The 53,313-nt window shown below is 62.7% G+C and carries 62 protein-coding genes (1 of these 62 only partly in view); 30 read left to right on the forward strand and 32 right to left on the reverse strand.

Annotated features, from left to right (window positions below):
- From EBBID32_RS06060 to EBBID32_RS06125, 14 genes are all read left to right on the forward strand, one after another.
- Positions 1-537, forward strand: a 537-nt coding sequence (locus tag EBBID32_RS06060; protein WP_037489117.1) for a DsbC family protein, incomplete at its 5' end; no start/stop codon positions are given.
- A gap of 32 nt (positions 538-569) precedes the next feature.
- Positions 570-1,280, forward strand: a complete 711-nt coding sequence (locus tag EBBID32_RS23190; RefSeq protein WP_196805599.1) for a TraV family lipoprotein — start codon at positions 570-572, stop codon at positions 1,278-1,280.
- The gene (traC, locus tag EBBID32_RS06070; RefSeq protein WP_037489119.1) at positions 1,280-3,865 is read left to right on the forward strand and encodes a type IV secretion system protein TraC; all 2,586 of its coding nucleotides are present in this window, start codon (positions 1,280-1,282) and stop codon (positions 3,863-3,865) included. Before EBBID32_RS23190 ends, traC begins: the two co-directional genes overlap by 1 nt.
- 2 nt (positions 3,866-3,867) lie before the next feature.
- Positions 3,868-4,227, forward strand: coding sequence for a hypothetical protein (locus tag EBBID32_RS06075; protein WP_051093282.1), 360 nt, complete (start codon positions 3,868-3,870; stop codon positions 4,225-4,227).
- Positions 4,224-4,793 (forward strand): TrbI F-type domain-containing protein, encoded by a 570-nt coding sequence (locus EBBID32_RS06080; protein ID WP_037489121.1) that lies wholly within the window; start codon positions 4,224-4,226, stop codon positions 4,791-4,793. Before EBBID32_RS06075 ends, EBBID32_RS06080 begins: the two co-directional genes overlap by 4 nt.
- On the forward strand, positions 4,777-5,298 hold the full coding sequence (locus EBBID32_RS06085; RefSeq protein WP_006952528.1) for a S26 family signal peptidase: 522 nt from the start codon (positions 4,777-4,779) through the stop codon (positions 5,296-5,298). Before EBBID32_RS06080 ends, EBBID32_RS06085 begins: the two co-directional genes overlap by 17 nt.
- Positions 5,295-5,942 carry a type-F conjugative transfer system protein TraW gene (gene traW, locus EBBID32_RS06090; protein WP_037489123.1) on the forward strand — a complete coding sequence of 216 codons (648 nt, stop codon included), beginning with the start codon at positions 5,295-5,297 and terminating at the stop codon, positions 5,940-5,942. Before EBBID32_RS06085 ends, traW begins: the two co-directional genes overlap by 4 nt.
- Entirely contained in the window at positions 5,942-6,217 is a 276-nt protein-coding gene (locus EBBID32_RS06095) for a hypothetical protein (RefSeq protein ID WP_006952530.1), read from the forward strand. Before traW ends, EBBID32_RS06095 begins: the two co-directional genes overlap by 1 nt.
- Positions 6,214-7,227, forward strand: coding sequence for a conjugal transfer pilus assembly protein TraU (gene traU, locus EBBID32_RS06100; RefSeq protein ID WP_006952531.1), 1,014 nt, complete (start codon positions 6,214-6,216; stop codon positions 7,225-7,227). Before EBBID32_RS06095 ends, traU begins: the two co-directional genes overlap by 4 nt.
- A 10-nt stretch (positions 7,228-7,237) precedes the next feature.
- Positions 7,238-7,984 (forward strand): type-F conjugative transfer system pilin assembly protein TrbC, encoded by a 747-nt coding sequence (trbC, locus tag EBBID32_RS06105; protein WP_006952532.1) that lies wholly within the window; start codon positions 7,238-7,240, stop codon positions 7,982-7,984.
- A gap of 14 nt (positions 7,985-7,998) precedes the next feature.
- Positions 7,999-9,855 carry a conjugal transfer protein TraN gene (locus EBBID32_RS06110; RefSeq protein ID WP_006952535.1) on the forward strand — a complete coding sequence of 619 codons (1,857 nt, stop codon included), beginning with the start codon at positions 7,999-8,001 and terminating at the stop codon, positions 9,853-9,855.
- The gene (locus EBBID32_RS06115) at positions 9,827-10,744 is read left to right on the forward strand and encodes a conjugal transfer protein TraF (RefSeq protein WP_006952537.1); all 918 of its coding nucleotides are present in this window, start codon (positions 9,827-9,829) and stop codon (positions 10,742-10,744) included. Before EBBID32_RS06110 ends, EBBID32_RS06115 begins: the two co-directional genes overlap by 29 nt.
- Positions 10,744-12,195 carry a conjugal transfer protein TraH gene (locus tag EBBID32_RS06120; protein ID WP_051093284.1) on the forward strand — a complete coding sequence of 484 codons (1,452 nt, stop codon included), beginning with the start codon at positions 10,744-10,746 and terminating at the stop codon, positions 12,193-12,195. The genes EBBID32_RS06115 and EBBID32_RS06120 overlap by 1 nt, the downstream gene beginning before the upstream one ends.
- A 19-nt stretch (positions 12,196-12,214) precedes the next feature.
- Positions 12,215-15,016, forward strand: a complete 2,802-nt coding sequence (locus EBBID32_RS06125; protein ID WP_006952540.1) for a conjugal transfer protein TraG N-terminal domain-containing protein — start codon at positions 12,215-12,217, stop codon at positions 15,014-15,016.
- 9 nt (positions 15,017-15,025) lie between these two features.
- On the opposite strand, the gene EBBID32_RS06130 is transcribed toward EBBID32_RS06125, so the two are convergent.
- Positions 15,026-15,238 carry a hypothetical protein gene (locus tag EBBID32_RS06130; RefSeq protein WP_037489127.1) on the reverse strand — a complete coding sequence of 71 codons (213 nt, stop codon included), beginning with the start codon at positions 15,236-15,238 and terminating at the stop codon, positions 15,026-15,028.
- A gap of 63 nt (positions 15,239-15,301) precedes the next feature.
- Here EBBID32_RS06130 and EBBID32_RS23475 point away from each other — a divergent pair, with 63 nt between their 5' ends.
- Entirely contained in the window at positions 15,302-15,571 is a 270-nt protein-coding gene (locus tag EBBID32_RS23475) for a hypothetical protein (RefSeq protein WP_081628045.1), read from the forward strand.
- 40 nt (positions 15,572-15,611) lie between these two features.
- Here EBBID32_RS23475 and EBBID32_RS06135 read toward each other — a convergent pair whose 3' ends face one another.
- Positions 15,612-15,845, reverse strand: a complete 234-nt coding sequence (locus EBBID32_RS06135) for a helix-turn-helix domain-containing protein (RefSeq protein ID WP_037489129.1) — start codon at positions 15,843-15,845, stop codon at positions 15,612-15,614.
- Positions 15,846-15,952: 107 nt separating this feature from the next.
- Here EBBID32_RS06135 and EBBID32_RS06140 point away from each other — a divergent pair, with 107 nt between their 5' ends.
- The 5 genes from EBBID32_RS06140 (at position 15,953) to EBBID32_RS06155 (ending at position 18,363) form a co-directional block, all read left to right on the forward strand.
- Complete coding sequence (locus EBBID32_RS06140) at positions 15,953-16,870, forward strand: GGDEF domain-containing protein (protein WP_037489130.1); 918 nt, start codon at positions 15,953-15,955, stop codon at positions 16,868-16,870.
- A gap of 142 nt (positions 16,871-17,012) precedes the next feature.
- Positions 17,013-17,435, forward strand: a complete 423-nt coding sequence (locus EBBID32_RS06145) for a hypothetical protein (protein ID WP_156022478.1) — start codon at positions 17,013-17,015, stop codon at positions 17,433-17,435.
- Positions 17,436-17,528: 93 nt separating this feature from the next.
- On the forward strand, positions 17,529-17,705 hold the full coding sequence (locus EBBID32_RS24465) for a hypothetical protein (protein WP_196805600.1): 177 nt from the start codon (positions 17,529-17,531) through the stop codon (positions 17,703-17,705).
- A 116-nt stretch (positions 17,706-17,821) separates the two neighbouring features.
- Entirely contained in the window at positions 17,822-18,070 is a 249-nt protein-coding gene (locus EBBID32_RS06150; RefSeq protein WP_006952557.1) for a type II toxin-antitoxin system ParD family antitoxin, read from the forward strand.
- Positions 18,067-18,363, forward strand: coding sequence for a type II toxin-antitoxin system RelE/ParE family toxin (locus EBBID32_RS06155; RefSeq protein WP_006952558.1), 297 nt, complete (start codon positions 18,067-18,069; stop codon positions 18,361-18,363). The genes EBBID32_RS06150 and EBBID32_RS06155 overlap by 4 nt, the downstream gene beginning before the upstream one ends.
- Before the next feature lie 51 nt (positions 18,364-18,414).
- Here the strand turns inward: EBBID32_RS06155 and EBBID32_RS06160 are convergent, their stop codons facing one another.
- From EBBID32_RS06160 to EBBID32_RS24785, 3 genes are all read right to left on the reverse strand, one after another.
- Positions 18,415-19,614 (reverse strand): tyrosine-type recombinase/integrase, encoded by a 1,200-nt coding sequence (locus EBBID32_RS06160; RefSeq protein ID WP_006952559.1) that lies wholly within the window; start codon positions 19,612-19,614, stop codon positions 18,415-18,417.
- Between the two features lie 279 nt (positions 19,615-19,893).
- Positions 19,894-20,412, reverse strand: a complete 519-nt coding sequence (locus EBBID32_RS06165; protein ID WP_037489136.1) for an RES family NAD+ phosphorylase — start codon at positions 20,410-20,412, stop codon at positions 19,894-19,896.
- A complete protein-coding gene (locus tag EBBID32_RS24785) occupies positions 20,409-20,864 on the reverse strand; it encodes an antitoxin Xre/MbcA/ParS toxin-binding domain-containing protein (RefSeq protein WP_006952575.1) in 456 nt (151 codons plus the stop codon). The genes EBBID32_RS06165 and EBBID32_RS24785 overlap by 4 nt, the downstream gene beginning before the upstream one ends.
- Positions 20,865-21,012: 148 nt before the next feature.
- On the opposite strand from EBBID32_RS24785, the gene EBBID32_RS06175 reads away from it, so the two are divergent.
- The 5 genes from EBBID32_RS06175 (at position 21,013) to EBBID32_RS06195 (ending at position 27,748) form a co-directional block, all read left to right on the forward strand.
- Complete coding sequence (locus EBBID32_RS06175) at positions 21,013-21,978, forward strand: hypothetical protein (RefSeq protein WP_006952576.1); 966 nt, start codon at positions 21,013-21,015, stop codon at positions 21,976-21,978.
- The gene (locus tag EBBID32_RS06180) at positions 21,971-25,630 is read left to right on the forward strand and encodes a DEAD/DEAH box helicase (RefSeq protein WP_006952578.1); all 3,660 of its coding nucleotides are present in this window, start codon (positions 21,971-21,973) and stop codon (positions 25,628-25,630) included. The genes EBBID32_RS06175 and EBBID32_RS06180 overlap by 8 nt, the downstream gene beginning before the upstream one ends.
- A 43-nt stretch (positions 25,631-25,673) precedes the next feature.
- Positions 25,674-26,348 carry a type IV toxin-antitoxin system AbiEi family antitoxin domain-containing protein gene (locus EBBID32_RS06185; RefSeq protein ID WP_006952585.1) on the forward strand — a complete coding sequence of 225 codons (675 nt, stop codon included), beginning with the start codon at positions 25,674-25,676 and terminating at the stop codon, positions 26,346-26,348.
- The gene (locus EBBID32_RS06190) at positions 26,341-27,213 is read left to right on the forward strand and encodes a nucleotidyl transferase AbiEii/AbiGii toxin family protein (RefSeq protein ID WP_006952586.1); all 873 of its coding nucleotides are present in this window, start codon (positions 26,341-26,343) and stop codon (positions 27,211-27,213) included. Before EBBID32_RS06185 ends, EBBID32_RS06190 begins: the two co-directional genes overlap by 8 nt.
- A 64-nt stretch (positions 27,214-27,277) precedes the next feature.
- A complete protein-coding gene (locus EBBID32_RS06195; RefSeq protein WP_006952587.1) occupies positions 27,278-27,748 on the forward strand; it encodes a DUF1810 domain-containing protein in 471 nt (156 codons plus the stop codon).
- Positions 27,749-27,785: 37 nt separating this feature from the next.
- Here the strand turns inward: EBBID32_RS06195 and EBBID32_RS24790 are convergent, their stop codons facing one another.
- Positions 27,786-28,364: a hypothetical protein gene (locus EBBID32_RS24790; RefSeq protein ID WP_006952588.1), complete on the reverse strand. Its 579-nt coding sequence runs from the start codon at positions 28,362-28,364 to the stop codon at positions 27,786-27,788.
- A gap of 89 nt (positions 28,365-28,453) precedes the next feature.
- Positions 28,454-29,056, reverse strand: coding sequence for a hypothetical protein (locus EBBID32_RS06205; RefSeq protein ID WP_037489141.1), 603 nt, complete (start codon positions 29,054-29,056; stop codon positions 28,454-28,456).
- A 273-nt stretch (positions 29,057-29,329) separates the two neighbouring features.
- On the opposite strand from EBBID32_RS06205, the gene EBBID32_RS06210 reads away from it, so the two are divergent.
- Entirely contained in the window at positions 29,330-29,881 is a 552-nt protein-coding gene (locus EBBID32_RS06210; protein ID WP_006952592.1) for a MucR family transcriptional regulator, read from the forward strand.
- 33 nt (positions 29,882-29,914) lie between these two features.
- On the opposite strand, the gene EBBID32_RS06215 is transcribed toward EBBID32_RS06210, so the two are convergent.
- Positions 29,915-30,106 carry a hypothetical protein gene (locus EBBID32_RS06215; RefSeq protein ID WP_006952594.1) on the reverse strand — a complete coding sequence of 64 codons (192 nt, stop codon included), beginning with the start codon at positions 30,104-30,106 and terminating at the stop codon, positions 29,915-29,917.
- A 153-nt stretch (positions 30,107-30,259) separates the two neighbouring features.
- Here EBBID32_RS06215 and EBBID32_RS06220 point away from each other — a divergent pair, with 153 nt between their 5' ends.
- Entirely contained in the window at positions 30,260-30,730 is a 471-nt protein-coding gene (locus EBBID32_RS06220; RefSeq protein ID WP_006952599.1) for a hypothetical protein, read from the forward strand.
- 42 nt (positions 30,731-30,772) lie between these two features.
- On the opposite strand, the gene EBBID32_RS06225 is transcribed toward EBBID32_RS06220, so the two are convergent.
- The 3 genes from EBBID32_RS06225 to EBBID32_RS06235 form a co-directional block, all read right to left on the reverse strand.
- Positions 30,773-31,168 carry a thermonuclease family protein gene (locus tag EBBID32_RS06225; RefSeq protein ID WP_231382116.1) on the reverse strand — a complete coding sequence of 132 codons (396 nt, stop codon included), beginning with the start codon at positions 31,166-31,168 and terminating at the stop codon, positions 30,773-30,775.
- Positions 31,169-31,317: 149 nt separating this feature from the next.
- Positions 31,318-34,416 (reverse strand): MobF family relaxase, encoded by a 3,099-nt coding sequence (gene mobF / locus EBBID32_RS06230; RefSeq protein ID WP_006952603.1) that lies wholly within the window; start codon positions 34,414-34,416, stop codon positions 31,318-31,320.
- Between the two features lie 3 nt (positions 34,417-34,419).
- Complete coding sequence (locus tag EBBID32_RS06235) at positions 34,420-36,393, reverse strand: type IV secretion system DNA-binding domain-containing protein (protein ID WP_231382117.1); 1,974 nt, start codon at positions 36,391-36,393, stop codon at positions 34,420-34,422.
- A gap of 139 nt (positions 36,394-36,532) precedes the next feature.
- Here EBBID32_RS06235 and EBBID32_RS24795 point away from each other — a divergent pair, with 139 nt between their 5' ends.
- Entirely contained in the window at positions 36,533-36,682 is a 150-nt protein-coding gene (locus EBBID32_RS24795) for a hypothetical protein (protein WP_231382118.1), read from the forward strand.
- A 36-nt stretch (positions 36,683-36,718) separates the two neighbouring features.
- On the opposite strand, the gene EBBID32_RS06240 is transcribed toward EBBID32_RS24795, so the two are convergent.
- Positions 36,719-37,012, reverse strand: a complete 294-nt coding sequence (locus EBBID32_RS06240) for a CopG family transcriptional regulator (protein WP_037489186.1) — start codon at positions 37,010-37,012, stop codon at positions 36,719-36,721.
- Between the two features lie 515 nt (positions 37,013-37,527).
- Here EBBID32_RS06240 and EBBID32_RS06245 point away from each other — a divergent pair.
- Positions 37,528-37,752, forward strand: coding sequence for a DUF6437 family protein (locus EBBID32_RS06245; protein WP_006952608.1), 225 nt, complete (start codon positions 37,528-37,530; stop codon positions 37,750-37,752).
- A gap of 254 nt (positions 37,753-38,006) precedes the next feature.
- Here the strand turns inward: EBBID32_RS06245 and EBBID32_RS06250 are convergent, their stop codons facing one another.
- The 12 genes from EBBID32_RS06250 to EBBID32_RS06295 form a co-directional block, all read right to left on the reverse strand.
- Entirely contained in the window at positions 38,007-38,423 is a 417-nt protein-coding gene (locus EBBID32_RS06250; protein WP_006952609.1) for a single-stranded DNA-binding protein, read from the reverse strand.
- Positions 38,424-38,475: 52 nt separating this feature from the next.
- Entirely contained in the window at positions 38,476-38,622 is a 147-nt protein-coding gene (locus EBBID32_RS24000) for a hypothetical protein (RefSeq protein ID WP_006952610.1), read from the reverse strand.
- A gap of 110 nt (positions 38,623-38,732) precedes the next feature.
- On the reverse strand, positions 38,733-39,767 hold the full coding sequence (locus tag EBBID32_RS06255) for a DUF2493 domain-containing protein (RefSeq protein WP_006952611.1): 1,035 nt from the start codon (positions 39,765-39,767) through the stop codon (positions 38,733-38,735).
- Positions 39,768-39,839: 72 nt separating this feature from the next.
- On the reverse strand, positions 39,840-40,343 hold the full coding sequence (locus tag EBBID32_RS06260; protein ID WP_006952612.1) for a DUF736 domain-containing protein: 504 nt from the start codon (positions 40,341-40,343) through the stop codon (positions 39,840-39,842).
- A gap of 986 nt (positions 40,344-41,329) precedes the next feature.
- A complete protein-coding gene (locus EBBID32_RS06265; protein ID WP_037489144.1) occupies positions 41,330-42,535 on the reverse strand; it encodes a hypothetical protein in 1,206 nt (401 codons plus the stop codon).
- A 339-nt stretch (positions 42,536-42,874) separates the two neighbouring features.
- Entirely contained in the window at positions 42,875-43,189 is a 315-nt protein-coding gene (locus tag EBBID32_RS06270; RefSeq protein WP_006952616.1) for a DUF7673 family protein, read from the reverse strand.
- A gap of 11 nt (positions 43,190-43,200) precedes the next feature.
- A complete protein-coding gene (locus tag EBBID32_RS24005) occupies positions 43,201-43,533 on the reverse strand; it encodes a hypothetical protein (protein ID WP_156022480.1) in 333 nt (110 codons plus the stop codon).
- Positions 43,530-43,841: a hypothetical protein gene (locus tag EBBID32_RS06275; RefSeq protein WP_037489147.1), complete on the reverse strand. Its 312-nt coding sequence runs from the start codon at positions 43,839-43,841 to the stop codon at positions 43,530-43,532. Before EBBID32_RS06275 ends, EBBID32_RS24005 begins: the two co-directional genes overlap by 4 nt.
- The gene (locus tag EBBID32_RS06280; RefSeq protein ID WP_006952617.1) at positions 43,838-44,371 is read right to left on the reverse strand and encodes a 5' nucleotidase, NT5C type; all 534 of its coding nucleotides are present in this window, start codon (positions 44,369-44,371) and stop codon (positions 43,838-43,840) included. Before EBBID32_RS06280 ends, EBBID32_RS06275 begins: the two co-directional genes overlap by 4 nt.
- A 253-nt stretch (positions 44,372-44,624) precedes the next feature.
- Complete coding sequence (locus EBBID32_RS06285; RefSeq protein WP_231382119.1) at positions 44,625-44,972, reverse strand: hypothetical protein; 348 nt, start codon at positions 44,970-44,972, stop codon at positions 44,625-44,627.
- Between the two features lie 94 nt (positions 44,973-45,066).
- Positions 45,067-45,372, reverse strand: a complete 306-nt coding sequence (locus EBBID32_RS06290; protein ID WP_006952621.1) for a hypothetical protein — start codon at positions 45,370-45,372, stop codon at positions 45,067-45,069.
- Positions 45,369-45,845 (reverse strand): hypothetical protein, encoded by a 477-nt coding sequence (locus EBBID32_RS06295; RefSeq protein ID WP_037489150.1) that lies wholly within the window; start codon positions 45,843-45,845, stop codon positions 45,369-45,371. Before EBBID32_RS06295 ends, EBBID32_RS06290 begins: the two co-directional genes overlap by 4 nt.
- A gap of 476 nt (positions 45,846-46,321) precedes the next feature.
- On the opposite strand from EBBID32_RS06295, the gene EBBID32_RS06300 reads away from it, so the two are divergent.
- Entirely contained in the window at positions 46,322-46,708 is a 387-nt protein-coding gene (locus EBBID32_RS06300; RefSeq protein WP_006952627.1) for a hypothetical protein, read from the forward strand.
- Positions 46,709-46,735: 27 nt separating this feature from the next.
- Here EBBID32_RS06300 and EBBID32_RS06305 read toward each other — a convergent pair whose 3' ends face one another.
- The 8 genes from EBBID32_RS06305 to EBBID32_RS06345 form a co-directional block, all read right to left on the reverse strand.
- Entirely contained in the window at positions 46,736-47,227 is a 492-nt protein-coding gene (locus tag EBBID32_RS06305) for a hypothetical protein (protein WP_006952629.1), read from the reverse strand.
- On the reverse strand, positions 47,227-48,348 hold the full coding sequence (locus EBBID32_RS06310; RefSeq protein ID WP_006952630.1) for a hypothetical protein: 1,122 nt from the start codon (positions 48,346-48,348) through the stop codon (positions 47,227-47,229). Before EBBID32_RS06310 ends, EBBID32_RS06305 begins: the two co-directional genes overlap by 1 nt.
- The gene (locus EBBID32_RS06315) at positions 48,345-48,782 is read right to left on the reverse strand and encodes a hypothetical protein (protein ID WP_006952631.1); all 438 of its coding nucleotides are present in this window, start codon (positions 48,780-48,782) and stop codon (positions 48,345-48,347) included. The genes EBBID32_RS06310 and EBBID32_RS06315 overlap by 4 nt, the downstream gene beginning before the upstream one ends.
- 44 nt (positions 48,783-48,826) lie before the next feature.
- On the reverse strand, positions 48,827-49,459 hold the full coding sequence (locus tag EBBID32_RS06320) for a hypothetical protein (protein WP_006952632.1): 633 nt from the start codon (positions 49,457-49,459) through the stop codon (positions 48,827-48,829).
- A 112-nt stretch (positions 49,460-49,571) separates the two neighbouring features.
- Complete coding sequence (locus EBBID32_RS06325; protein WP_006952633.1) at positions 49,572-49,781, reverse strand: hypothetical protein; 210 nt, start codon at positions 49,779-49,781, stop codon at positions 49,572-49,574.
- A 181-nt stretch (positions 49,782-49,962) separates the two neighbouring features.
- Positions 49,963-51,066: a hypothetical protein gene (locus EBBID32_RS23195; RefSeq protein WP_006952634.1), complete on the reverse strand. Its 1,104-nt coding sequence runs from the start codon at positions 51,064-51,066 to the stop codon at positions 49,963-49,965.
- Positions 51,067-51,180: 114 nt separating this feature from the next.
- Positions 51,181-51,900, reverse strand: coding sequence for a DUF6915 family protein (locus tag EBBID32_RS23200; protein WP_196805601.1), 720 nt, complete (start codon positions 51,898-51,900; stop codon positions 51,181-51,183).
- Positions 51,827-53,313, reverse strand: partial view of a PcfJ domain-containing protein gene (locus EBBID32_RS06345; RefSeq protein WP_006952636.1) — the 3' portion only. Its footprint extends 325 nt past the window's final position; only the last 1,487 of its 1,812 coding nucleotides appear in the window; its start codon lies beyond the right edge, outside the window — the gene reads right to left on this strand; it ends in the stop codon at positions 51,827-51,829. Before EBBID32_RS06345 ends, EBBID32_RS23200 begins: the two co-directional genes overlap by 74 nt.

Genomic DNA, 53,313 nt, shown 5'->3' on the forward strand with positions numbered 1-53,313 from the left:
CCTGCCATGCTGCTCGGCGGCGCGGCCAGCAGTGGGACTTCCGATGGCGAAGATCTCGCAGCTCCCGCGGTCGCTTCGCCAGCGGCGGCCGCGCGCGAGCCTATGCGCGCGCGGCCGGACCGCGCCCTGTCGCTCACCGGGCTCCCCAAGTCGGGAGCGATCATCTGGGGTAATCTGTCAGGCCCGACGGTCACCGTGTTCAGCGATTTCACATGCGGCTATTGCCGGGCGCTGAGCGGCGTACTCACCGAGCTCAATGTTCGCGTCGTGGAACGACCGATCTCGATCCTTGGGAGCCGCGCGCTGAGTGAGCGCGTCTATTGCGCGAAGGATCCGGCCCGCGCACTCCGCAGGGCCTACGCTGGCGATACGCTTGAACCGGCGAACTGCGATACCTCGGGGCTTGATGCCAACGAGAAGTTCGCCGCCGCCAACGGCATCGCAGGCACACCGGTCATCGTGCGTAGCGACGGCGCGATGATCGAGGGCTACCGCCCTAAAGACGCGCTTGCCGCCTGGTTGAAGGGAGCGCGGTGATGCGGGTCCGATCGATCGCATTTCGGGTGCGCATGGCAACGCCTATCCTGGCGCTTGGCCTGCTTGGCGGCTGCTCGATACTCAACGGCAATGTGAAGGGCAATTTCGCGTGCCGTGCGCCCGACGGAACCTGCGCGCCGACCTCGCGCATCGATGATGCAGCGGTCGCGCTGCTGGTGGGAGAGACCGCAGAGGAAGCCGGGCCGGCGGCCGTCCGCTGCGCCGGTGGGCAGTGCAACAATGCCGTGGCTAGAGCTGTCAACGCACCGCAGCGCCGATCCGGGGAGAAGGTGCTGCGCATCATGTTCCCATCCTATATCGACGATCTCGGACGCCTCCACGAAGCGAGCGCGATTCATACCGTCGTCGAGAGTGGAGACTGGGTGCCGACAGGCGAGGTGACGCACGTTCCGGGTGTCATAAGCGGTGCAACACCACGCGTCACTGCGCCACTTGCCGGTACGGCCATGGCAGCTCCGCCCTTGCGGTACGGCAATACGCCATCAGCCGCAGATGCCCCGATACCGGGGCAGGTCGAGACGGAAACTGTGCGTCCACCTACTTCTGTCGAAGAGGTCCGCGCGAAAGTCGAAGCGGTGCTTGCAAGGCCAACACGCGATTCTGACGCTGAACCGAAGCTGCCGCCCTCCATTCCTTCGCAGGCCGTTTCGCCCGAGGCCAGCGCTACGGGCGCGGTCCCCATACGCGCACCGGGATTGCCGGGCGCCCCGGAGGAGGATTGATGACTGCGCCCGGTCTCTTCAGCGGGATCTTCGAGCGGGTTCTCGGCGTCGACGGCAAGCCCGATACGCGGCCGCCCAGTCACGGCGTTCCAATGCTCGCGCATTGGCTGCCCTATCGCAGTTTCGACCAGAAGACGTCGCTGTTCTTCAACAGCGGGTCGCGGGGTTTTGCAATCGAGGCGGCACCGCTGGTCGGAGGAGATGAGCGGACGGCGGAGATCCTGACCCAGTTCCTCTCGGAGGCCATCCCAGCGCAATGCTGCGTCCAGATTCTCCACTGGATGTCTCCCCGGATCGGGGACCGGGTCTCGCAATGGTTCGTGCCCCGCTACCGGGCGCGTGGCATCTACGAGCGCATGGCGCGACACCGCGCCGATTATCTGAGCGCTGGCGTCTGGCGGTCGCTGTCGGCCGACGCTCCCTTCCATCTTCGCAATCATCGCATCGTGATTTCGGTGAGCGTCCCCGATACCGCATCGGTAACAACCGACGCATTGGTTTCGGTACGAGAGGGCCTCGTCTCGACGCTCCAGTCGATCGACGTGCCAACCCGCGTGTTCGATCCCGTCGCGCTCATCGCGCTCATTGACGACATGACATCGCCGACAACGGCGGCGGGTGACGATCCGACCAGCTACAGTCCGTTCGACCCGATCGCAGACCAGGCCGTCCGGCGCGACATCGAACTCAGGATCGAACCCGACCGGCTCCTGCTGCGTACCGAGCGCTTCCGTCCGACGGGTGCGGATGTCGATGGCGCGCCCGAGATCGGCGAAATCTATCCCGACACGTTTGACCTGCGCTCCTTCTCGGTACGCAACCTGCCGAACCGCTGGGCGCCGTGGGACGTAGCGAGACTGATCGGCGACCTGTTCACGGACAAGCTGCGCATGCCTTGCCCAGTCGCGACCGTGCTTTGTCTTCAATATCCCGACGAACAGGCGTCCGCGAGCAAGGCGGGCTACAAGTTCATGCGGACCACCAGCCTCGCTGATTCAAAATCGGCGCGCTTCCTGCCGCAGCTGCGCGAACAGTCGCGCGAATGGCAGTATGTCCAGGATGAGCTCCGCCAAGGCCGCAAGCTCGTGCGCTGCTTCTACTCGCTGACGTCGTTCTCGCCCAAGGGGCAGGGCGACGCTCATGAGCGTATTGTGAAGTCCGTCTATCGCGCCGCAGGCTGGGACCTTCACGACGATCGCTATCTGCAGATCATGGGCCTGCTCTGCGCCATGCCGATCACGCTTGCCGACGGTCTGGCCCGCGACCTCGAACGCATGAAGCGCATGCGCACCATGCTTACGACCACGGCCTGCAATCTTGCACCGCTGCAGGGGGAGTATCTGGGCGGTCCGATCCCGCATCTCCTGCTGGTCGGCCGGCGCGGACAGCCCTTCTTCTGGTCACCTTTCGAGAACGCCGCCGGCAATCATAATGTCGCAGTGTTCGGCAAGTCGGGCTCGGGCAAGTCGGTTGCGCTTCAGGAACTGTGCGCATCGCTATGCGGCGCCGGGGCGAAAGTGGTGGTGATCGACGACGGGCGTTCGTTCGAACATTCTGCGAGACTCCAGGGCGGGGCATTCGTCGAGTTCACGCTTGGCTCGGGCTTCTGCCTCAATCCCTTTGCCATGATCGACGGCGCGCGGGCGGAAGAGGACGAGGACTATCTGCTCGATTGCATGGCGATGCTGAAGGCGATCGTCGCGCAGATGGCCCGCCACATGGACCGGCTGAACGATACCGAGCGGGGGCTGATCGATGGGGCGGTCAACGAGATCTGGAACGAGAAGGGCAGGGCGGGCAGCATCGACGATGTGATCGCCGCGCTCGATGCCACCGGCAACATGCTTGCCGGAGATCTCGCCATCGCCATGCGCCCGTTCTCGAGCGCAGGCACATATGGCCGCTTTTTCAGTGGCGATGTGAGCTTCCAGCTCGAGGCCGATTTCACCGTATTCGAGCTTTCCGACCTCGCATCGCGCGAGGAGCTGCGTTCGGTCGTGCTGACCGCGATCATGTTCATGTCTTCCCAGGCGATGCGCCGGATCGACCGCGCGATCCCCAAGGCGCTGCTCCTCGACGAAGCCTGGCAGATGCTGCGTGGCGGCGCCATGGCCGATTTCATCGAGACCTACAGCCGGACGTGCCGTAAATATGGCGCGTCGCTCATCACCGCGACCCAATCGCTCAACGACTATTACAAGTCGGACGGATCGAAGGCCGCGCTCGAAAACAGCGACTGGTTCGTCATCCTTCAGCAGAAGCCGGAAACCATCGCCGATTTCAAGAAGCACGACCGCTTCGACATGGATGGCCATACCGACGCGCTTCTCCGCTCGTTGAAACGCAACGGCACGGAATATTCCGACATCATGATCAAAGGCCCGGACACGCTGGCGCTGGGCCGGCTCGTGCTCGATCCCTTCTCGGCCGCGGTCTATTCGTCGAGCCCCCGCACCTTCGCAGCGATCGAGGCAGGCGTGCGCGATGGCCTCACGATCGAGGAGGCAATCGAACGGTTGCTAGAACCGGCGACCGAAGCAAACGGACAGGAGGCGAGCGGCGGGGTTCCGCTCGCAGCGGAATAGCCATGCCTGTCCCCGAACGCATCGTGCTGCACCGCCACCGTCCTCCGCGGCGTCGCCGTGCATTGAACTGGCAAGCGCTGATTTATCATGGACTTCGCACAGCGGGATGGGCTGCGACCAATATGCTCGTCGTCCTCGGCCTGTTCATCTGCTTCCTGGCTTTGCTCGGCAATCTCAGCTTCGATGGTTTCTTCCTCCAGCTGAACAATCTTTCGGCGCGCTATCTCGAGGCCGGTGCACGGCGGCAAGGCTCGTTCCAACTGCTGCTAGTCGGCCTGACTGCCGTTCTGTTCCTGATCGTGGGCGTGCTCCGCTGGCATAACCTGCGGCAATCCGGGTCGTCGGGGGGAGAGACAACATGACCGATCTTTCACGCGAACCTGAGCTCGATCTCCCACACCCTGCCGGCACTGAGCAGCCGCGCAAGCGCCGAGCCGCGTTTGCAGGTCTTTCGGTGCTGCAGCTCGCAGCCCTGGCGATCCTCCTTGCCGCTCTCGCCTGGGGCATGTGGGTAACGCGCTCCTTGCTCTCACCGCCAGCGCAACAGCGCATCGTGGCGGTAAAACTGTCCGGTCTTGTCGGCGAGTATATCCAGGCGCAGGCCCGTAGCGCGTCGCCGCCGGAGCAGGTCGAGCACGAGATGCGTGCCTTCATGGCATCGCTCGATGGCCAGATGGCTGCGCGCGCCGCCAAGGGCGAGACGGTTCTGGTCGCGGAAGCGGTCCTCACGCGCAATGTCCCGGATATCACCGATGAAGTGCGACGGGCGGTTTATGCGAGCGGCATCGCAATTCCACGTCCTGCCTCTCCCGCCGAACTCCAGGCCAGGATGGGTGGTGGCTCTCCCGCTCCCGGACCGGCTGCACCGCAGGCCGGACCCACAACGGCCTCACCTTTCGGGAGCGCGCCCGATGGCCCCGCCAACTGAAACCCGCGGACCGGTCAGGCAGCGCTGGGTGCTGCTCGGCCTCATTGGGATTGGCGGCATCGCCGCAAGCGCGCTGTCGTCCTGGCGTGAGGACCACGCATTGTTCATCAATGCTTCTGAATCCCTGCCCAACTGGGCCTTCACCATCGATCGTGGCAGGGCACCCAAGCGCGGCGATTATCTCTTCTTCGTCCCGCCCGCGACCGCGCTCGTGCGCGCGCATTTCGGCGAGAACCCAGGCGCGTTCGGCAAGATCGTCTATGGCATGGCCGGCGACACCATCGAGCATCGAGGCGCAGAAGTGCTGGTGAACGGGCGCCTCGTGGGCGCGATGAAGCAAGTGACGCGGCGGGGCGAGAAGCTGACACCCGGGCCGATCGGCACGGTGCCGGACGGCTGCTATTTCGTGGGAACTCCGCATCCCGACAGTTTTGACAGCCGCTACGGTGAAATCGGGTTCATCTGCGGCCCGCAAATTCTCGGCACCGGGGAGGCGGTGTTATGAGGGCGCCCGTCCTTCGCATGGTCGGGACAGGCCTTCTCATCGCCGTCGGCACCACAGCTTCCACCCAGGCGCGCGACTATGGAACGCAGGCGCAAGCCTTTCCGATCATCGAACCCGACCTGCTGGCGACGATCGAGGCCCGCTTGGCCCGGCTCCAGTCATCGGGCCAGATCGACGCGCTCAATCAACAGTTCGCGCGCCGCGTCGAGCAGTCCGTGCGTCGGCCGAAGCCAGTCGACGGCATCACACCGGCAACGCGGGAGCGCAGCTGGCAATTCGATCCGGCGATGGTCGTCGAGCGGGACATCCGCGATCAGAAGGGCAATCTCATCGCAGCCGCGGGGCAGCGCGTGAACCCGCTCGATTTCGTGACGGTGCGCCAGGCACTCGTCTTCGTCGATGGCGACGATGCCAGGCAGATGGCGTGGGCGACCGGACGCTGGAATGCGACGGATGCCAAGATCGTCCTCGTCGCGGGTTCCCCCATTGATGAGATGACCAACCGCAAGCGCCGCTTCTATTTCGATCAGAATGGCGTGCTGACCGAGCGGTTCGGCATTCGCCACACGCCGGCGGTCGTGAGCCAGCAAGGCAAGGTCATGCAGGTGCGCGAGCATGTGCTGGCGCGGCAGGGGGCGAGGTGATGCCGCTCTGGCTCGACATGCTGCGCACACCGATGGCAGCACCCGAGACGAGGGTGCTTCGCCGCAGGCGCCACCTGTGGCAGCTGCTGTGCATCGCGCTTGCGGCCTCGATCCTCTGCCTGCGACCGCTTCGCACGCTCGCGGGCAATACTGCGGGTCTCGTTTGTGCCGTGCTGCTGCTCGCCGCACTTCTCTGCGGCATCCGCTACTTCCGGGCGAAAAGCGCCGCCGATGATGCCTGGCTTGCCGGGCGTCAAGGGGAGGGCGAGCCGTGAGACCGCTCCGCCTCCTTGCCGCCATCCTGGCGCTGTTCGGATCGCTCGCGCTTCTGCCGGGCCGCGCGGAAGCGGTCGGATGCTCGGGCAAGTTCGTCAATCCGGTGACCGACGTTTGTTGGTCCTGCCTGTTCCCGCTGTCGGTCGGTGGCCTCAAGATCTGGCCCAGTGGTCGGCCGGACACGAACAACCCGGCGTCGCCGATCTGCGCCTGCGCTGACCCGCTGCCGCGCATCGGGATCTCGGTCGGCTTCTGGGAGCCGGTCCGGCTCGCGGACGTAACGATGAAGCCGTGGTGCTTCGTCAATCTCGGCGGCAAGAAGATCGCGCCCGGTTTCGACATCGGTCAGGGCATGCTCGCGGGGCCGAGCCAGGTCGGCGGCAAGAGCCAGAACACAGCCAAATGGCACGTCCACTGGTACGTTTACCCCCTCTTGTACTGGATGGAGATCCTGACGGACTTCCTCTGCTTCGAGCAGGCCTCGTTTGATATCGCCTATATGACCGAGATCGATCCGCTCTGGCAGGACGATACGCTGACCGCGCTCATCAACCCCGAGGCGGTGGTATTCGCCAACCCACTTGCGGTCGCTGCTTGCGCCGGGGATTGCGTCGCAGGCACCGTGGGCCTGCCGCTCGACTCCCTGTTCTGGTGCGCAGGCTGTCAGGGCACGATGTACCCGCTCAACGGGAATATCCCCTCGCATATCGGCCATGTGCAGTCCTCAAGGCTCGCGCTGTCGCGCTTCGCCTACAAGATGCACCGCATGGGTCTTGCCTGGGGCACGATGGGCTCGAAGGGCCTGTGCAAGAAATACCTCATGCCGATCATGAGGAAGCAGCAATACCGGTTCCAGATGACGAACCCGATCCCGACCGTCTCGGGACGTTACGCCTGTTCGCCGATCGGAGCGTCAACCATGCCGCCGGATGCGGGGCGAGCCTATCCCGCAGCGGGCGAGGACATGGGCTACCTCGTCTGGCGCAAGCGCAACTGCTGCGTGCTTTAGGGAGGGAGCGATGCGTACCATCCTTGTTGCATCGATCGCTCTGGCCGGTCTCGCTGGTGGCGCCGCGTTGTGGGCGCAGACCGCGGACGACCTCGATGTCGAGGCGGTCAAGGCGCGCGCGGCCGCCATGGCGGCTGACGCTGAAGCCTTCGTCGCGCATGTAAAAGATCGCGGCGATGCCCTCCGCGAAGAGGCGACGTCGACGGCCGATGCGGGCCGCGAGAATCTGAAGCGGCTGTCGCCTGCCGATCTGCCCGCAGGCCCCAAAGACGCTGTCGATTTCGACGAGCTGGTCGCAGGCGCGGTCGGTAATCTCGACGCGCCGCGCGGGCAGGCGCCGCAGTTCATTGCCTTTGCAAGCCTGTCCATGCCTGAGGAATCGCTGAAGCGGATGATCGCCGACGTCTCGCGTGCGGGCGGCGTTGTGGTGTTTCGGGGTTTCCCCGACAATTCCATGAAAGGGTTCCAGTCGGCGATCGCGCGCATCGTCGAGGACAAGGCCGATCACGCGAGCATCGGCATTGATCCGCGCCTGTTCCGGGCATTCGAGATCCAGGCGGTCCCGACCTATGTCGCAGTCGGCTCAGATTTCGACCTGTGCGAGGGCTTTCGCTGCAAGACCGTCGTTCCGCCCAATGACCGCCTGACGGGCAATGTCACGGCCGAATATGCGCTCGCTTCCTTCGCCGAGGGCGGCGGTCCCGGTGCGAAGGTTGCTGTCGTCGCGCTCGGCAATCTTCGGAAGACCCAGCCGTGAGGCGGGGCATCGCCATGCTGGCGGTGGCTATGCTGGCAACGGCAGCTCCGGCGCTGGCCCAGGAGACGACGGCCGATGCGCGCGCGGAGGGCAAGGCGATGGCCGAAGCCTTCCGGCAGGACGGGTCGCTCGTTCCCAACACCGAAGGCCAGGCATTGGAGATTCCGGGCTATCAGGGAACGACGCTGCCGCAGTCCACCTATTTCGACGATCCGGACAAGATGGTGTCCGAAGCGTCGGCGCAGACCTCGTCGCACGGAGGATATCAGACGGTCGTCGAGGGCGACCGCGTGCGCCCGAAATTCGATGCCGCCGAGATCAAGGCGGATATCGCACGCGGTCGCGCGATTGAGGACGACCCGCAAGCCTATCTCGACGGCGAGGACATCAGCGGGGGGCAGGGGAGTTGCATCCCGCTGCCGCCGAGCCAGTTGCCGGAAGGGTGGTATGAGGCGAGCTGCAATATCGGCACCAAGCTCAACGAGCAGACCCGTTCGTGCACGATTCCGCTGAACGTGGTCGTCGAGAAACGCGAGACCTATACCTATTGGACCGGCCGCATGAGCACAATGCCCACGGACGGCGGCGTCTATCCCGCGCGGGCGGCATTCGACGACGAGGTCGCGAGCGGGATCTGTCGAGAAACGCGAGCGATCGACTATTGCAGTAATTTCGGGCCGTTCGGATTCACGCCGGCACCATCCTGCCCTTCACTCGGCCACACTGCCTACGAACTCAAATGCAGCGCGCTCGCGCAAGGGATTTCGCCCGGCACCTATCATCCGGGGATCGTGCTCGCGACCGGCGAATATTGGCTGTCGAAGGAAGAGGAAGCTTCCACCGTCAGCGCCACGCGCAATGAGGGAGCCTGCGCCACCTTCGCGGGTGACAGCATGTGTGTACAGCAGGAGGAAGTCTGCACCTCGAGCGATCCCGTGACGCGCATCGTCGACGGCGTGCCGGTGACCCAGCCCTGCTGGGCATGGAACCGGAGCTATTTGTGCCACACCACTTCTGCGGGCAACGACTGCTCGACACTCGAAGCCAATGCTCAGTGCGCGTTCGTGCGGGAGGAGTGCCTGGACGACGACGAAAGTTCTCCGGGCTGCGAGGTGCGTGAGCGCGTCTACCGCTGTCCTGTGCCGGGCTCGGGCGGCAACGCCGATGAAAAGCAGTATATCTGCGGCGGCGACGTCTACTGCTTGAACGGCGAGTGCGAAACCATCGAGCGCGAGGCGTCTACCGAGCTCAAGGACGCTCTGGTTGCCCTCCATGCGATCGGACAGGCCGGCAAGGAGTTCAATCCCGACGAGCTTACAGTGTTCAGCGGCGAGAGGGAGACGTGCCACAAGCCGGTCTTCGGGCTGATAAACTGCTGCGCTGGCAAGGTGTCCGGTCTGCTCACGGTCGGGGCAGGGGCAGCCGCGCTCGCCGGGGGGCCTGCCGCGATCGCAGCCTTGGCGACCCCGTTCCTGACCCTGTTCGCCTGCTCCACCCAGGAAAAGATGCTCGATATCAAGGATCGTATGGGGTTCTGCTACCGGGTCGGAAGCTATTGCTCGAGCAGCTTTCTCGGCATCTGCAAGACCAGGCGCACGGCCTATTGCTGCTTCGAAAGCAAGCTGTCGCGCATCCTTCAGGAGCAGGGCCGTCTCCAGCTCGGCAAGCCCTGGGGCAAGCCGAAGACCGAGCAATGCCGTGGATTTTCGATCCACGAGTTCGCGAGCCTCGACCTGTCGAAGATGGATTTCACCGAGGTGTACGCCGAGTTCATCGACGCCGCGAAGCTGCCTGACGAAGTTCAGACCATGTCCGACATCCAGAAGAAGATAGAGGAATATTATGCCCGATCCGCTCCTGGCGGCGGCTGATCCGCGCCGCACTTCGCCGCTTTGCATCCAAGGCGTCTTTCGGCGCCGGTACTCCGCTTCCTGCGGCGTCGGGGTATCGCGCCGTCCCGTTCCAGCCCTGCTGGCTGCATTGGCAATTGCCGTTACGGCGTTCGCTTCCTGCCCAGCGGCTATTGCTGGCGAGGAAGGCGGGCAACAATCTACCGGCGATCCCTTCTATTGCAGCGAACGGCGCCTCGGCACATGGTTCTATTGTGATCCCGCGCGGCGGGCACCGAAAGACAATCCGGTGTCCCCGCCGGCGCCGGCGGCCGAACGGCTCGCGGCTGTCAGGGCCACGCTTGATGAGCTGAAGGCACGCGCGATCCTCGACCCAAGCGAAGAGAATGTCGTCGCCTATGTCCGCTTCCAGCGCGAGCAGCTGGACCGCGCTTCGACCTTCTCCGACGTCTGGCAGCGGGCGATCTGGCAGCATCCAGACATGGACTACACGTTGCAACGCCCGGTCTCGACATTGGGCAAGCGGACATGGATCGATAACCGCAAGGCGGACCGCGATGCGGTGCTGACCCGTCTCGGCGAGCGTTACGGCCTGTTCTATTTCTACGCGCAGAGCTGCGCCGCATGCGACGTGGCTGGCCCGATCCTCCGCTCGGTGGCGGACAGCCATCGTCTGACGGTGATGGCCGTGTCGATGGACGGCGGGCCATCGAAGGATTTTCCCAACTATCTCGTCGACAGCGGCCAACGAGAGCGCATGGGAATCCCCGGACGGGAGACGCCGGCCCTGGTCCTGTTCGACACGGTGACGAAGCGGACGATCCCCGTAGGTTACGGCGTCTTGTCGGCCAACGAGATCATGGACCGCATCTTCACGCTCACCAACACGACTGTGGGGAGTGATTTCTGATGAGCCGTTCCCTTCGCTCCCGAATTCGGTCCGCGGCATCTGCGGCCGCCCTTCTTGCCTCGCTCCATCTCGCTGTGCCTGCGGCGCATGCCGGTGTGGCGAGCGAGATGAACGCTTTCTTCAACGACGCCGGCGGTGCGGCCAACGTCACCGGGCCCAGCGCCTTCGAAGGCCAGTCGGCGGGCTACTATTCGCTTGGCAATCTGTGGACCCGCTTTCCCCAGAAGTCGGTTTCACCCTTCAACCTGCAGCTGCCATCGGCCCGGGCGGGTTGCGGCGGTATCGATCTCTTCTCGGGCAGCTTCTCCTTCATCAACACGTCCGAGATCGTCGCGATGCTGAAGGCGACGGCGAACAATGCGCTCGGCTTCGCCTTCAAGCTCGCGATCGATTCCATCAGTCCTGAGATCGGCAAGGTGATGGACGAATTCGCGCAGAAAGCTCAACTCCTGAACCAGATGAATATTTCGAGCTGCGAGACGGCGCAGGCTCTGGTCGGCGGGATCTGGCCGCAGATGGATACAACGCGAGCGACGATCTGCGAGGCGGTCGGGAACAGCCAGGGCATATTTTCCGACTGGGCGTCCGCGCGGCAGAACTGCAACAACGGCAATCGTCGGGATTCGACGATCGCCGCCAACAGCGATCCGGCGATGAAAGACCAGCTCGTCGGCGAACCGCACAACTATACCTGGGAGGCACTCCGCAAGTCGCAAAAGTTCGGCGCGTTCGACAAGGAATTCAGCGAATACATCATGACGCTTGTAGGAACCGTCGTGACGCGACCTTCGACCGATCCTAGCGCCGGGGGCCAAGTGACGATGGTCGGACCAGCGGAAGAAGCGGTCGTGACCGCGTTGCTGGACGGCACGTCAGGCGGCGCGACGGTCAACATCCTGCGCTGCGATGAAGAGACGCTATGTCTCAACATCTCGACCCAGACCCTCGCGATCCCTGAAAGCGCCGCGTTGCGCCCGCGCATCGCCGCAATGATCAAGGATATCGCGACGAAGATTCGTACGGATGTGGCGATCGATGCGGCCGAGAAGCAATTGCTCAATATGTCGAGCATTCCGCTCTTCAAGATCCTCGCGGTGCAGTCGGCCGCGCGCTACACGCTGACCGATGGTGAGATCCAGACGCTCGCCGAGATCGTGTCGGTCGACATTCTCAATGCCATGATCGACAACATGCTCGATCGCGTCGAGCAGGCGAAAATCCACTATCAGACCTTCGATCAGGAAACCGCGGCGCAGTGGCGCCAGCAGATCGCGGCCACGCGCCAGAAGTTTCAGCAGCGCGGCGTGCGGCTCGATCAGAAACTGCAGGTGACCATGCAGATCATCGACCGCTCGATCATGCTGGAATCGACGCTGCAGAACACGATGACGCCGGGGATGTCGGCGGCGCTCAACTTCTCCCGCGGGCTCAGCGCGCAGGGTCTCCAATAGCGGGAAAGGAAGGCCGGCCATGCTCGAGGTCTTCACGATCGGCGGCGGCGAATACATCGTCAACACGTTCAACGCGGTTGCGGCCTGGGCTGGAGGAGGCGGCTACCGGTCAATGCTGCGCGTCGTCATGGTGATGGGCCTTATCTATTCCCTGCTGGTGGTGGCGTTTAACCTCGACTGGCGGGCATGGCTGAACTGGTTCCTGCAGGCGACCGCGATCTACATGTGCCTGATGGTACCCACAGTCGGCATCAAGGTGACGGACCGCCTCAATCCCTCGCTGGCTCCGGCGACGATCGACAATGTTCCGATCGGACTGGGCGTGATCGCCAGCTTCACAAGCCAGGTAGGCGACTATTTGACCCGCACCGCCGAGACGGTGTTCGTCATGCCGACATCGCTTAATTATACCACCAACGGCATGGTCTATGGCGCGCGGCTGTTCGATGCGACGCGCAACCTGCGTATCCGCGATGCCGAGTTTTCGACCAACCTTGAGGAGCATTTCAAGGCATGCGTCTTCTATGACGTGATGCTCGGCTTCAAGTCGATGACCGACCTTGCCAATGCGCCGGACCTGTGGGCGGCGATCGGACCCGGTTCCCCCGCGCGGTCGCAGATCTGGATTACACGTATTTCCGGCGGCGGCGTCGAGAGCCACATTCGCACCTGCAGCGACGCCTATGCGGCACTGGACGCGCAGTGGACGCCGATGATCGAGGCCAACCTGCCGATCTGGGGCAAGGAACTCTACCCCAAGCTGAGCAATGCGCTGGCCGCCCAGAAGCTGCGCGACGACGTGCCCGTGATCAACCAGGCATTCACCGGGACCGCGGGCGGCCATGTCAGCATCCTGCGGCAAAACACTGCGATCAACGCGTTCATGCAGGCACGCAATTCAATGTCGGGGAGTACCGGCGCGGCGGCGATTGACACCTTCGCCATGACACGAGCCGATATCCAAGCGCGAAACACGTATGGCTCGATCGCGCAGCAGGCAATGAGCTGGGTTCCTATTCTCAACGTCGTGCTGACCGTCGTCTTTTTCGCGATGTTCCCGGTCATCTTTCCGCTGTTCCTCATGCCGCGAACCGGCGTGCCGACCCTCAAAGGATACACGGCGGGATTCTTCTATCTCGCCGCCTGGGGTCCACTCTATGTCGTGCTGCACATGATCATCATGAGCCGTGCAACCGGCTCCGCCACGGCGATGGCGCCCAGCGGCGTAACGCTCTCCACCTTTGCCGGCATTGGCGCAGTCAATGAGGAAACCGCAACGATCGCCGGATTCCTGTTGATGAGCGTGCCGTTCCTCGCAGCTGGAATGGCACGCGGCGCGATGGGTATCGCGAGCCATTCGATGGCGATGCTGGCCCCCGCCCAAAATGCCGCCGAAGCGGCCGCGCTCGAGCAGACGACGGGGAACTATTCTTACGGAAATGTCAGTTACGCGAACAGTTCGGCCAATATGCGCCAGTCGGATCAATGGTCGACGGCGCCCAACTACATGGCCGGCATTCCGCGATTGGATTACCGCGCCGACAACGGCGCGATCATCTCAAGCTACGGCAACGGTCAGGAGGTGATCGACACGACCGGGGCAATCTCGCGGCTTGCGTTCACACCGACCATGTCGACGAACAGCGTCGCCGAGATGCGCGAAGTCGCCTCCGAGGCAAGGAGGCAGGCGGAATCCTACCGCAATACGGCAAGCACGCTCCTGACCGCCACTGATCGCGACGCATCGGTTCACACGCGCTCCAGCGAAACAACGTCAGGCGTCGAAAGTGCCAGCGGGTCACAGTCTGCCACATCCGTCGATCGGTTCGATCGCCGAACCGCGAATACGTCGGAAGGCATCGAGCAGTCTAACACAGATAGCGATCGCTTCTCGGTGGCGAACAACAGGGGGCGGCAAGCCATAGTTCAACAATCGGTCGAAGGTCAGGCCGGTGCTGGACTAGGGGGTCGCGGGCGGGCTGGTGGCGGTAGCGGTGGTCCGTTTTCTGGCTCGTTGGGAGCGAGTACCTCCGCGCGCGGAACGCAGCAATCGGATTTGAGCCACTCGACCAACCGTAATATCTCCAGCGAGGATCGCAGCGCAGCATCAAGCAGCTTCCGCGACGATCATGCGAGCGGATCCAGCGCCAGCGAGTCCGCCGGCACCTACGAGCGCTCGGGCAGCTTCAGCCGGTCGTCCATTACGGATTCGAGCGCGAGGATTTCGGAAGAAAGCCTTGCCCTTGCTCAATCTTACCAACGGTCGGCCGAGAAGCTCGACGAGATTGCGCAATCCCTGTCGCGCGACGCCAGCTATGCGGAATCGCATGGGCTCAATCTCAGCGAGAACCTGAGCCAGGATTTGGCCCAATGGTATCGCGCGGAGCAGGCGCGCAATCCGGCGATCAATGTCCCTGATCTCTGGGCCACTGACTTGTCAGCGCATGATCGCGCGACGCGCAGCGCGATGATCGAAAGGTGGATGGACGATCGCCTCGAGACCATTCGTGAGGAGATTCGGTCAGAGATTCAGGAGCCGAGCCTGGTGTCCGTTCAACGTCCCGATGTCGCGTCAGAAAGCGATGTTCGCGGTCACTACACACCTTCAGGAGGTGGCCGGCGACCCTCGGGCCCGAGAGGCGGAAACGATCCCGGCGCGGCTGCGGCGATCATCGATCAAGGTCGCAAGGAGATCGATGAAGGTCGCGCCGCCGCACAGACAGGAAGAGCGGTCAACAGGCAAGGAGGTTCGCGTGCAAGGTCAGAAGTATCGGACAGTCAGAATGTCGGCTTCTTCAACGATCCTGATCTGAGGAAGTAGCGAATGCACTCAAATGATAGTCGAGACGAACGCAAAAAAGGCAAGAATGCCGACAGCAAAAGCGAGTCCGAGGACAACCTGCCAAGTCGTCGGTACGGCACTAGGCACATCCACGGAATCATCCGCTGGGAGGTACTCAGTCCAGTCAATTTTCGTAGCATGCACTGCACCCGCAGGTGAGTCCTTAGTTGCGTTGTAAGTGTCCCAATCGAACCCGCTCATCGAACTGCCTCCTAGCCTGAACATAGCACGAACAAGGATGCTTTCAAAGCAATTGGGGCCCACGTGAAGCACTTTATCTGGACCGGAGGAAATGTGAAAGACCGGAAGAGATCAGAACTCGAGAAGCTGCTGTCCGATCCAGCGACAAGTTTCTGGCTCAAGGCCGCGCTGCGTTCCGCGCTGACGCGAGACCCTCTGGATGCGGAGCGGGATGCCGGAACGCTTTACCTCGTGTTGCGCTGTCGGGCCGAACAGGCGCTGACGGGGGAAGTCACGCCGCTTCAGACTTGCCCTCATGTGCGGGGCAATGTGAGAGCTGATCGCAATGGGTGAAAAACTCCTGTTCGCTCACGAAGGAAAACCGCCAACTCGATCAGCTCTCGGGCTCTTGAAGCAACAAATGCGGGCTGATATTCAGACCCTTGGCTATTCTTTCAATGTTATCAATGGACACGTTGCGCTCGCCCCGTTCGATGCCGCCGAAATACGTCCTGTCCATCTCAATATCATATGCGAAATCCTGCTGGCTCAGCCCGCGCGCCTTCCGGCAGCGGCGAATATTGGCGGCCACAATCAGTCGCAGTTCTCCAGGATGGGTGCGTTTCACCCTTCATGTGTCGCCCGTAAGATGCTTATAAGGCGACGGGTTTTAAGCATCAATTCACCGCCTATGCTTTACGGTGGGTTGCAAGAAGACCAAGGAGTGATGCTTGCGTGAACAGTCATTTACCTGTGGGTCGACTGGCCGAGCGCCTTGAAGCCCTGTCACGAGAACAAGTCTGGTTGGCGATCGGCATCGTAACAGCGGGGATCGCTTTCGTCGACCGCGCATTGCCCGGTGTGGGGTTTGCTCCGGTTTACATGACCGTCATTTGCGCTGCCTGCTGGAGACTTGGGCCGCGTTCCGGCTATTTTGTCGCCGTCGTCGCGGCATTCCTCGCAGTTGTGCCCTCGCTGGAAGCCGCCCCGGACGCCTCCGCTACATTGCTGGCATTTCGCATTGGGGTCAGGATCGTAATGTTCATGTTCATCGCGGCAACCATCACCAGTTTTCGCTACTCCTATGACCGCGAGCTGTTTCATGCCCACCAGGACCGAATGACCGGGACGCTGAACAAGGAGGTCTTTCACCGACGGTCAGCCAAGGTGATCGAGGACGCGAAACATACGGACCAGGCGCTGCTTCTCATCATCCTCGACCTGGACGACTTCAAGGCTGTGAACAGCCGCGAAGGCCATCGCGCGGGAGACGAGGTTCTGCGCTCCTTCGCAAAAGGCGTGTCGTCGATCATGCGACGCGAAGACCTGGTAGGCCGGATCGGCGGTGACGAATTCGCCTTACTCGTTCGCGTGCCGTCGATGGCTGAAGGGCAAATTTTTGCGTTGGAGCTTCATAGGCGCCTCTCGGCGCTGCTTACTTCGTCCCCTCATCCGGTCACATGCAGCATGGGGGCACTGCTAGTTCCACCCGACAACGCCCGAAATGCCAGCGAACTGATGCATGCGGCCGATCTCGCGATGTACCGCGCCAAGCAGACCGGCAAAAATGCTGTCGAGATCGCCAAAGGCGGTGAGCCGCAGCCTAGCCCGCTGGCCGGCCGTCGCGGTCGGCGCAGACAGAGCCTTGCCTGAGATATGGTGCGCCTTGTGTGGTGAATCAGAAAGGAATTTCCTCGATCGCGCCTAGAAGCGCCAAGCCCGGACGATGAGACCATCGAGAACGGACGATTTCGATACGGAGCAACGCGCAATGCCATTGCGGAGGAATTCAAGCATGCCGTCCTCATTGCCACCTTCCGCGACGCCAGAATTGGGCGCGGGTGCTGCCACGCGTGCGCACGCCGCCGGAAAGGTACGCCGTATCTTCCACCGCCATATGCTGCGATTTGACGAGCGCGTTTGCCGGTATTTGCGTTTCCCGCCCGCCTATGATCTGCCAGACAACGAAACAGGCTCGAAGATGAGAGATTTTCTCGAGCGCCTCGCATCAGGGCGCGTCAGAGCCTATTATGAGAATGGATTGCAGGTTCCGCGCTCTCTGTTCCATTCGAGGATTGCCGTGCTTCTCCTCTCGCAGGAGGCTCGTACGCGCGCGATCGTTTCCACACCCTATTTCTTCTCGAGCCGTCTCGAAATTGTGGTGAAAAGCCGCGATCTCAAAGGCCCCTGGGGCGGTCTGTTTCGCGTTGGGTCGTGATCGGCATAGCGCCGGATCGAGATTTCGGGCGGCCGTTCAGATTGCAGGTGCGATCGATTCGCAACAACGCCGCTTTCAGGTTATGGGCGCGGCATGGCCGGAGAGGGATACTTGATTGCCAGGCAAGCGGATAGCCTGAGCTATTATGAGGAACGCGCTCGTCGGGAGGAAGCCGCGAGCAATCCGCAGATCGCTTCCGTGCATCGGCTACTGGCGATCGAATATGCAGCGGAGGCTCGCGAGCTGCGTAAACAATTGGCAAAAATCTGAGGGAAATTCGCCGGAGCACTGAGGAGCTAGCTCTGTCGGTTCCCAGGGTCGCCGCAAAATCCCGCTTTATCAACAGTTGATAAAATGCTATCCCGACGGCACAAGGAGACACCTCTGTGATCAGCGCCGATCTTGGGCAACAGCTCGAAAGTTTCATTACACGCCTTGTGGAAACAGGGCGCTATAACTCCAAGAGTGAGGTGCTCCGCGAAGGGGTGCGGCTCATTCAGGACCGGGAAACCCGGCTTGCGGCGCTGGACGCTTCGATCGCGCGCGGCCTGGCCGATGCAGACGCGGGCCGCACGACACCGGCGGAAGCCGTTTTCGATCAGCTTGAGGCAAAATATCGCGCGATGGGCGAATGATCGTCCATCTGTCGGCGGAAGCCGAGGAGGATCTTGAGCGCATCGCTGACTATATCGCACTGGACAACCCGGCGCGCGCGATCAGCTTCCTCCAAGAGCTACGCGGCAAATGTCTTGCGCTTGCCGATATGCCGGAACGCTTCCCGCTAGTGCCGCGCTACGAGGCATCGGGCGTGCGACGGCGCGGACATGGCAACTATCTGATTTTCTATCGCGTGGAGCCGGAGAAAGTCGTCATCGTCCATGTCCTTCATGGCGCTCAGGACTATAGCGCGATCCTTTTCCCGAACTGACAGCGCGAACATTCAGCCGCTGGCCACGAGAGTGCAGTGCCAGCTATCATATCAACCACGCACTCGCGAAAGAACGCGGGCGGCAACATTGCTCCGCACCGCAAGTTTTCTGCCGTACCGCAAGGCTGTAGTCGGCGAGCTCCAGCGCAGGGCTTGGGCAATGCCGGTGCCGTCCTCACCCGCCGCGAAAAGATCCTGGGTCAAGCCGACGCGCAGCGAATGGCTGGACAGGGCCTTCACCGCGTCGGTTAGCTTGCCTACGGGCAATGTCACCAGTCCCTGCTCATAAGCTGCATAAGCCACGCGGCGATAGATGCCGTTGACACCCTGCCGCGTCAGGGGCGCCGTCCCAATGGCATAGGTCGTTCGCGCCAGCGCGGTTTCAGGTTCCGTTTTCCGCGCGCGCCGCCGGTCGACCCCGACCCTGCGGAAAATCGGTCCGTCCTTGATGCCGCTTGCGTCCAGCCACGCGCCAACCCGCCGCATGGTATCGGCGGACAGCCATGCCCATGCGCCTTCCTGCTCCTGGTCAGTCTTGGAGAAGGGGATGAACAGCGTCGCGGAGCCATCCTCCTGCGGATCGATGTGCTTTTCTTCCACAACGGTGAGTTCGCTGACCCTGAGGCCAGCGTCATAGCCGAGTGAGAGCAGCGCGGCGTCGCGCAGGCCCTGAAGGTCGCCACCGCAGGCGTCGAGCATGGCGGCCAGGGTGAAGCCCTTCGCGGCATGGGGATCGAGCGCCTTGCCCAGCCGCAAGGGGGCTGCCTGTCGCTGGAGCGCACCTCTACGCCGGCGGACGGCCTTCAGTGCATCGCGGACCATCGGGGCGTCGGTCGGCGCGGCAGGCGAGGCCAAACCCATCAGCCGGTGGACCGATCCGAGGCTCGCGATGCGCCGCGCCAGCGTCGCTGGCTTTTTGCCCCTGGCGTCGAGCGCGTTCACATAACGCACCATATCTTCGGGATCGGCCGGCAGCGGTGTCCGGCCTTCCTCGCCGCACCAGTCGCGCCAGCAGTCGAGATCGGAGGCTATTGCCGCTTTCGATGCGTCAGCCATGGCCGCCAGCGCGGTTTCGAGCCCGAGCTGGCTGATCGGGGGCAGGTCGGCCGGCACAATGCCGCCGATCGTGCGCAAGAGCCGCATGTCGACAGTTTCGGCGTCCGCGTTCCGCGAGCGCGTTGGTAGCGCCGCATCGTCGGTCCTGACGACGATGATTTCCGCGTCGGGAAAGCTGGCGGGTTCTTCGGCCATTGCTTGTTACCGACCCACGCGCCGGGCTTTGCGATCATGCAGCACAACGCGCGGCACATCTGTGCCGCGTGGTCTCACCGACATCTGCGCGATCGTCATTTTGCCCCTTCCCTGCCGGTTTCTCGGCTATATACTTACCATAATGTCCGATTATGGTAAGTGCGAAAATCGCGCGGGGAGGGGGATTTTCTGCTATTTCGGCGTCAACGAAACTTGGTGCCGGAACTGTGAAATGGCTGTCGGGACAGCGCTAGACGGGGCTGAGCCCACAGCGGATCGTCAGGTCCATGACGTCTGGTCTTTTGGCAGGCGTCCGCTTGGATCGTAGACCGCGACCTTGTGCGGAAGGTCCGGCCCCCAGCGCCATAAGACCAGATTGTGATGGGAGGCAGGCGCACCAGGGGCGAAGCTCGGTACAAGGATGCCGCAGAAATCCTCCTTGCGAAGCTTATCGGCAACCAGCCAGGATGGTGCCTCCCGCCGGTCGCGCAGACATGTCATCCAACCGCAGGCGAGATCCGCTAGTTCGACACCGTGCTGCTTGCGCCCGTCCTCATCGCGGAGATCGGCGACCTCTGTGCAATCCACATCATATTCGCACATCGTCAGCGGCTGCAGCCGGTGGCTGAACCCCTGTGTGCATTCAGATACGGCCGTCATTATGTCCAACGCGAGGTACAGCGTCGGTTCGCCTTTGCGGTTGAAGCGCCCGCCCGTGATCGCCGCTCCTTCGCCCGAAACGGGTGAGAAGGACCAGACGGGATCGTGGCCGCGAAAACAGCGACCCTCGAATCTCAAGCGAAGCCGCCGAGCGCCAAATGGTCGAGATAGTCGCGCACGGCGCCAGCCTTGCCCGATTTCACCAGCGCCTCCGGTGTCCGTCCATCGAGCGCCGGGATCGGCTGCGAGCGATACCAGGCCATGGCCTGCGCCTCGCCACCTGCCCACTCCCGGATGCGGCTGATGATCTCGAGCATCTCTGTGACACGCGTCTGGGCACGGGGCGACGTCCGACGATCGGCTTTTGACACCGTCGCGGCTCCCAGACCCGCCGTTTCGGCGAGTTGGCCCTTCGACATGTGAAAGGCATCCGCGACCCGATCGACATCGACGATGCCGCCCGTATCCATGAACCGCATCACAAAGCTGCCGCTGCCCGCCAGGCTGAATTGGCCGGAGGCAAGGTGTCCAGTCCGACTCGAACGCCGTGTCCCGACCGTGCCTTTCACTGCCTTGGGGGAACCAGCCATGTCTATATCTCCGTCCGTATTCTGGACACAATATGGGACATCATGTAATTCGGATCAAGCGCAATACCACGCCCGGCCTTATCAACTTGAGCATATTTCAACCGAGCCGCGCTAGCCGATGGATAATATGATGAACGCCGGGGGATGAATGCACACGAGCGAGCCACCAGTCGAGACGATGGAAGATTGGCTCAAATCTTATCCTAGCGTGGAGGGCAACTATGGCCATCTGCTGCTGGAGCAAAAGATGGCGCTCGCCCCCGGACTGGTCGACGGCCTGCGCCCCTATTTCGAATCCGCTCATCTCGACGCTCGCGAACATTTCCATGCGCAGATAGCGATCGATCTGCATCCCGACGCCGACGCGCCGGGTGCACATGCCTGCTACCCCAATTGCCTGCCGCCGACCGCCCAGCACGGACTGTTCGGCGAGGTGATGGCGGGCCTGCTGACCGAAGTCTATCAGGAGAAGTTCGTCGGCGGCCACAGCTGGACGGTGCCGATCTTCCTGTTCCGCTACCATGCCGATGTCGAAAGCTACCTCTGGACCTTCGCCCGGGATGCCGATCGCGCGCGGCAGATCTTCGGACGCTTCGGCTCCGACTTCATCGGCCTCTCGCTGGGCGACGATGGCGAAATCGTCCGCCTGATCGCCGGGGAAGCGAAATGGCGCAACCGGCTGACACAATCGGCGGTCGATACGCTGATGCTCGGCGACTATGAGGATGAGGAGGACGAAGACGGCGAGCGGGTGCGGAATGGGCGCGGCGTCTGGTTCGAGATCAACCGCGACATGCCGGTTCCGCATGGTTTGCGCCAGTTGCAGCGCCTGCTCGAACTGCGCGCACCGGAGGACCACGCCGCCGCCATCCTGTCGATTGATCGCGCGATCGCGCTCGACGGACCGCCGCTGCCGCGCACGAACCTGGTCCTGATCTCCGGCAATGGCGCGCGCCGCCGCGAGAAAGGCGACCCGCTGATCCCCTGGGATGAATGTCCCGAGGAGTATACCGCTCCGCATGACCTTCAGGTCATCGAGTTGGTCCTCGACGGCGGTGCCGATCTGATCGAGCAGATTTACTCGAGCCTTTGGCGAGCGCGCCCAAATGCCTGAATTTGATCGCGAGCGGCTTGAAATCGCCGAGGGCCTTCGGCGTCAGCTCGCCATCGAGAATGAACTCTCGCGGCCCCAAGCGAGGGCCTTCGTCCGGTGTCTCCAGACAAGCTGGCAGGTCCAGACGATCCAGTGGACCGAGCGCGATTCCAACGGGCAGCTCTCCGATGCCCGCCGCCTGCTGCATGCCGCCCATGTCTTCCGCGAGATTGAAGGGCCTGGGTCCAGGCGCGCGATCGATTGCTACCGCCGCGCCGGTGAGATTCTCGAATGGCTGGCGCGCGCCGCCGACGATTCCCGAAGGCAGGTGCCAATCGAACTGCTCGCCGCCGGCGCTTACCAACTCGGCGGGCTGCCTGCGATGGCCGCGGGACTGATGGCGCAAATCCCACCCGAGCACGAGGGGGTCGCGCTATATGGCGCCTTCTTGCGCGCCGATTTCGACGGCGTGCTGCGGCGCGCGGCGAATTATTGGAGCGCCAATCCCGACCTGACGGAGCCCGCTGCCGGTCACCTCCTCGCTGCGGCCGAGGACCAAGAGGATATCGAACGGGTCGGCCGCTATTTCACGATCGAGCTGATCCGTAGCCTCGGCCTGATCGCCGACAGCCTGCGGCGAGGTGACGATGCCCGCCTCGCGCTGGCGACGGGCAAGCTCCAGGCGCTGGAGAAGATGGCGATGCGGATTCTCAGCGACGATGCCTCACTGATCATATCGCTGCTTTATCAAGTCGCCGAGAGCTACGGGAAGGCCAGCATCTACGGCGCAGTGCGCGCGCTCGCTGACCTGAACCCGGAACGGCAAGGTCGGCTGCTCGCTTATGCGCGCGATCAGTTCAGCCGGGGGCGCGGCATCCTGTGGACGTCGCAGCTCCAGGGCATCGATCGCCTGCGACAGGAATCATCCTTCGCGCTCTGCACGCCGACCGGATCGGGCAAGACCCTGATTGCCAACCTCGCCCTGGTGCGCGAGCTGCTGCTGCGAGAGGCCGACGGGCTCGCACCGCTCGCCATGTATCTCGTCCCGTCGCGCGCGCTGGCCGGCGAAGTGGAGGCCAAGCTCCGTTCCGAGCTCGGCAGCGACATGACGGTGACCGCTCTCTACGGTGGTGCGGATTGGGGGATCACCGATGCCTGGTTGACCGGCGACCAACCAACCGTGCTGATCGCGACGGTCGAGAAGGCCGACGCCCTGATGCGCTATCTCGTACCGATCCTGGCGGCGCGACTCCGGCTGATTATTGTCGATGAAGCCCATCAGGTCGTTCCCGAAGCCAATGAGAGCACCCGCGTCAGCTTTTCAGAGCACAGCAATCGCGCCATCCGGCTCGAGCAACTGGTCTCCCGTGTGCTGGTCCAGCGCCCCGATGTCGTCCGCATCGCGCTTACTGCCGTAGCGGGCGGCGCCGCGGGTCCGGTCGCCAAATGGATCGAGGGCCGCGCGGATGCGACCGCTGTCGGGGTGCGCTATCGCAGCACCCGCCAGGTGATCGGCGTGCTCGAGACCGCGCCCGGCGCGCAGGGGCGAATCCTCCTCGATATCATGAACGGCCGCACGCTTTACGTCCGCGGTCAGGAGCAGCCCGTCTATCTGCCGCTGCGGATGCCTCCGATGCCGGGCATCCCCGCACGTATGCGAGGCAGCCTCAATCGCTTTAACTCCCTTAGCGTGCTCTGGACCGCGCTCCATCTCGTCGAGGAAGATCAGCGCATTCTAATCTCGGTGGCTCAGGAGCCGGAGCAGACCATGCGCTGGTTCCAGGAAGCGCTGTTGCTTCCGGCCTGGGCGAATGCGCCCCAGTTCCGAGCGCCCGAGGGGTTCCTCCGGGAGCGTTTCGATGAAGCTCGCGCAGCCTGCCGTGATTATTGCGGCGAGGCTTCATTCGAGATGTTTTTGCTCGAACGCGGCATCGCTTCTAGCCACGGCCAGATGCCCCAGCGCCTGCGGCGGCTGATGACCGAGATGATCGAGCGGCGGATCTGTCCGATCACGGTCGCAACGGCGACACTGACCGAAGGCGTTAACCTGCCCTTCGATCTCATCTTCCTGACCTCGCTCAAGCGGCGATCCTGGGACCAGGTCGCCGAGCAACAGGTCGTCACGCCGTTGCCGACCTCCGAGATCCGCAACCTTGCCGGGCGCGCGGGTCGACCGGGCGCGGCCAAGGGCATCGAAGGCATGACGCTCATTGCCATCCCGACGCGCGAGGCGGCGACAGCACCCAAAACAATTCCTGTCCAGCGTCAGCAGCGTGCCGAACTCCAGCGGGACTATGACCGGATGCGCGAAGCCCTTCTGATCGAGGAGGCCGAGGCCGGCGAAGTGGAAAGTCCGCTGGCGCTACTGCTGTGGACGATCCGCGAGCGGGCCATTCGTGTCCTTGGTATTGAGCCCGATGATTTTCTCGACTGGCTCGAAAGCACCGTGCCGACCGAGATCAGCGATGACGCGGGGGAAGTTGCCGCCGATCGCAGGTCTCGCCTGGCGGACGCCGTAGACGAGCTGGATGGCATCCTGCTGACCGCTATCGAGGAAATCGCCAAGGCCGAAGTGCAGGACATGACGCCGGCGCGCGCGGAGGAGCATCTGGCGCGTCTCTGGAGCACGACCTTCAGCGCCGTCGCCGCCGAGCAGGAGGCTTGGCTCGAAGAGGCTTTCGTTCAGCGCGGTCGCGGCATCGTCGAGACCGTCTATCCCGATGCCGCCGAGCGTCGGCGCCTCTACCAATATGGCTTTACTCCGCTGGTCGGTCGGCGCTTCGAAGAGGTCGCGCCGCAAATTCGCAAGCTCATTGAAGAAGCCGACACCTACGGGGAAGCCGAGGCGACGGCGCGCATCGATGCCTTCGAGGCGATCGGTGAGCTGCTCGCCGCTGACCGCGGGTTCGGCTTTCGAGTGCGTGGCACCGACACGGACCAGGCGTTGCTCGAACGTTGGGCTGATGTGCTGGGATGGTGGATGGACGAACCCGACAGCCTCCATCCCGATGCCGACGCGCTGCGAGGGTGGCAGCGATTTGTTGCGGACAATCTGGAATTTCGCCTCGGCGTCGCGATTGGCGCGGTCGTCGCGCAAGCGTGGTCCGACGGCGCGGCAGATGCATTCGCAGTGCCGACGCTCGCCGAATGGAAGGATACCACCGGTATGCCCTGGTTCGGTTTCTGGGCGCGCGAACTGCTGCGCTGGGGTACACACGATCCTTTCGTCGCGTTCGCACTGTCCCAAGGCCTCGCGCAGACGCGCGAAGCCGCGGCGGGACGCCGCGAAGAATTTGAGGCGTGGCTTGACGACGAACTCGAGGAGGTTCTGTCCGAGGACCTGATCGACCCGCAGCATTTCTTGCGCTGGCAGCTCAGCCTCGGGCGCGACGTTCGCGACCTGTTCGAGGATCTCCCCGAATTGGTCGAGCTGACCGGCACAGATGGCCGTCGTCGCCGGTACAATGTCATTCCCGCTCGCCGCGACGGGCGCGTGGGCTGGATGGATCCTGCCGGGTTCGAATTGGCACAGTCCGATGACATCTTCGATGAGTTCGGCCCCGGCGCCATACGCAGCGATTACGAGCTGCGCACAGACGGGCTAGAAGCACACGTGCATCGTACTTTCATGGCCGGCAAGTACGGCCGTGGCTCCCCGCATAGCTCGATGTAGAAAATTCTGGAAACTTTCATAAATTGGAAGTATCAGGAATTTCATGTCATCGCTTGCGCAACAAGTCACGGCGGCGGGTCTGGCTGACCATATCCTCAGCGAGCGCCAGCTCGGCAATCTGCTGGGCGGCGGTGACGCCCGGCGCTATGGGCTGGTCAACCGCGCGCTCAAGGACGGCACGCTGCTTCGCGTGAAGCGCGGCACCTATCTGCTGGGCAAGCACTATCGGAGCGAAACCATCCATCCCTTCGCTATCGCGCAAGGTCTCGTGCCAGGCAGCTATGTCTCTTTTGAAAGCGCCCTCGCCCATCACGGCTGGATCCCTGAAGCGGTTTTCGTGACCGCAAGCGTGTCTCCCGGCCGCAAGACGCTCCGCTTTGAAACGACCGACTTCGGTGCGTTCAGCTTCCATCCGCTCGCCATCGCGGACTACCAGTTTCTGGCCGGCGTCGATCGCGTGCAGATGGGCAAGCTCACGGCCTTCGTCGCACAGCCGCTGCGCGCCTTGTTGGACCTCGTTGCCTTGCGCAAGGAGGAGTGGACCGGTTTCGACTGGCTGACCCAGGGCATGCGGATCGATGAGGAGATGCTCCTCGGAGTTCGGCGAAAGGATTTCACCAAGCTGAAGCCGGTCTACAAGCACAAGGCCGTAAACGGTTTCCTTGCTGCGCTCGAGATCGCCGTCATGGCCAGAAAGGGCCGCTCAGCAAATGATTGATATCATCCAGGAGAAACTGCGCCGCTACGATGCCGCCAATGCGCTCGAGGAAGAGAATGCGGTCAAGGAAATCCTCCAAGAGATCGCTCTCTACGCCCTCTGGCGCGGTGACTTCTTCGACGTCGCCCTCTTTCAGGGCGGCACGTCCCTGCGCATCCTCCACGGCCTGCCGCGTTTCTCAGAAGATCTCGACTTCCTGCTACGGGAGCCTGACCCGGGGTTCGACTGGACGCCCTACCTCAAGACGCTGATCGAGGTGTTCGGCCAGTTCGGGCTGAAGCTCGAAGCGCTGCCCAAGGCGAAGATGGACACGGCGATCCGCCAAGCGTTGATCAAGGATGATTCGATCGCGAGCCAGCTCGCCCTGTCCTTCGCTGGAACGGGCAAGCCGAAGACGATCCGCATCAAGCTCGAGATTGACGTCAACCCGCCCGAGGGCTCGGGCGAGACGTCGAGCTATCTGGATTTCCCGGCGGATCATGAGGTTAGACACCAGGATTTGCCGTCCAATTTCGCGCTCAAGATTCATGCGCTCCTATGCCGGGGCTTCCTCAAGGGCCGGGACTGGTTCGATTTCTCCTGGTATGTCGCCAAGGGGGTGGCGCCCAATCTTCCACTATTGCGTATGGCGCTCATCCAGGCCGGTCCATGGGCGGGCAATGAGGACATTGCCGCCGATATGCCATGGCTGACAGAAGCACTGGGGAGTGCGATCGCGAAGATCGACTGGAAGGCTGCGGCCGACGATGTACGGCGCTTCCTGCGCCCGACCGAACTCAAATCGGTCGACCTCTGGAGCGAGCGCTTCTTCCTTGCGAAACTCGACAGGCTGCCTCCGCCGCCGGGCGAAGTGGCTCACCCATGAAAGGGAAATTCGTCATCAAGGCGCTAGTCGATACGCTCTCGGCCACGGTGCCGCAGGAGCTTTTATGACCGCCGATCATTTGTCCGAACGTTTCGTCGAGATGCAGACGCTCACTTATGCACCGGCACTTGCCGAAATCCGCCGTGGCAAGAAAGTCACCCATTGGATGTGGTGGATTTTCCCGCAGCTCGCGGGCCTGGGGCAAAGCTCGACTTCACGGCAGTTCGCGCTTCAATCGTTGGATGAGGCGCAGGCTTATTTCAGTCATCCGGTCCTGGGACCACGGTATATCGAATGCGTCACAGCCTTACAGGACTTGGCAACCAATGATCCGATTGCCGTGTTCGACACGCTCGACGCGATGAAACTTCACTCGTCGCTGACATTATTTGAAGCCGCCACTGCTCATCCTCTGATCACGGCAGCGCTCAACCGCTGGTTCGGCGGAGCACGCGATCAGAAGACAGTGGAGCTTCTCAAGGCGAAGAGCCCACGACGCGTTCGCCCCAGCGAGACCAACGAACCCAAAGGCTAACGGCAAGGCTTCGTTAAACACGGAAGGCCGCAGCCGCTTAGGCCGGCTGCAGCACGGACGCGAGGAGCCGTTCGGCGCGGGCCGAACCATATTCCTTCACCGCGCGCGCGAGCCGGCCACGATCCATTTCCCCTGCCCTCGCCAGCGCACGGGGAAGGATTGCCGCCTTGTCTTCGGGCAGCCGGTCGATGTTATGCAGGAGGTCGACAAGCAGGACTTCCTTGGAAAGCCGCCGGGGCACCGCCGGCCGCATGCGGAAGTCGTACGTTCGTCCATCCAGTTTGAACCGGCCATGGCGCTTGCGATTATAGACCACGGGCTCATTGTGGAGTTGGGTCGTGCCTACGCCAAGCCCGTTGAATGCGTTTGGAGAGACCAGCAGGAACCGATCGTCGCCGAGAAATGTCTCGACAAGCTTTTCGGGCTTCGCGGGCGCGACACCGAACCGGGTCTTGCGTGGCGCCATATAGACGCCCGCCGACACCTTCTCGAGCCGCCCCTCATCGACAAGCTGGCGAACATGGCGATCGACCGCGTTCGACCAGCGCGCCAGATCCTTGCGGCGGTAAACCTGACCTGGACGCAGGTGGCGCTTGAGTTGCGCAAGGGCGGACATGCTTCCTGTTTCCATCCATCGCAGATATGCTTCCGGCCTGGAATTTGCAACTAATCTTATTAAAAATTCATGCAACCACCTCTAAGGCCCTACCGCGCTGCTGCCGTTCGAGGTTGACCGTGCGCACCGCGCACATAAGGTTTCCGCTGGTTTTCGCTGGTGGCGATGCTCGGGTGAAGCGCGGCGCGGACAGTGTCCGTTACCGTATAGACCGCATGGCGCTGAGCGCCGCGGTTCTCGTGGTCGACCCAACAGCCCTGGTAATGGCGCTTGATGAGCCCTGCCCGCACCAGTTCCGATACGGCGCGGCTGATCGCGGTCATGCCGGTCTCCCGGATGCGCTCCCCAATCTGGGCATCAACAAGACGCTCAGCCTCCTCCCGGTCATCCGGCAATTCCCCTTTGGCGTAGAGCGCCGCGCGGACTTTGTCGGCGGTCACCCGGCGGTGATGATAGCGCGCTCCGCTCGGCGCGATTGCCGCAGCCAGCCACTCCCGGATCGGCACCAACGCCTCGCCATCGCGAACGAGAGGGCCGGCCTGCCCGTTCGGCCGGGCGACACGGGCAATAAGGTCCAGCACCATGAAGGTATAGCGCGGCCGCGCGGAATGCTCCGCAATCGTGCGGACTATGTCCGGCATGCTTGTCGTTGGCTGGGAGGCCGGCGATGCGAAGAGGTCCTGCTGGAACATGGAACGAATCAAGCACAAAGCGGGACTCTTGTGAATCCCCCAATTGCTCATGAAGACCGGCGAACCATGCTTTTGCCACCTATGTCACTTTAGCTCAGCACCTCAGGGGTAAAGTGACATAGATGTCATTTGTCACTTCCTTAAAAAGCTGGTGTTTCGGGCACAATTCTCCATGAAGCGGGACGTTGCGACGCTTGTTGCGAAGGAAGCCACTTCCCGCTAGCCACGCTGCTTCACCGATCCTCTCTGCCTAGCCTGGAAGGCCAGCAAAGCATGACCGAAGCAACCGAACGCGACAGCACACTCATCACATTGACCGCCGACATCGTGGCCGCGCATGTCACAAACAACAGTGTTGCCGTGAGCGATCTGCCATCGCTGATCCAGAATGTGCACGATGCGCTCAACCGTCTCGGCAAGGCCGAGACGGTGCCGGAAGCGAAGCAGGAACCTGCGGTGTCGATCCGGGCTTCGGTCAAGCCCGACTACATCGTATGCTTGGAGGATGGCAAAAAGCTCAAGATGCTGAAGCGGCACCTGATGACGCACTATCAGCTCACGCCAGCCGAATATCGCACCAAGTGGAACCTGCCCTCCGACTACCCGATGGTAGCGCCCAACTATGCCGAAAAGCGCCGCGCGCTCGCCAAAAAGATCGGTCTCGGTCGCAAGCCGAAGGTAGCGGCTGCTCCAGCGGCCAGGACGAAAAAGGGGCCAGCGGCCGGCAATCCCACACAGGAACGCAGCCCAGGCGGGGCACCTCGCGCAAAGCGCTCTGTTCTCACACCAGCCTTTGCGCCGCCGAACGACGCCGACGCGGGCTAAACGCGGAAATCAGCCCGAAAAGGCGGGTCGGCGTCATGTCATGCGGCGGCGGCGCGGTCCGACATGTTCGGCAGACACCTCGAGATCGACAGCAAGCTGGGTAAGCGTACGGTGCGCGCCGAGGCGCTGGAGGCCATCCAGCCGCGTATCACGCTTGAGATTGTCTATGCGCGAGCGCACGAGCGAGGCGGCGACGCGAAGCGTGTGAGGATCGAGTTCGGTCATGGACCGTACTATAGCGCAATTGAACATACGATGCGATCATCTACGGAAGCATGTTCCAGAAAGAAAAACGCTTAAATTCAGCGTGGTAGACTTGAATATGGGATATGACAGCCTCGTCATCGGCGATATGGTCAATCACCAAGAGGGGGCGCTATGACCTTTGAACTTATCGACAAACTCGTAACGGAAGAAGGCTATGCCTTCCAGAGTTGGCGGGACCACTATGGAAAAGGTGTTTGGGCCGCGCTCGGATTTTGGCAGGACCATGTTGATATTGTGCGCGACCTGTCGTGGAACAGCGAGGATCAAATCGTCTTTCCAGCGATGAATTACGTCTTTTCCGCCAATTGGCTTCCTGTCGTGACGGGGCGAACCTTGACCGAAGCGGCGCAGAATCTGGAGGAGCGCCTAAGGCTCCTGCCTCAAGACCAGCTTACTGGCGATAGTGAATGGACGAAGGTGGTGTGCAAGGCCCTGCTGGACTTGCGTGAAGCCCATAGCGGGCTTTACCGTAATGGCGAACGTATAAAGTGGCCCGAACCGCTTGACGATCTCCCTGAAACTTTTGAGTTCGCCGTCGAATGGCTTGCCGCATCCGAACGCGCGTGGGTGGGAGAGCTTTAAGCAAAGCGAGACTACCTTGCGACAAGCGATCTGGCATCGCTGCTACTTCGGCGAGCGTGATTGATAGCTCGGCGGGCACTCCAAACGACCATAACGCGGGACAACTTGCCCCGCCTCCACCTGTTGGCAGGAGAGATCGCCATCCTCGTTCCAGCATTGCAGGACCGGCTGGCCGTAGCGGTCGGTGTCGAGTTGGCGGCACATGATGTTCCCCTTCGCAACCAGCGCGCGCAGATTGTCGCGGCTATCGTAGGGATCGCCCGGCACGCAGTTCCGGCCGGGCCGGCAGGCCCCCGGCATTTCGGGCGCGTCTATGCCGTAGAGCCGTGACCGCCCGAACGGCGCACACCGGATATAGTCGCCATTATAGATATAGGGCTGCACGCACGGAACCGCTTCGGCTCCCCGAGCTTCCAGCTTCTCAGTGCAGCCGCTCAAGGTAGCCGTCGCTACCATAAGGGTCGCGGCGAACCGAGACCGAAGGTCGCAAGAGCGAGCGCTTCGGCGGGACCAGGACATATAATCCTGGAGGGGACATGCCAGATTCAGTCGCGCGACATGCCTGAGGTGCGGACTTCCCCGACCGCTCACAGGTCGAGCCCCAATGTCCGCTCGGGCAGCGGCGGCAGGCTGTCGAGATCAATGGGATCAGGATCGGGCGCCCGAAGGTCGCTCCTCGGCTTCGCCTCCTTCCCCTGCCCTTCGGTTGCTGGCTTGTCACCCTTGGGATCATCTGGCGACCAGCCCGCAATCGGCGCCGCGAGATCGTCGAGCGGGATTTCGCCCGGATCGAAATCCACCGTCTCGCCCAACATGCCCGCCAGCATCTCGGCCGATTGCTCGCTTCGCCCATCAACGTCGATCTTCCCGGTCGTTTCCAGCGCGGACGTCTTGTTCCCCGGCGTGCGCTCGATCTGAGCTATGAGGCGATCCTTGTCATCGACGACAAGCGTCAGCGCATCGCGCACGCGGGTGACTGTGACGTTGAACAGCCGCTGGTTCGAGAGGAACCGCTCAAAAGACGACATCACCGCGATCGCCTTGTCGACGGTGATGCCCTGGGCCATGTGCATGTTCAGCGCGTAGGCAAGATCGAGGCGTGACAGCATCGGATCGCCATGAGGTAGCACAAGTTGCTCGCGAGACGCAGTTTCGACCGTCACGCCCGCCGCGTCGACCCCGATAATCTTCGCCAACGCGCTGTTGTCGAGCCCGCGCGCCTTGTCGTTCGCGGTCCAGCGGATTGCCTCCCCTTCGTGGATCGCTATCGATTTTGGCTCCGAGAGGCCGAGCCGGTCCTCGCTGACATGCGGCGACAGCTTTTGCGGGTCGATCCGGAACCGGCGTTTTCCGTCGGATAGCTCGATCTTCCCGTTCTTTTGAACCTCCACGACGTCATAAAGGCCCTTGCCGAGCCCGAGTTCGTCGGTCCGGAACATAACGTCGAGCTTGAGGCCAGCCCGCCAGTTTTGACTGTAGCGCAGCTCTTCGCGGGTGAGGTTCACGCGCTCGAATATCGTGAGCGCAAGACTGTCCTTGCCGAGCGTCCCCTCCGCGGTCAGCCCTTCCTGGATTCGCATATTGATATGCTCTCGCGCCTCGCGGCCGGATGCAAAGAGCGCCGTTCTTTCCCGTTCTTCGGGTGCCAGCTCCAGCCACATATCGGCTGCACGGTCGATATGGTCCTTATCCTCGATCACATTCTCGCGAAGGACCCTTATGGCCTCTCCCGATTGGCCGCGATCGGCGAGCGCTGCGACGACAGGCAGAATATCGCCCTGTTGGCGAAGATTCTCGTCCATTCGGGCGATGGTCACGCCCGCCGCCTGTACCAGTGCGAAGGCCTTACCCGCGTCTATCGAGGATATCTGCTGCCGGTCACCGATCAGGGCGAGCTTCTCCACGCCCAGCAGGTTGGCGATCCGCTCCAGCTTCAGCGTCTGCTCGCTGGACACCATGGAACTCTCATCGACAAGCAGAACGGTATTCCTGAGCACTTCACGCGCGGCCTCATATCGTGGCCCCTCCTGCCTGTGCAAAACATGCTGGTGGCGCAGGAGGAAGGAGGCGATCGTCTGGCTGGGAGCGCCGATGCCATCCTGAAGATCGCGCACCATCTTGGTCTGAAAGGCCAGCCCCAGGACATTGTACCCCTCGGCTCTCGCGATATTAGCCGCCGCGTGGGCCACCTCGACCACCGCTTGCAGCATCGTCGACTTGCCGGCTCCAGCGATACCCTGGACAGCGACAATGCGGTCGCGCGACGACACGATCATGGCGCCGGCCGCGAGCTGGCCGGCATTGAGCGTCACCGTCGAGGCTGCCTGCAAGCGCGCGGGCGCGTCGGCCGCGGCAATGATCGGTTCGACTTTCCCTTTGCCCTTCTCCATTTCGGAGATGATCGCTTCCTCGGTACGGATTGCTTCGGGCGTCGTTGCCATGGTGACGATCCCGTCATGACGATGCGACTTGCCCGGGATCAGGGCGCCCTTCTCCAGCAAATTCCCGATCCGGCCCTCGACATGGGTGATCGTCACGCCCTTGAGGCGCAAGTCGAGTGCGGTCTTCGCCAGCACGTTGAGTTCCCAGGCCGCCTCGCGCTGCGAGAGAATCCGGACCGCCGAGGCAACCGCAAGCTGCGCACGCGCCTCGACGGGCGATTGTGTCAGGCGCGCGAGGCCGCGGTCGACCAGGGGGTCGTTGGGGCGGAGGAAGTCGGCCACCATCCCGCGCGCGGAACGGATGGCCTCGCTGACCGCTTCATAGCCCCGCGCCATGATGCCACGGTCCGGATTGCGGGTTATGCGCTCGACCGCCGCCGCCATCAGGTCCTTGCCGTCGAATCCGACTGTCGCGGCCTTGTCGATCCACTCCCGGCCGAGCGCTTCGCGATCGCCCACGCTGAGCTTGGGATCGCGCGTGTTCTTGGTGATTTCTCGCAGACCCTCGGCGGTCCTGATGCCGAGCTCGAGCGCCTTGCCGAGAATGACCGCGCGGCGCTGGCTGAACAGCTCGAGCACCTCCTTGGCGACGCCGGCAATCTCGAAGGTGCCATGCTTTCCGGTCGAAGTGACTTCATAACCCAGCTTCTCAATCCGATCGCGAAAGAAGGCGTGGTAGATCGAACCGATCACGCTGTTGTTCTTCCAGAGCGCGCTGTTGTGGAGCGCCTGCCATTTGCCATCGGGCATCTTCGTCAGGTTCGCGATCACGGCATGGATATGGCCCTGCGGGTCGAGCGCGCGGCTCGTGTCGTGCTGGAATAGAGCATAGACGAGATTGCCGGTGCGGATCGGCACCTTGCGCCCGTCGATATCTTTGCGGCCCTCGGCGAGGTTCTTTTCGACCCAGCTCATCGTCGCCTTGACCGCCTCCATATGGGCCGCAAGGATACGCTTGTCGCCGGCAATATAGGCCATCACTGACGCGGATTTCGGCATCGAAAAGGTCATGTCGAGACCCGGCCTGCGGTTCTCGACCTGGCCGACCTTCTCACCATCTGGCAGCTCTCCGTTGAGGATCTTTTCAAAGCCCTCCTTGCCGACGTCGCCGGCAAGACCAAGGTCGGCACTGCCCTCGCCCGCCCAGCTGCTCGCCTCGGAGGATTCCTCCAGCGTGTAGTAGTTGTCCTTGGCGAAATAGCCGGCGGCGCCGCCAGCCGAGCGCACCGCCGCGATCGACAGCATCGCCTAGATCCCCATGTCCACATCGTCGCGATCGGCGGATCTGTCTGGACCATAATCCTCACGCAATTCGCGCAGCGTCTGGTCCTCGATCTCCGGTCCCCGCGTCCTGCCCGGCTCGGCGCGATCGCGCGACCGCTGGTCATTTTCCTCGCGCCCCTCCGGCTCTCCAGGCACCTGCCCTCGCCCGCGCGTACCGTTCGGCCCGGCAGCGCCCCGCCCTCCCGGCCGCGCGCGATCGAGGTCCGGATCGCCTCGTTCGCGCCCATCGTCCCGTCCCATCTCCTCTGGGGGAACGGACAGGATTGCTGCGGCGAGGTCACGTGCGACATTGGGCCGATCGACCTCTTCTATGACCTGGGCGGCGCCATCTCGGCCGCCCCCTTCCCCACCTTCTTCCTCGACCAGTTCACCCCCCCGCCGTCGGCGCGTCGGGGCAATGTTCTCGCGGATGAGAAAGCCCGGAGCGACTGTTGGGTAATCCCTCCATTCAAGCTTGATCCGTGCCGCCGGGAAGCCGTCCGGAAATTTGATGAAGCCATGCATGGACGGAAGGTTCGTGATGTCGTCGGCGATCACCAGCGGCTCGACCTGCTTGCGCGGAGTCAGCGTGGAAGCATCACGCGTCTGGTTGTATCCATAGCTGTACGCCTCATCCATCTGGCGCACTTCGCGGTTGCCGATGTAGCGCGCGCATTGCTCAGCCGTGTCGAGATCAGCAGTCGCCAGAATGAGCTTGGTGCGCGCGAGCGAAGCGAGATTCTTGGCGCCCTGCTCGCCGTAGACATCGATCAGCTTCTCGAAACTGTGCAGTCCAAGGACCATCGCGCCGCCGAAAGCGCGCGCCGTCTGCAAGCCGTTTTCGATCGCCGGTAACCGGTGCAAGGCTCCCAGCTCATCGAACATGAACCAGGTTCTCAGCCCCCGCGTCCGCGGCAGCGTCATGATGCGGGTAATGGCGATATCCATCCACAATGTGAGCAACGCACGGTTCATCGCAAGGTCGACATAGTGCGAAGTCACGAACAGGATCGAACCGGGCTTCTCAGGCCGGCAGATCCACTCACGGATGGAGAATTGCTCGCCCTCGTCGGGCAGGAAACGCAGCGCCTGCGCGTTGGTGTTGAACACGGCGCGGATCGATTCCGCCATGCGCGCTGCCTCGGGCGCGGTAAGCGGATCGGCGATCGTGTTCGCCAAAAAACGGTGCACGCGCTTCAGGTCCGCGGTCATCAGATTGTCGGCGAGATCCGCGTTGGTCGTCTGCCCGCGCCCCTGGAGTTTGATACACATTTCGATGAACAGCGTGCGCGCCGCCATCGCCCAGAAGGGTTCGGTTGATCCCCCATCCGAAGGGATCAACGCGGCGGCCGCGGCTGTGAATTCCGAGTGGGTCGAGCAGTCATTGAAGATCGACCAGGCCGGGCAACGCTGGTCCATCGGGTTGAGGATGATGTCGGTTTCAGGGTTATAGAAATTCTCGACATAGGTGCCGGTGAGATCGAAGATAACAGCACTATCCCGGCGTGCGCGCATCTGTGCGACCAGGCTCCGGAGTTCAGTCGTCTTGCCCGCGCCGGTGGTGCCGATAAGCATCGTATGCGACTGCTCAAGGCGGTGCGGATAGGGAATGCCGGCGAGGACATAGGGGTGATGAATGCCCGCCCGCTTACGTTCGACAAACGGCATTGCGCGCACCTGGGCGGGGGTCGATCTTGGCAATAGCGAGGCGGATTCCGCTTCAAACTCGCGCAGATTGTGGGCAACCACCTCGGCATGCAGAACCTCGCGCTCGACCAGCATTGCGCCGCGCTCATGACGTTCCTGTAGGATCGACTTGCCGCGCTTGCGCGAGATGTCGACGAACCATAGCGCAAGCGGAATAGTGGCGAGAAGCGATAGGAGGATCGCGCCCACCAGCCCGCGCATGGCCTTCGCCCAGGCGGCGATGACGGCCGGGACATCGGCGACCTGCGCCATCACGATCGCGCGGATCGAACCGTCGGGCAAAGTGACGTTGACCCGCTTCATCGGATCGAATTCCATGAAGTCCCAGAATAGCGAATAGAGCTTCATGCCGATGAGCTCGATCTCGTGTTCGCGCAGGGTGACAACGAGGATGAAGGAATATGCGGCGGCAAAGCAGAACAGCCAGACGATGAACGGGATTTTCGCGCCCGATGTCCACATCAACACCTCGTGTGTGAGGAGCTGGCTACCGCGCGTGAAGTTGCCGCTGTTGCGCTGGACGGTTCCGCGCGCGGAATGATGGCGCAGGTGAACGGGCTTGCCGCTGAAGCGAATATCAGCGCGCCGCATGATACTGCTCCACGCGCTTGTCGGTTTCGGCCAGGAGCTTTTCGCGCACATCGGGATATTGGTCGCGGATGATGACGTCGAGTGCCAGCTGAGCATATTCGATGGTGCGCGCCACGCGCCTTTGGCTGGCACCGGCGGACTCCGCTTCGGTTGCGAACAAGCGCAGCGCATGTCGGATCATGGCGGAGCGCGTCAGCCCGCTGCGGGCAGCCAGGCGGTCGATCCGATCACACAAGCTATGATCGAGCCGCAGGGTTATCTGGGGGTCGTTGTTGTTCATGCCAGCCTCTTCGCGCAGAGGCCGGTCGGGGCTGAGAAAGTGCCGCATATTATGCGACATTTCGGCCCGGAGCAATGGTTTTGCATCCCGGTGGACGCAGTGCGTTGCATTACATCGACGTTACTTCAAAATCGCAGAAATCCGCGCCATTCTTGGGCTACATCCCATTGTCGTGCATTTGCAGTGCAATGGGATACGGGAGTCCAGTCAGCTAAGACTATGATATTACTTGATCCCTATGCACCTTCAGGTGCGTTCGGTGTGCTTGATTGCTCCATGTTGTCGCTCGCGTCGTCGGGGGTGTGGGCTTGATCTATCCGCTGGAGCGTCTCCGGCTTTCGAGGTGGGCCATTCCGGGCCGTCAGGCCATTGATGCCCCAGCCGGAAAGCGCGGCGCTCCTGCGCCCGCGTCGGGCTTCTGACGGGGTAGCCGTCCGGTGACGGTTCCGGTCTTGGTCGAAGTCGGCTATAGGGGAAATCAGCAAACGCCATTTTGCACTATGGAGACATGCGACATGGCGAGAAAGAGCCTCAAGCCTTCGGAACAACTGCGCGCGCTGGCTGACGAAAGGGCGGCGCTGGAAGTGCGTGAAAAGGAGATGGTGACGCGCATTGCAAGCGAGTTCGGCGGTGCGCTGGTGTCGTCGGGTCTGGCCGATCTGAGCAAGGCGGAGTTTGCGAAGCTGGCGCAAAGAGTCGCAACGCTCGGCATTGCGGAAACCATGAAGCGGCTTGCCTGATCGGCGGTCTGCTGCATGAAAATAGGGGCGCATGGCGGCTACGCCATGCGCCCCTTATCCTGTGCGCTATCACTTATGGGGGGTGCGATCCCCTGCGTTTCAACAACGCGGGAACAGCAAAGCGACACCCCCGCGCGCGCCAACGCGGCCCGCAAAGCGGGCCGCAAAATTGTCCGCAACCCCTGCACCTGGGCGCGACATTTCCGGCGTGTCGCGACAATCCAGCGCCGCCCCTGGGCGGCGCTGCTGGCCGCTCAATCTACAGGATCGCGGACGGGCGCGACATATTGCGCCTGAAACTCGCGGACCTGCCGGGGGTTGCCGTCGCGGTCGGTCCATTGGCGGCGTTTCCAGTAACCGGCAAGGCAGACGCCAAGCCCCGCGCGAAGCGTGGCGGCAATGCGTTCGGCGGCGTCGGGCCGGTGCGGTGGAAGCCAATAGATCGCGGTGAACGTGTCGCCATTGTCTGCGATGCAACGCAAGCTCGCAATGGTGTCGCCGCTCGGTGTCGAGCGCATTTCGACGTCTTCGGATAGCCGCGCGTCGATGGTCGTTTTCGACCATTCGGCGCGGCGCTTGGCGTCGGCGTCTTTCTCGTCCCGCTCGCGCTTCGCGTCACGCGCGGCACGATCTTCGGGGGTCTGTTCGGCAAGGCGTTTGAAGTCGATCATGGTGGCGGCTCCTTGGGGGGAACGGGCGCGCGCGGCGGCGCGCGCCTGTAGGTCAGAGGTCAAAACCCTGATCGCGATAGAGGGCGAGCCAAACGCTATCGGTCCAGCCTTCGCCCGCGCGTTGCTCGATCAGTAGCGGGCATTCGTCGCCTAGAAGTTCCTTGAGGGTTTCGGCGCTTTCGGGAGTGAGTTCATACATGGTTCGGGTTCCTTCGCGGCGCGCGCGGCGGCGCATGGCGCTGGTCGGCGGCGCGCTTCATGTGAGTGATGGGGGGAAGGCCCGGCGCTCGTGCGCGCGGGCTTTCCGGGTCATGCCAGCTTGCGGCGCTGTTCCTCTGCGCGCAGCGCGGCAAGGTCGCTCGGGCCGGTGCCGTTGTTCTGTTCGGCAAGGCGGAAAATGTGGAGCGGAACGTCTCTGGCGCGCAACAGGCGGGCAAGATCTTCCTGCACTTTGGATTGCTGGAAAATCATGGCTTCGACGATTTCGTCCAGCCGGTTCCATACCTCATTGCGGCGATAGGCTGCGCGGTAGTCGTTGCTCCCGCGCTTGTTGAGGGAAAAGCCGACTATCGGAACGCCCCGTTCATGCGCCCAGCATGTGCTGATCTGCTCGGCGCCCTTGAAGCGTTTGCCGGTGAACAAGATCATGTGCGGGATGCGCGCGCGCACCATGTCCAGCCGACGAAAGATCATGTCTGCATCTTCCCAGTCGCCGCCGCCGGAAACGAGAACGGCAGGACGCGCAGGATAGTGTTTCGCGTTGTGCTCGGCTTCGCGGGCTTTGAGATAGTCGAAACCTTCAATCTGCGAGGCGGTAAGGCCGGTTCCGGTGCGACTGCCCTTGATGGTATTGAACGGCTTGCCGGTTTCGACGAAATAGACGTTGGCGGCATGGTTGCACATTGTTTCCAAAGCCGCGCGGGCTTCCGCAAGCGACTGGCAACGCTGTTGCAGTTCTTCCATGCGGGATTGATAGACTTCGGACGGGTCGAACACGCGGACCATTTCGCCAAGTTCGGCGGCGGCATCGTCTTCCTGCCGCTTGCTGCGCTTGGCGACATAATAGAGGCTGTTGACGATACCCCATGCAATCGGCTGGCCGAAAGATTCCATGCGGGTTCCCGCTAACAGGCGGAAGATTTGCGCGGTCAAATCCTCGACGCAACCGCGCGCAAGTTCGGGGTCGGGCATCGGGTCGCGGGTGGGGTCGTCGATGATCGAAAGCCGGGATTCGGCAATGGTTTCGGTGAAGCTGGCGGGAAAGTCCCCCGCGCTGGTCATGGCGGCATAGGCTTCCGCAAAGTCTGCGAACCTGCTAACCCGCCCCTTGTTCGTGTGGGCCATGTTTCAAACTCCATTTGGGATGGCGTGCGCGGATCGGGCCGGAGCGTTCCCGCGCCCCGGCCCAACCTTGTCTTATGCGCTGGCGGCTTCCTCCTGCTGCTGTTCCTGCGCCTGTTCGGCGCGGCGTCCGCGACGGCTCGACGGCTCAACCGGGGGCAAGCCAAGGTCGCCAGCCGGGGCGGTGCTTTCGCCAAGGCCATCGCCTTCATCGGCGGGGCCATCGGTTGCATCACCGATCGGGGCCAGATCGTTGCGCGCGCGGCGCGGGCGGCTCCATGCAACGTTGTAGCTACCGTCATCCTCGCGGAAGCAAGCGATATAGAGCGGCTTGCTCATCGACGGGTCGTCAATCGAACCCTGCAAGAAAGCCTCGCCGGTGTCCTTCATGGACTGCTCGAACAGGAACCCGACGCGAACCCAAGTGCGGGCGGGCGTGAGGCCGAGGATTTCAAAGCGGGGGCTGTTCTCCTTGCGCGCTTCCCAAGGGCGCAGACAGATGGTCATGGCGACCGAGACGGTGGCGATCTTGCCGACGAAAAAGCCGTTGGCGTTCAGCTTGAGATTACCGAGGTTCATAGTCTTTACTCCATTTGGACCGGCGTTCCCGCGCCGGGTGGTTGAGCCTTCCGGGGACCGTCCCCGTCCGGTGACCCCCTTATATCAAAGCCCTAACCCCACGCATAACACATTGTTTTCTTGACAGATTTCATCGTGCCTGGTGAACCTGAGCCTGCAACGGCCGCGCAGCGGCCCACGAAAAAACTGTTGCCCGTCAGGGCAACTCCATCCTGATCTGGCGAGCACAAGCGGGGGCTTCGTCGTTCATCGCACCCGGAGCCACCTTCGCCTGTGGCCCAAGGCGCAGGCACCGCCAGCGGGGGCAACAGAAATGACGGAGGCTCCGCCGCGCAGCGGTGGAAACCGTAGGGCCGCTTGCGGCCCGGTATTTCTGTTGAGGCGGCTTCCAGACAAACAAAAATATCGGCCGCTTGCGGCCGATTCCCCTTTGCCGCCGACCCCGGTGGGGGGGTCTGCAACGCCGGGACACTGGTGGGGGTGGCGCAGGGTGCAATGAACGACCTGGTGCGAGGCAGATACCGGGCGGTTCGTCCTCGAACCGTCCGGTCTGGCAAATGACGCTGACCCGTCAGGGTCGTCTTGTCAGGCGGCGAAGCCGGCCACGTCAGGGATCGTGACCCCGCAAGGGGCGGAAACTCGGCCGAAGGACGAGGTTCCGTGGAGCTTGTCGAGCGCGGCCGCGCAGCGGCCGTGGGAGCCTAGCGCAATAGAGCCCGGCCCGATCGCAGATCGGGTGACGCCCCCCTCCCCTCCTTCTCTTTCTCTTCCATCTCCGTCCGACCCAGAAGCTGCCCCGGACGATTCCGCACCTCCGCCCACATCAACCTCCAGTTCGCGATCAGCGAGGCCGTGGTCGGTGGGAGCCGGTCCGACGATGAGAGGGAATGGCGTCGATTACGGCGATCTGCTCGGCATAGGATTCAAAGCTATGGGCGGTGGCCGGGCGGTGGCCGGACGCTGCCCGGCATCAGGCGCGAATGATTTTAGGGGGTGATCAACGGTTGGAGATGGTGGCGCACGAAGGCGCTGGTAATCCCGACATCGCCGGCGGCGACGTGGGCAAGCTGCTCGTCGAAGCTGAACGACCTATGGGCATTTTCGGCACGCTCGGCCCTTCGGGCCTCGCGCCGGGTCTCCCGCCAATGGTCCTTGGCCTCTGTAAAGCCCATTGTCTGGAGTAGACGGCGGAATGCGAACATCTCTTTGGGGTTTGCCGGGGGCCAGAAGGGGTCGGGGGTGGCGTGTGACCGGACCAGACCGGGAAGATTGGGCTTGGGAAGCGCCTGCCCTGCGTGGGAGACTTCAGCGGCGAGTTCGTCACGGATGCGATAGGCAGTGGAGCCTCCGATCGCGAGATCATGGGCGGCTCGCCGGACGGGTATGCTGTCGAGCAACATTGCGCGCAGCAATTGCCGCTGTTCGTCAGTGACGAACCGTGCGCTTTCAGCGTGAATATGCCGAACGCCGGCCGCGTCACATCCGGGCAGGGACTGGCCCTTGCGGCGCAGGCGTCGCACGAGGCGCTCACGGATCCGGATACAACTGGTTTTGGAAACGGCGCTCCGCTGGGAGACTTTGGTGGTCCCGAACCCCTCCATGAACAGCGCTTCGACCGCCTTGCGCTGCGCTAAGGTCAATTTGACGCCCGAATAGGCGTCACCGCCGCCGGGCGGCGGGAGTGGCGCTTTACCGCGCGCCAGTAGCTCGCGGTTGTAGCGTCGCCGCTGCTCGGAGACGCATGCGGCCGAAACGCCAAGGCGCAGTTGGATATCGATGCCTTTCAGGCCTTTCTTGAGCGCGTAGCGCAAGCGTTCGATGCCGGCGGGCGTAAGGCGACCACGCGCGTCTCGCTCGGCGGGACGATAGCCGCGCCGCACGCAAAGGGCGATCGTTACGGCGTTGCAGGCGCTCGCTTCGCATATCCCGAAGTGTTTCCCAATGACGGCGAACGAAAGCTTATCGACTTCGCGTAGCCGGATCGCGTCTTCGAGCGCTGCACCCTGTAGCCGGGCGGCCGGCGCAGGACTGCGGTGGGTGGTCGCCAGCCCCAACTTGTGCGCCTTGACCTGGATCGCGTGGCAACTGCGCCCAGGCAGCCGGGTGGCGACACCGCTCCCGTCGGTCGGATAGTGAGCGCGCAACAGGGCGAGTTCGCGCGCTGACCAGCGCGCGGCTTTGCGAAGGGCCATGAATGGATCTCCAGGATGGGGCGCGATTTCCGGTAAGATGAGAGGCGAGGAAGCCGGATTTCGCGTGCGTGGTTTCGTGTGCGCCGGGCCGCAATTTTGCGGCCGCCGGTCCCTGCGGGACCGGCGGGATGGCATCGAACCGCCCGGCTGGGGCGATCGCAGGTGAGATTACGGAATGGCGCGCGGAATCAGCGCCTGGTTGCGCGCTCGATCGTCACACGACCGTCACGCCGATCCGGGGTCTATCGGTTACGGAAATGACGCGATGGGTCGAAAGTAATTCAGTATGCCAAGCGGAGCATCGGTACGTTCAGTGCCATGTTTGCAACTGCGCCGCGGTCAGGCACTATCAGCACCCTCTTGTGTGATCATCTTGGGTCGCCAGAGGGCGATGAGGGCTTTCATCGCGTCTTCGAGTTCGAAAGCGTCAGCGTAGATCGCGCCGGGGTGGCTACCGAGGAAGGCAAAGACGGTGGCCATGTCGGTAGCAACGGCACGGTCGAGAGAGAAGAGATCGGCGATGTCGAAGCCACCGAGATCCGTCGCATTCCACCACGCCATGAGAAAATCCGCGACTCGGCGTGCCTGGCCGGTGTCGCTTTGTGCAAGGTCGAACAATCGCGCCACCGCCTGTCGGACTTCGGGATGGATCATGGGGGCGACGTTCATGGAGCGGGATGGTCAGCGATGTCGCCGGGCGAGTCAACCGAGGGTGTGATCCTCGATGCAGGACTGCAGAACGGCAACGGCGTCTGAGCGGGCCGTGGTACATTCGAGATGGGCACGAAAGACGGGGGCGTGATGCCCACGCCGGCTTCGCCGGTGAGGTCGTGGGGCTTCCAGATCCCTGAGCGCAGCTGCTGCTTCATGCCTTCTATGGTTCGATGGATGCCCGCCTGACGGAACGAACCGGCTGTTCGCATTCGGGAACGAAGTTGCTGGATGCGCGACGTCAGCCATTCGCGCTGTTCCTGCGTCAACTGGTGCTGATGGTTCATGACGTGGACCTGGATGGCGTAGCCCGAAGGGCGTCGAGTTCGGCTCGGAGCCCGGCGTTCTCCTCGCCCAGCATGGTGATCGCGTCGACCGGGGTCCCGAGAATTCCAACCGTGTCGCGCGCGAGGCATGCGGCATCCAGTATTGCCGCGAGCGCGCCGCGTTCACTTTCGAGCGTGCTCAGAAGAGCCGCCGCGCGTCGGAGCAGATTCGAGGTATGGCTGGTAGCGGCCGCCAGTTTTTCAAACTGGGTCGCTTTGGCCGACATGCAGAGCAACAGCTCATCGAGGCTCATGCTTTCGAAGGTCATGGCTGTAGCTCGGGATAGTGTGCCCACAATGCCGCCAGCGAGGACTCCGCGTCATAATGGCTGATGAACACGCCGCCCATCTCGATCCAGCGGTGACGATATTGTGGCCAGTCGTCGATCAACACATCGCCGGGCCTGGCGTGGTCCCGCTTGTCCGCACTGCGGCAGGTGATGATGGGAACGTCTGGGAAATAGGCCTGCGCCCATGCGATCTTCTGCGCTTCGGCCCAGTTGCCGCGGGGGCAGCCCGTCAGGATGGTCGGATTGAGATGTGAAACAGCGTCGAACAGGGTTCGCGCATCGTGCATCAGTGGAAGATCCCGATAGAAGTTGCCCTTGGTTTCGAGCATCTTCCAGAAGCGTTTGGAGCCTAGTTCGGCCTCCGCATCGCGCGGATGCTGACCGAAATAGGAGCGCGCGTAAGTGTCGAAATCAGCGAGGACGCCGTCGCAATCGAGGAAAATATGCGGGATGCGGACGATTGTGGGTGCCGATCTGATGGCGTTCTGGGCGGCGACGGGTTCGGCCATGGTATTCCTTTCGAGCTGGCGGTGATGATGTGATCGCCGGGGCCGACCAGTGAGGCCGGTGTACGCAGGCGATCATTTCCTCGATGTGGAGAAGAATCGGCGGATGCGGTGGAGGACAAGCATGCGGTGGTCGTAGAAGTCGTCGCTCGGCGTGCGCACGCGGCCAAGTCTGCGGTCGTAACCGGGTGGATCATCCCATTCCGATGGACGCGGGGCCGCTGTCGCGCGAGCGCCTCGTCGAGTGCAGGACATGTTATGCCGCCTTCCCGAACAGGTCCGGCTGGCGCTGTCGGTCGGATTGCGTGTTTCGACGGAGCAGGCGGGCGATATGACCGGAATAGACGCCCACCGCGGCCCAGTAGGCGGCCATAGGCGGTTTGTGTGCATCCCAGCTGGCCTTTGCCCGCACGCGGGCGTCGCACTGAAGATCGAGCGACAGGTCGCGCAAGCACGCTTGCACGTCAGGATCGAGAGTCCGGAGCCGGTGCATCGCGGGGAGCTGAAGGATGGGGTTGGCGCGCTCGGCATGCGTCAGCGGGCGCGGACGTTCCGGGCCCAGGGCGACTTTCGAGGCAGTCTCGCTCGGAGCGGTGGGGGTCATCGCGGTTTCCTTTGAAGCCGCATGATCGCAGCTCGCAGCCCCGTCTCGCCCTCACCTGTCAGCGGGCGCGAACGCGCCCTGTGATCAGGGGGTCTTAGCGAATCCATGGCGAGCGCGGACGGTGGCCTTCCCGAAGCCGGTCGGCGCGAAGGGTTGCGGCCAGGTCGCCGTCAACATCCGCAAAGCGAGTGATCGCATCGATGACAGTCTCCGGCTCTGCGATCTCGCCGTAGGTGGTCCCGATCCAGAGAATTTCGCGATGTTCGTCGTCGACATCATCGTCGTTTCGGTGGACCGCAGCGAAATAGGTGTTGAGGGGGGCGTCCCAGCCAACGGCAATGGTCAGGGGCCCATGTGCGCGAACGACTTCAGCACGCGCTTGGGGTTCATATCGGCTCATGTCAGGTTATCCCTATCGTTGGAAGATGAGGAGCGATCGCGCTGCATGAGCGCGCGAAACTGGCGCGAGAGGTCGGCTTGCTCCGGGTATCGGGTTTCCCATTCGGCCCGAGGGATCAGGAATCCGACGTCGATGAGGCGTCGCCGCAGTTCCTCGGTTACGACCTGTTTGGCCTGTTCGGGGATTGCGAGAGGATATCCCTGGAACTGGCACAGCCACGAGCAGTCGTCGGGCTCCTGATGATGGCGAAAATAATCGGCGTCGAACAACAAGTCAGATCGGACGACTGAGTCCCCATTGACAGCAATAGCGAACTGTCCGCCCGGCGGCGTTTTGGTTTGTCGTTCTTCGAGCATGCGAGCGTGCCAGGTACGCGCAGCGGCAAGCGCCACACCGTAGGCAGTCCCATAGACCCCGTAGAGAATCCAGCTGACGGGGTGGCCGGCTGCGCCGAAGTGAAAGCTAATCACCATGGTGGTATCTCCTGCACCAATGTTCGGGAAGAGGTTCGGGGCGCCGGTAGCCTGTCATGCGGGGCGACATCGCTATTGCCGCAAAGAGCCGGACATGCGCTCTCAACGATGCACCTCCCCCTTAGCTCTTTCCCCGTCTCGCCGCCGCAGGCGATCGGTGGGTACAATGTGCGATTGTATTCCGGGCGACTTTGCCATAGTTTGGAACCGCTCGCGGAGACGTGGGCGAAGGCGTGGAAACCTTCTGAAAGAAGCAAGCCGGCAGCTTCGGTTACCGGGCAGCGGACACGTATGTCCAAGGCCCAGGCCCAAAGGTGTTCGCGCCTGATTGCTTCTTTTCAGGTTTCCAATGTCCGGTTTCGGGCTGGCGACGTCCATAGTTGGGCGGTCGCTACCGGCTGTTTCGAGATGACGCCGTGGTAGAGGAAGTAGGACGCTGTGCGTGTTTGGGTATCCCAAAGGGTCCGGTGGTGAGCATGGGGAAGGATCGCGAGGCTGCGCGGGAGTTGGTTCGTGAGGTGCTCGCGATGCCTGACATCGCGAGCGATGCTGTTGCGATCTATCATTTGAGATCGGCGCTGGCGCTACTGGATACGGAACCGTGCAAGGGCGACCACAGGGGCGGTAATGCGCTGCCGGGCGACGCTTTTGCTCATGCGATTGGGGTGATGGCGGCGGTCAGCGAACGTGCGGTTCGCGAGGAAAGCACGAACTGCGTCATAGCGATTGCGCGGGCGATGGAAGTTCGCAGCCTGGATATTGCGCAGCATGACATGGGAGCGGCGCTGCTGCTCGACCGCTGGGCGGCAATTATTCGGGACCGGAGGAACGACAGCGAGCCGAGGCCACGACGCGACAATTGAGAAGCGGCCCCGGTCGTCGTTCAAACTTCAGTGAGTGGTGTTGGCGGGCGATGCGGCGATGGCCGCTGCATCAGGCCATGTTTGGGCGAGGCGTTCGCGCGCTTCGGCTTTTTCGGCACCAGCGGCATCGAGGCTGGCAATGACGGCGGCAACAAGCTGCGTGAGGCTCTCGAAGTGGCGTTCGACGGTGCTGGCGCGGGCGCCATAAGTGAATGGGGCGGGAAAACCGGCGTCCTCCCAGCGGGCGAGGCCCTGTTCAACGATCAGGGCATAATCGAGTGCGGTGCCGATCTCGGCGTCGTAGACGACGTAGATTTCGTAGTATGTCCCGAAGTCATGAGGTGAACCGATGATGCGCAGTTCAGCCCCTTCGGGTGGGCAGCCGTAGTGGGCGATAAGCGCGGCGCGATAGGCATGGCACTCGGCGCGGGCAACTTCGGCGAAGTCGGGGGTCGAGCCGAGCTGGGCGCAGGCTTCGTCGTAGGGCACGGGGCCGATGTTCATCTTCTGTGTGGCCATTAGTCAGTCTCCATGTGTCGGGGTCGCTTCTTCGCAGCCCGACACTCCCCTCCCCCTCCGCTCCTCGCCGGATCGGCGGGCGGAGAAATCGGGACTTGTCTTGCGCGCCGCGCTTGTGAGGGTGGTGGGATCGGGAATGGCTGGCGCGGCTCAGCATCATATTGCCTTCGATCCTCCTGTTTTTCGGGATGGCTGTCGGGTGCGCGAACCTCATGGGCGATGAACCCGTTGATCCAGCTGTGCATGGTCTGGCGCCTTTCGAATGGAAGTGCGGCGGCACGGCTGAGAAACGCGGTGAGGTCTGCGTTCGCCTCGCCGGCGATCCAGTCGATTTCATGAGCGGGGAGCAGCCCTTCGTCGCGAATGAACCGGGTCATTGATCCAGGCCGCGCCTCACGACCGCGCAAGCCCTTGGTGGTCGAGCGCCATAGTCCTTCGCAGGATTTCAGCCGCGGCTTCGCGCGGGCTTCCATGAGGATGATGAGCCTCAGGCACCATGCGGGCAGAGCGCGAACCTCGTCGCACTGCATGCCCGTGCAAAAGAAGCACGAGCTTGCCGGCACCTCGAACCCGGCTTGTCGGATACGTTCGTTGCAGGCGTCGCGGCCCCAGCCCCATTCACGCAGTGGGTAGCGATAGGTGTAGAGGCTGCTGGAATATCCTTCGGCGTGGGCATAGCGGCGGCTGTCACGCAGGCTGCTGTCGAAACCGATGAGCCGGATCACTTTCTGACTGGTGGCCCAAGCCTGCTGTGCCGGGGGCCAGGTTTTGGTCCAGGCATCTTGTGGGCTGACCTTCCAGCGGAGGGAACAGGTTCCCCGGCCGAAAGCGATCGATGGGAGTGCACCGTTGATCAGACAGGCTTCGAGAAGGTCAAAATAGGCCGGGGAGGTGCCGAAGCGCCGCGGCCTGTTGGCGACGATCTCATTTGGGATGTCGCGATCGTCCATCCAGCGACGAAAGGCCGGAATGAAGGCTTGGGTCTCGGGTTTTTCGGGCATTTGGGCGATCAGCACCATGTCGATGCGTTGACGTCGTGTTGCCATTTCGAGGATCATGGCAGTGGAGTCGACGCCGGCGCCCCAGGCGACGATGACCGGCGGACCGGCGGTGGCCGTCATTGCGATGCCTGCGATAATAGTTCGTCTGGGGGATTCTTGATCGGCTTCCAGCGGCAAAGATCGTCGCTTTCGGCGTCACACGCATGGCAGGTGGTGGACTGGTAGATCGCGCTCAGCACCCATTGTTGGGTATCGCTATCCCAACCCGCAAAGGCGTCGCGTGTCAGGTTGGTGCTCCCGCAATCGCGGCAGGCCGGCTCAACCGGCTTATCTTTTCGGCCGGCGGCCTGTTGCAGCTTCGTAAAGGCGGCTTGAAAACGCGCAGCGTCGGTCGCCATGCCAACCGCTTTGAGCGCGACCGCAAAGCGGCCGCGCGCCGCATTGCTTTCGAAGACTGGCTCGGCGCCGGTGATGGTCTCATGATAGGCGAGCGCAAGCGCTTCGGGATCTCCGAGGACGATATCGGCGAGCGCCTGGAGATGGCTGATACGCATGTTGCGTCTCCGGATATGATCGTAATGTTGGGGAACGTGCCGCGTCAGGCGGCGAGATCGGCGGCGCCATCGAGGCGCAATTCATGCCGTATGCGGGTTGCCAGGGTGTCAGGATCGAGGAGTTCGTTGATCGAAGCCCAGTGATTGGGGCCGCCGGTATAGTCCGTGCGGCCCTCCACGCGCCGGAACATCACATCATGGCCACGACCCATCAGTCCGATGGAGAGCTGGACATAGATGTGTTCGGAGTGAAGGATAATTTCACCGGCGACAGCGATGCCGCCCTGGCAGGAACGCACTTGGTGGCTTCCACGGGCAAGGCCGAGGGCAGCAGCGAGGCGTTTGATGGCCTTGCGTCCCTCGGCGTGGAAGGTGGCTTTGGCATCAGCGTCGTAGGAGACGCCGCGATTGGCCAGTGCAATCAGCATCGGGGTTTTCCCGAGGGCGGAGATGGCTTCCATACAGGCCGTTCGCAGCACGGCTTGTTCGGGCCTGTCTTCAAGGGCAAGGCAACCGATGTGGCGGGCGAGCAGAAGCACGGCGGGATCTTGATCGATCTGGTGCCGGGACTTTTCGCAATCCGCGACTGCGGCGTTGAGCGTGGTGAGCGCTTCCGCGATCGTGGCAATAGAGCGAGCGGCCAGAGCCTTATGGTGACGGGCGGCGGGGTCGAACATCGGGTGTCTCCTATGAATGGGAACACACCTGCTCCTCCCCCTCCCCTTGTTGTCGGCCGGGAGGCCGTCATACGCTTGGCCGTTTTTGTTGATGAAACGGAATAGGTGGCGTTCATTCGAGCATGATCCGGCGCCGCTCGCTCGAATGGGCCCATGCCAGGGCGTTTGCGTCGGCGCGCATCGGAGCATTGCCAACATAGGTATCGCAGAAACGGACGACGAAGCGGCGTTGGGCATATCCGCAGAATTCAAGCCGGATGCAGTAGCGGCGGTCTATCCGCCCATCAGTATGGTGTGGCGGACCGCTGTCGGAGATTGGCATGAGGGGGAACTCCTGGCTTAGGGCACGGGTCCCTCCCCCCTTCCCCCTTTCCTCTGCCTCCAATCGTCATGATCGCGGCATGTGCCGCGTGATGTGCAGCGGTTTGTGCCGCATTGGTGAGTGTTCATAGGCGTCTCTGAGGGGCAAGCGGACTGTTCGCTGCATGGCGCGGGCCAGCCGTTCACCACTCATAGAAGTCGAGCCCATCGACGGCCGGTCCGTCGCAGTCGAGCAGGAGATGGTGGCAACCGCGAGTCCGGGTGAAACGCATGACCGCCAGGAGATCGGCCGGCAGGCCTCCAAGTGTATCGGGGTCGGCGCAGGAAACTGGGATGAACCAGCCGTAGGGTGTCTTGCCGATGGTCAGGGGGACGTCGAACCTTCCGCGCGAACCCCAGTCGTCAAGCTTTTGCGCGGTTTCCTGGGTGATATGTCCGGTCGTGAGGACGAGACAGGTCTCGATATCGAGGGATTGGGGATCATTCTGGGCAGCGGCGGTGATCCTTACCAGTTCGACGCCGGGGATATCGTTGCGTGGATCGAAGCCAATGCGCAGACAAGCAGCAGGATCGGCATGGTCGCGTGGTCCACATAGCGCGGTGAACTTGTCGAGCAATTCATCGGCGAGCCGGGTGGGCTCTGACGGGTCGAACACCTTGTAAGGTAGATGGTCGCTGATGAAGAGCTTGAACGTGTGATCCCAGAGGGCCTGGGGGTCATTGACGACTGTTTTGAGCGTCACTCTGGTTGTGTGAGTGATTGGGGGCTCTTTCAGCGCGTCGATCTGCCGGCGCATAAGCCAGCTTGTGCTGCCGCCGATGATATCGTCGTCGGTGATGATGTAGTATCCGCCCCCGAATTCGCTGGGCCGCAGGCGATCGCAGTCCTGTGACCACTCGAAACCGAAGGGCAGAACGCTGGGCGCGCATTTCTGGATCAGGCTGGCGATCGCATGGGGATCTGCCTGAGTTCCGGCGATCAGATAGCCGTCAACCTCCGTACTGCCGAAATACTCGCAGTCGAAGGTTGGAAAATCGTGATCGCTGAACAGGTCGAGAAAGGATGCGAACGGTTTAGGCGCGGGCTGATCCGGCTTGTCCGATCGATCCGGCTGTGGCGGGAAGGCTACCTTGAAGGCGTCCGACATCGCATCGTAGCTTGCTGCCAAGTCGTCTTCATCGAGATCGGCAAGTTCTTGCGACAGCGCGTGACATTCGTCGAGCAATGCTTCTTCCTCACTCGTCGGCGTCAGGACGAAGGAGAGTTTGAGATAGTTGTTGGCCATAGTGCAGCCCTCCAGGGAAAATGGGAAAATCCGGTGGAATGACCGGCATTCCGGTCCCGGCTCCCATTCCTCGCCCCCTTCCCTCTCTCCCGCGGTTGCTTGTGCAGCGGAGTATCAGGTCAAGCCGACCAATGCCGGTGAGGTCGCCTGAAGCATCCAACGCTGGCCCTTCAGCCGTCGCAGGAAATCGGGTGCCGCGGGCATACGGCCCAGCATTGTCCGGACATGCTGCTCGGCAACCACACGCGTTGGGATTCCAGATGCACCATTGTCGATCGCCGGCCCGAAGCGGTGTTCGGCCTCGTATATTCCGAAGGCATGGTGACGAAATATGAGGTGGGCGGGCGTGTTCACCCATGATGCTGTTTCGAGAAACCAGCGATGGAGCGGAAGATAGTCGGCTTCTTCGCCGCCGAAGCGCCGCGCGCTGGTTCGGGAGAGGTGTTCTGCGTCGGGCATCGGGACGTGAAGCCAGTCTGGCGCGTCGAAATCGTCGAGCCAATCCGCAGCGGAGGGAAGATAGCGGCAGTCTTCCTCGATATGCTGGATGCCGATCGCGCGGACCGCAACCGCGGCGCCATCAGCGTTGGTGATTGTATCGCCGAAGACGACGATGGCCTCGGCGATCCCTTCATGATGGTGACGCAGTGAGCGGTGGGTGAAGTGACAATGTGCGGCTTTCGTGGCGTCGAACCAGGCGTGGATGGGGTGGTAATCCTGCCAGCGGCCGCCATGGATGCGCGCGGAAGAGCGCGCGTGATCAAAAGGGTTCATAATAGAGTTCTCTTTGATCGGAGGTGCAGAGGGATCGCGCGAGCGCGCTGAGAAGATCATCGAGCGCGGCAGTGAGTCCGGAATTCTCGCACCATTCGTCGTAGGTCGCCGGCGCGCCGCGCGGGAGCAGTACGCGATAGAGTGGCCAGGCGCGGCGGGCATGGTCGAGGGTGAGCCTGCTGCGCCGAAAATAATAGTCGCCGGCATCGGCTGCAGCGTCGCGATGCGCAGCGAGTTCTTTGATAGCCACCGGGTGAAGGCCGTCGCGCAGGTCGGCGAGGAAGTCGCGCAGGACTGCGAAAGCTTCGGAATTGGGCTTGGCATTTCCGCGGGCCTTGAACTGACCGATGTTGATATTGAGGGAATTGCCCGGCAAATCCGTAATCAGCAGTTCGAGGGTCGCCACATGGTCGGAACCGGACCGCAGCGACAGAATCTGGGTGTCGCCCCGCCGGCACTGGGAATAATATCCGCCAACGCAGTGGTTGAGCGCATTGCCCTCATCGACAAGGGCTTGTGCGCTGGTAAGCGGTATGAAGCTATGCGGCCCGCAGGGGGACTGCCAGGTCGGGCAGAGTGCTGGCCAACCGGGCCGATCGGCATTGTTCTCATGGCGCAGCGCGGCGGCGCTGGCTGCGCGGCGGTGCCATTTTGCGATGGCCCTCTGGAGCGAGCGCGGCCCGCGGGGTCCGATGATCGCACGGTGCAAACTTTGCAGGAGTTTGCGATGGGCGGCGGTGTCGCAGAGCCTCAGTGGAACGCCCAGGGTCGTCACGAAATTGTCGAGCGCGTGGATTCGCCGAGATAGGCCCAGTGCTTCGAGACGTGCGCCCGCGAGCGGGTAGAGGAGATCCTCGCGCAGCGCCTGGAACGTATCGCGGGTTTCGATCGAGCTATCGAGGTAGTCCGGCCGGAAAAGAGGGTCGCAGTTACTCTGCTCCCATACACGGCGGCCCCATTCGCTGCCCTCCGGCCATTGTTCGAGGGGGATATCGTGGCGGACCAGAGTGCGCACGGCGGGCTTATGGTCATAGAGGGCGTTGTATGCGGCGTCTTTGGGCGTTGCACGGCGCAGGCGGCGCAATTGCGCTTCGCTGATGCCGACCGCGGCGGCGAGCACCGGCTTGAGGGGCTGAGCGGCATCCATCGCGGCCGTAACCTCCGGCTTGAGCAGGATGGTGGCTACGGCGCCGTAGAGGCTTAGCGCCTGGCCGCGGTTGCGTATCACGGTCTTGCGACCCGGGTCACCTTCGAGATCGGTTGCGAGCGCCCAGTGGATGATGCGACCGAGCGAAAGGATCTTGTTCCCGGAGCGATAGCCAAGGTCACGAAACAGAATGGCGCGCAGATGGGCCTGCATAAGTTCGACTAACCGCTCGCGCAGTTGCAGGATCGCCGTTCCGATCGTCTGCGTCATGTCCGTGATCCGGCGGTGGTCGGCGCCGGACAGAACGAGATCGGTGACGAGATCGA

It is taken from the genome of Sphingobium indicum BiD32 (assembly GCF_000382885.1).
Taxonomy (GTDB): domain Bacteria; phylum Pseudomonadota; class Alphaproteobacteria; order Sphingomonadales; family Sphingomonadaceae; genus Sphingobium; species Sphingobium japonicum_C.

What these genes read in the sequence shown, in the direction of transcription:
- EBBID32_RS06175 (WP_006952576.1), top strand. Translation starts at nt 21,013, where the DNA reads ATGCACACGAGCGAGCCACCAGTCGAGACGATGGAAGATTGGCTCAAA.
- EBBID32_RS06210 (WP_006952592.1), top strand. Translation starts at nt 29,330, where the DNA reads ATGACCGAAGCAACCGAACGCGACAGCACACTCATCACATTGACCGCC.
- EBBID32_RS06095 (WP_006952530.1), top strand. Translation starts at nt 5,942, where the DNA reads ATGCCGCTCTGGCTCGACATGCTGCGCACACCGATGGCAGCACCCGAG.
- EBBID32_RS06235 (WP_231382117.1), bottom strand. Translation starts at nt 36,393, where the DNA reads ATGGCGCAGGTCGCCGATGTCCCGGCCGTCATCGCCGCCTGGGCGAAG.
- EBBID32_RS06290 (WP_006952621.1), bottom strand. Translation starts at nt 45,372, where the DNA reads ATGAGCCGATATGAACCCCAAGCGCGTGCTGAAGTCGTTCGCGCACAT.
- EBBID32_RS06295 (WP_037489150.1), bottom strand. Translation starts at nt 45,845, where the DNA reads ATGGTGATTAGCTTTCACTTCGGCGCAGCCGGCCACCCCGTCAGCTGG.
- EBBID32_RS06190 (WP_006952586.1), top strand. Translation starts at nt 26,341, where the DNA reads ATGATTGATATCATCCAGGAGAAACTGCGCCGCTACGATGCCGCCAAT.
- EBBID32_RS06110 (WP_006952535.1), top strand. Translation starts at nt 7,999, where the DNA reads ATGCTGGCGGTGGCTATGCTGGCAACGGCAGCTCCGGCGCTGGCCCAG.
- EBBID32_RS06255 (WP_006952611.1), bottom strand. Translation starts at nt 39,767, where the DNA reads ATGGCCCACACGAACAAGGGGCGGGTTAGCAGGTTCGCAGACTTTGCG.
- EBBID32_RS06270 (WP_006952616.1), bottom strand. Translation starts at nt 43,189, where the DNA reads ATGATCCATCCCGAAGTCCGACAGGCGGTGGCGCGATTGTTCGACCTT.
- EBBID32_RS24005 (WP_156022480.1), bottom strand. Translation starts at nt 43,533, where the DNA reads ATGAACCATCAGCACCAGTTGACGCAGGAACAGCGCGAATGGCTGACG.
- EBBID32_RS06145 (WP_156022478.1), top strand. Translation starts at nt 17,013, where the DNA reads ATGCCGTCCTCATTGCCACCTTCCGCGACGCCAGAATTGGGCGCGGGT.
- EBBID32_RS24000 (WP_006952610.1), bottom strand. Translation starts at nt 38,622, where the DNA reads ATGTATGAACTCACTCCCGAAAGCGCCGAAACCCTCAAGGAACTTCTA.
- EBBID32_RS06245 (WP_006952608.1), top strand. Translation starts at nt 37,528, where the DNA reads ATGGCGAGAAAGAGCCTCAAGCCTTCGGAACAACTGCGCGCGCTGGCT.
- EBBID32_RS06120 (WP_051093284.1), top strand. Translation starts at nt 10,744, where the DNA reads ATGAGCCGTTCCCTTCGCTCCCGAATTCGGTCCGCGGCATCTGCGGCC.
- EBBID32_RS24465 (WP_196805600.1), top strand. Translation starts at nt 17,529, where the DNA reads ATGGCCGGAGAGGGATACTTGATTGCCAGGCAAGCGGATAGCCTGAGC.
- traC (WP_037489119.1), top strand. Translation starts at nt 1,280, where the DNA reads ATGACTGCGCCCGGTCTCTTCAGCGGGATCTTCGAGCGGGTTCTCGGC.
- EBBID32_RS24790 (WP_006952588.1), bottom strand. Translation starts at nt 28,364, where the DNA reads ATGTCCGCCCTTGCGCAACTCAAGCGCCACCTGCGTCCAGGTCAGGTT.
- EBBID32_RS06085 (WP_006952528.1), top strand. Translation starts at nt 4,777, where the DNA reads ATGGCCCCGCCAACTGAAACCCGCGGACCGGTCAGGCAGCGCTGGGTG.
- EBBID32_RS06310 (WP_006952630.1), bottom strand. Translation starts at nt 48,348, where the DNA reads ATGACGGCCACCGCCGGTCCGCCGGTCATCGTCGCCTGGGGCGCCGGC.
- EBBID32_RS06285 (WP_231382119.1), bottom strand. Translation starts at nt 44,972, where the DNA reads ATGACCCCCACCGCTCCGAGCGAGACTGCCTCGAAAGTCGCCCTGGGC.
- EBBID32_RS06115 (WP_006952537.1), top strand. Translation starts at nt 9,827, where the DNA reads ATGCCCGATCCGCTCCTGGCGGCGGCTGATCCGCGCCGCACTTCGCCG.
- EBBID32_RS06280 (WP_006952617.1), bottom strand. Translation starts at nt 44,371, where the DNA reads ATGGCCGAACCCGTCGCCGCCCAGAACGCCATCAGATCGGCACCCACA.
- EBBID32_RS06250 (WP_006952609.1), bottom strand. Translation starts at nt 38,423, where the DNA reads ATGATCGACTTCAAACGCCTTGCCGAACAGACCCCCGAAGATCGTGCC.
- EBBID32_RS06155 (WP_006952558.1), top strand. Translation starts at nt 18,067, where the DNA reads ATGATCGTCCATCTGTCGGCGGAAGCCGAGGAGGATCTTGAGCGCATC.
- EBBID32_RS06325 (WP_006952633.1), bottom strand. Translation starts at nt 49,781, where the DNA reads ATGCCAATCTCCGACAGCGGTCCGCCACACCATACTGATGGGCGGATA.
- EBBID32_RS06220 (WP_006952599.1), top strand. Translation starts at nt 30,260, where the DNA reads ATGACCTTTGAACTTATCGACAAACTCGTAACGGAAGAAGGCTATGCC.
- EBBID32_RS06215 (WP_006952594.1), bottom strand. Translation starts at nt 30,106, where the DNA reads ATGACCGAACTCGATCCTCACACGCTTCGCGTCGCCGCCTCGCTCGTG.
- EBBID32_RS06130 (WP_037489127.1), bottom strand. Translation starts at nt 15,238, where the DNA reads ATGAGCGGGTTCGATTGGGACACTTACAACGCAACTAAGGACTCACCT.
- EBBID32_RS24785 (WP_006952575.1), bottom strand. Translation starts at nt 20,864, where the DNA reads ATGGCTGGTTCCCCCAAGGCAGTGAAAGGCACGGTCGGGACACGGCGT.
- EBBID32_RS06080 (WP_037489121.1), top strand. Translation starts at nt 4,224, where the DNA reads ATGACCGATCTTTCACGCGAACCTGAGCTCGATCTCCCACACCCTGCC.
- EBBID32_RS23195 (WP_006952634.1), bottom strand. Translation starts at nt 51,066, where the DNA reads ATGGCCAACAACTATCTCAAACTCTCCTTCGTCCTGACGCCGACGAGT.
- EBBID32_RS06185 (WP_006952585.1), top strand. Translation starts at nt 25,674, where the DNA reads ATGTCATCGCTTGCGCAACAAGTCACGGCGGCGGGTCTGGCTGACCAT.
- EBBID32_RS23200 (WP_196805601.1), bottom strand. Translation starts at nt 51,900, where the DNA reads ATGATCTTCTCAGCGCGCTCGCGCGATCCCTCTGCACCTCCGATCAAA.
- mobF (WP_006952603.1), bottom strand. Translation starts at nt 34,416, where the DNA reads ATGCTGTCGATCGCGGCGGTGCGCTCGGCTGGCGGCGCCGCCGGCTAT.
- EBBID32_RS06240 (WP_037489186.1), bottom strand. Translation starts at nt 37,012, where the DNA reads ATGAACAACAACGACCCCCAGATAACCCTGCGGCTCGATCATAGCTTG.
- traW (WP_037489123.1), top strand. Translation starts at nt 5,295, where the DNA reads ATGAGGGCGCCCGTCCTTCGCATGGTCGGGACAGGCCTTCTCATCGCC.
- EBBID32_RS06315 (WP_006952631.1), bottom strand. Translation starts at nt 48,782, where the DNA reads ATGCGTATCAGCCATCTCCAGGCGCTCGCCGATATCGTCCTCGGAGAT.
- EBBID32_RS06125 (WP_006952540.1), top strand. Translation starts at nt 12,215, where the DNA reads ATGCTCGAGGTCTTCACGATCGGCGGCGGCGAATACATCGTCAACACG.
- EBBID32_RS06195 (WP_006952587.1), top strand. Translation starts at nt 27,278, where the DNA reads ATGACCGCCGATCATTTGTCCGAACGTTTCGTCGAGATGCAGACGCTC.
- EBBID32_RS06075 (WP_051093282.1), top strand. Translation starts at nt 3,868, where the DNA reads ATGCCTGTCCCCGAACGCATCGTGCTGCACCGCCACCGTCCTCCGCGG.
- EBBID32_RS06160 (WP_006952559.1), bottom strand. Translation starts at nt 19,614, where the DNA reads ATGGCCGAAGAACCCGCCAGCTTTCCCGACGCGGAAATCATCGTCGTC.
- EBBID32_RS06320 (WP_006952632.1), bottom strand. Translation starts at nt 49,459, where the DNA reads ATGTTCGACCCCGCCGCCCGTCACCATAAGGCTCTGGCCGCTCGCTCT.
- EBBID32_RS24795 (WP_231382118.1), top strand. Translation starts at nt 36,533, where the DNA reads ATGAAGGAATATGCGGCGGCAAAGCAGAACAGCCAGACGATGAACGGG.
- EBBID32_RS06205 (WP_037489141.1), bottom strand. Translation starts at nt 29,056, where the DNA reads ATGTTCCAGCAGGACCTCTTCGCATCGCCGGCCTCCCAGCCAACGACA.
- EBBID32_RS06275 (WP_037489147.1), bottom strand. Translation starts at nt 43,841, where the DNA reads ATGACCTTCGAAAGCATGAGCCTCGATGAGCTGTTGCTCTGCATGTCG.
- EBBID32_RS06265 (WP_037489144.1), bottom strand. Translation starts at nt 42,535, where the DNA reads ATGGCCCTTCGCAAAGCCGCGCGCTGGTCAGCGCGCGAACTCGCCCTG.
- EBBID32_RS06300 (WP_006952627.1), top strand. Translation starts at nt 46,322, where the DNA reads ATGGGGAAGGATCGCGAGGCTGCGCGGGAGTTGGTTCGTGAGGTGCTC.
- EBBID32_RS23190 (WP_196805599.1), top strand. Translation starts at nt 570, where the DNA reads ATGGCAACGCCTATCCTGGCGCTTGGCCTGCTTGGCGGCTGCTCGATA.
- EBBID32_RS06180 (WP_006952578.1), top strand. Translation starts at nt 21,971, where the DNA reads ATGCCTGAATTTGATCGCGAGCGGCTTGAAATCGCCGAGGGCCTTCGG.
- trbC (WP_006952532.1), top strand. Translation starts at nt 7,238, where the DNA reads ATGCGTACCATCCTTGTTGCATCGATCGCTCTGGCCGGTCTCGCTGGT.
- EBBID32_RS06305 (WP_006952629.1), bottom strand. Translation starts at nt 47,227, where the DNA reads ATGGCCACACAGAAGATGAACATCGGCCCCGTGCCCTACGACGAAGCC.
- EBBID32_RS06260 (WP_006952612.1), bottom strand. Translation starts at nt 40,343, where the DNA reads ATGAACCTCGGTAATCTCAAGCTGAACGCCAACGGCTTTTTCGTCGGC.